The 55,568-nt window shown below is 67.9% G+C and carries 59 protein-coding genes (1 of these 59 running past the window's edge); 45 read left to right on the top strand and 14 right to left on the bottom strand.

All coding sequences use genetic code 11. From position 1 onward, the window contains the following. From sufB to IQ458_RS09325, 15 genes are all read left to right on the top strand, one after another. A protein-coding gene (sufB, locus tag IQ458_RS09395) for a Fe-S cluster assembly protein SufB (protein ID WP_192197395.1) crosses the window boundary here: on the top strand, positions 1-130 show its 3' end. Its footprint begins 1,310 nt before the window's first position; 130 of the gene's 1,440 nt are visible here — the last part of the coding sequence; the start codon falls outside the window, past its left edge; its stop codon occupies positions 128-130. Between the two features lie 110 nt (positions 131-240). Beyond that, positions 241-1,008 carry a Fe-S cluster assembly ATPase SufC gene (sufC, locus tag IQ458_RS09390; RefSeq protein ID WP_141453729.1) on the top strand — a complete coding sequence of 256 codons (768 nt, stop codon included), beginning with the start codon at positions 241-243 and terminating at the stop codon, positions 1,006-1,008. Next, a complete protein-coding gene (gene sufD / locus IQ458_RS09385; RefSeq protein ID WP_203322623.1) occupies positions 1,005-2,267 on the top strand; it encodes a Fe-S cluster assembly protein SufD in 1,263 nt (420 codons plus the stop codon). Before sufC ends, sufD begins: the two co-directional genes overlap by 4 nt. Next, positions 2,264-3,517: a cysteine desulfurase gene (locus tag IQ458_RS09380; RefSeq protein WP_192197393.1), complete on the top strand. Its 1,254-nt coding sequence runs from the start codon at positions 2,264-2,266 to the stop codon at positions 3,515-3,517. Before sufD ends, IQ458_RS09380 begins: the two co-directional genes overlap by 4 nt. Positions 3,518-3,641: 124 nt before the next feature. After that, positions 3,642-4,166: a GNAT family N-acetyltransferase gene (locus IQ458_RS09375; RefSeq protein WP_203322622.1), complete on the top strand. Its 525-nt coding sequence runs from the start codon at positions 3,642-3,644 to the stop codon at positions 4,164-4,166. Continuing rightward, complete coding sequence (locus tag IQ458_RS09370; RefSeq protein WP_183643670.1) at positions 4,163-4,495, top strand: non-heme iron oxygenase ferredoxin subunit; 333 nt, start codon at positions 4,163-4,165, stop codon at positions 4,493-4,495. Before IQ458_RS09375 ends, IQ458_RS09370 begins: the two co-directional genes overlap by 4 nt. A gap of 663 nt (positions 4,496-5,158) precedes the next feature. Next, a complete protein-coding gene (locus tag IQ458_RS09365) occupies positions 5,159-7,486 on the top strand; it encodes a catecholate siderophore receptor Fiu (protein WP_203322621.1) in 2,328 nt (775 codons plus the stop codon). A 54-nt stretch (positions 7,487-7,540) separates the two neighbouring features. Then, a complete protein-coding gene (locus IQ458_RS09360) occupies positions 7,541-8,230 on the top strand; it encodes a Fe2+-dependent dioxygenase (protein WP_183643677.1) in 690 nt (229 codons plus the stop codon). A gap of 149 nt (positions 8,231-8,379) precedes the next feature. Further along, positions 8,380-8,808, top strand: coding sequence for a hypothetical protein (locus IQ458_RS09355; RefSeq protein ID WP_183643680.1), 429 nt, complete (start codon positions 8,380-8,382; stop codon positions 8,806-8,808). Positions 8,809-9,023: 215 nt separating this feature from the next. Next, positions 9,024-11,357, top strand: a complete 2,334-nt coding sequence (locus tag IQ458_RS09350; protein ID WP_328805145.1) for a TonB-dependent receptor domain-containing protein — start codon at positions 9,024-9,026, stop codon at positions 11,355-11,357. 103 nt (positions 11,358-11,460) lie between these two features. Then, positions 11,461-12,102, top strand: coding sequence for a PepSY-associated TM helix domain-containing protein (locus IQ458_RS09345; RefSeq protein ID WP_183643687.1), 642 nt, complete (start codon positions 11,461-11,463; stop codon positions 12,100-12,102). 34 nt (positions 12,103-12,136) lie between these two features. After that, positions 12,137-12,655: a DUF2271 domain-containing protein gene (locus IQ458_RS09340; RefSeq protein WP_183644799.1), complete on the top strand. Its 519-nt coding sequence runs from the start codon at positions 12,137-12,139 to the stop codon at positions 12,653-12,655. A 65-nt stretch (positions 12,656-12,720) separates the two neighbouring features. Next, the gene (locus IQ458_RS09335) at positions 12,721-13,527 is read left to right on the top strand and encodes a DUF4198 domain-containing protein (protein ID WP_203322619.1); all 807 of its coding nucleotides are present in this window, start codon (positions 12,721-12,723) and stop codon (positions 13,525-13,527) included. 91 nt (positions 13,528-13,618) lie between these two features. Further along, a complete protein-coding gene (locus tag IQ458_RS09330; RefSeq protein WP_235996719.1) occupies positions 13,619-14,572 on the top strand; it encodes an FAD:protein FMN transferase in 954 nt (317 codons plus the stop codon). Beyond that, complete coding sequence (locus IQ458_RS09325) at positions 14,569-16,200, top strand: sulfite reductase subunit alpha (RefSeq protein WP_203322617.1); 1,632 nt, start codon at positions 14,569-14,571, stop codon at positions 16,198-16,200. The genes IQ458_RS09330 and IQ458_RS09325 overlap by 4 nt, the downstream gene beginning before the upstream one ends. Here the strand turns inward: IQ458_RS09325 and IQ458_RS09320 are convergent. Together IQ458_RS09320 and IQ458_RS09315 are read right to left on the bottom strand one after the other, a co-directional pair. Then, complete coding sequence (locus IQ458_RS09320) at positions 16,194-16,799, bottom strand: HutD/Ves family protein (protein WP_328805142.1); 606 nt, start codon at positions 16,797-16,799, stop codon at positions 16,194-16,196. The two genes, IQ458_RS09325 and IQ458_RS09320, sit on opposite strands and share 7 nt — an antisense overlap. Before the next feature lie 273 nt (positions 16,800-17,072). After that, the gene (locus tag IQ458_RS09315; protein WP_141453741.1) at positions 17,073-17,405 is read right to left on the bottom strand and encodes a ComEA family DNA-binding protein; all 333 of its coding nucleotides are present in this window, start codon (positions 17,403-17,405) and stop codon (positions 17,073-17,075) included. Between the two features lie 243 nt (positions 17,406-17,648). On the opposite strand from IQ458_RS09315, the gene IQ458_RS09310 reads away from it, so the two are divergent. The 3 genes from IQ458_RS09310 to IQ458_RS09300 all read left to right on the top strand — a co-directional run bounded on the left by IQ458_RS09310 (position 17,649) and on the right by IQ458_RS09300 (position 20,857). Beyond that, positions 17,649-19,139, top strand: a complete 1,491-nt coding sequence (locus IQ458_RS09310; RefSeq protein ID WP_203322616.1) for a M20 family metallopeptidase — start codon at positions 17,649-17,651, stop codon at positions 19,137-19,139. A gap of 154 nt (positions 19,140-19,293) precedes the next feature. Then, on the top strand, positions 19,294-19,563 hold the full coding sequence (locus IQ458_RS09305) for a GlsB/YeaQ/YmgE family stress response membrane protein (RefSeq protein ID WP_141453743.1): 270 nt from the start codon (positions 19,294-19,296) through the stop codon (positions 19,561-19,563). Between the two features lie 166 nt (positions 19,564-19,729). Beyond that, positions 19,730-20,857, top strand: a complete 1,128-nt coding sequence (locus IQ458_RS09300) for a serine hydrolase domain-containing protein (protein WP_425504667.1) — start codon at positions 19,730-19,732, stop codon at positions 20,855-20,857. On the opposite strand, the gene IQ458_RS09295 is transcribed toward IQ458_RS09300, so the two are convergent. Together IQ458_RS09295 and IQ458_RS09290 are read right to left on the bottom strand one after the other, a co-directional pair. Beyond that, the gene (locus IQ458_RS09295; RefSeq protein ID WP_203322614.1) at positions 20,841-22,454 is read right to left on the bottom strand and encodes a winged helix-turn-helix domain-containing protein; all 1,614 of its coding nucleotides are present in this window, start codon (positions 22,452-22,454) and stop codon (positions 20,841-20,843) included. The two genes, IQ458_RS09300 and IQ458_RS09295, sit on opposite strands and share 17 nt — an antisense overlap. A 4-nt stretch (positions 22,455-22,458) precedes the next feature. Next, positions 22,459-23,865 carry a mannose-1-phosphate guanylyltransferase/mannose-6-phosphate isomerase gene (locus IQ458_RS09290; protein WP_183643702.1) on the bottom strand — a complete coding sequence of 469 codons (1,407 nt, stop codon included), beginning with the start codon at positions 23,863-23,865 and terminating at the stop codon, positions 22,459-22,461. A gap of 69 nt (positions 23,866-23,934) precedes the next feature. Here IQ458_RS09290 and IQ458_RS09285 point away from each other — a divergent pair, with 69 nt between their 5' ends. Together IQ458_RS09285 and murU are read left to right on the top strand one after the other, a co-directional pair. After that, complete coding sequence (locus IQ458_RS09285) at positions 23,935-24,948, top strand: aminoglycoside phosphotransferase family protein (RefSeq protein ID WP_203322613.1); 1,014 nt, start codon at positions 23,935-23,937, stop codon at positions 24,946-24,948. Further along, positions 24,945-25,637: an N-acetylmuramate alpha-1-phosphate uridylyltransferase MurU gene (gene murU, locus IQ458_RS09280; protein ID WP_203322612.1), complete on the top strand. Its 693-nt coding sequence runs from the start codon at positions 24,945-24,947 to the stop codon at positions 25,635-25,637. Before IQ458_RS09285 ends, murU begins: the two co-directional genes overlap by 4 nt. Positions 25,638-25,802: 165 nt before the next feature. Here murU and hda read toward each other — a convergent pair whose 3' ends face one another. Genes hda through IQ458_RS09265 form a run of 3 tightly spaced genes read right to left on the bottom strand, consistent with a single transcriptional unit; the run spans position 25,803 to position 28,807 of the window. Beyond that, entirely contained in the window at positions 25,803-26,522 is a 720-nt protein-coding gene (hda, locus tag IQ458_RS09275) for a DnaA regulatory inactivator Hda (protein WP_203322675.1), read from the bottom strand. Position 26,523: 1 nt separating this feature from the next. Then, positions 26,524-27,693, bottom strand: coding sequence for an AI-2E family transporter (locus IQ458_RS09270; protein ID WP_203322611.1), 1,170 nt, complete (start codon positions 27,691-27,693; stop codon positions 26,524-26,526). Positions 27,694-27,724: 31 nt separating this feature from the next. After that, the gene (locus IQ458_RS09265; protein ID WP_203322610.1) at positions 27,725-28,807 is read right to left on the bottom strand and encodes a DUF2066 domain-containing protein; all 1,083 of its coding nucleotides are present in this window, start codon (positions 28,805-28,807) and stop codon (positions 27,725-27,727) included. Between the two features lie 172 nt (positions 28,808-28,979). Between IQ458_RS09265 and purM the strand changes: the two genes are divergently transcribed. From purM to IQ458_RS09240, 5 genes are read left to right on the top strand one after another with little or no spacing between them, the layout of a single operon-like run. Then, complete coding sequence (purM, locus tag IQ458_RS09260) at positions 28,980-29,996, top strand: phosphoribosylformylglycinamidine cyclo-ligase (protein ID WP_183644808.1); 1,017 nt, start codon at positions 28,980-28,982, stop codon at positions 29,994-29,996. A gap of 5 nt (positions 29,997-30,001) precedes the next feature. Beyond that, a complete protein-coding gene (locus tag IQ458_RS09255; protein WP_203322609.1) occupies positions 30,002-30,622 on the top strand; it encodes a DUF2238 domain-containing protein in 621 nt (206 codons plus the stop codon). After that, positions 30,619-31,287 (top strand): phosphoribosylglycinamide formyltransferase, encoded by a 669-nt coding sequence (gene purN / locus IQ458_RS09250; protein ID WP_203322608.1) that lies wholly within the window; start codon positions 30,619-30,621, stop codon positions 31,285-31,287. Before IQ458_RS09255 ends, purN begins: the two co-directional genes overlap by 4 nt. Then, a complete protein-coding gene (locus tag IQ458_RS09245) occupies positions 31,284-32,003 on the top strand; it encodes a DUF3108 domain-containing protein (protein WP_203322607.1) in 720 nt (239 codons plus the stop codon). The genes purN and IQ458_RS09245 overlap by 4 nt, the downstream gene beginning before the upstream one ends. 12 nt (positions 32,004-32,015) lie before the next feature. Beyond that, on the top strand, positions 32,016-32,699 hold the full coding sequence (locus tag IQ458_RS09240; protein WP_183643724.1) for a DUF3108 domain-containing protein: 684 nt from the start codon (positions 32,016-32,018) through the stop codon (positions 32,697-32,699). Between the two features lie 64 nt (positions 32,700-32,763). Here IQ458_RS09240 and IQ458_RS09235 read toward each other — a convergent pair whose 3' ends face one another. From IQ458_RS09235 to IQ458_RS09220, 4 genes are read right to left on the bottom strand one after another with little or no spacing between them, the layout of a single operon-like run. Beyond that, positions 32,764-33,090: an EF-hand domain-containing protein gene (locus tag IQ458_RS09235; protein WP_203322606.1), complete on the bottom strand. Its 327-nt coding sequence runs from the start codon at positions 33,088-33,090 to the stop codon at positions 32,764-32,766. 10 nt (positions 33,091-33,100) lie between these two features. Beyond that, positions 33,101-34,372 (bottom strand): UDP-N-acetylglucosamine 1-carboxyvinyltransferase, encoded by a 1,272-nt coding sequence (gene murA / locus IQ458_RS09230; protein ID WP_183643730.1) that lies wholly within the window; start codon positions 34,370-34,372, stop codon positions 33,101-33,103. Positions 34,373-34,432: 60 nt separating this feature from the next. After that, entirely contained in the window at positions 34,433-34,855 is a 423-nt protein-coding gene (locus IQ458_RS09225; protein ID WP_203322605.1) for a GFA family protein, read from the bottom strand. Between the two features lie 5 nt (positions 34,856-34,860). Next, the gene (locus IQ458_RS09220) at positions 34,861-35,088 is read right to left on the bottom strand and encodes a BolA family protein (protein WP_141453755.1); all 228 of its coding nucleotides are present in this window, start codon (positions 35,086-35,088) and stop codon (positions 34,861-34,863) included. 53 nt (positions 35,089-35,141) lie between these two features. Here IQ458_RS09220 and IQ458_RS09215 point away from each other — a divergent pair, with 53 nt between their 5' ends. From IQ458_RS09215 to IQ458_RS09135, 17 genes are all read left to right on the top strand, one after another. Further along, complete coding sequence (locus IQ458_RS09215; protein WP_183643738.1) at positions 35,142-36,146, top strand: KpsF/GutQ family sugar-phosphate isomerase; 1,005 nt, start codon at positions 35,142-35,144, stop codon at positions 36,144-36,146. A gap of 126 nt (positions 36,147-36,272) precedes the next feature. Beyond that, positions 36,273-36,818: a KdsC family phosphatase gene (locus IQ458_RS09210; RefSeq protein WP_183643741.1), complete on the top strand. Its 546-nt coding sequence runs from the start codon at positions 36,273-36,275 to the stop codon at positions 36,816-36,818. Beyond that, entirely contained in the window at positions 36,815-37,378 is a 564-nt protein-coding gene (gene lptC, locus IQ458_RS09205) for an LPS export ABC transporter periplasmic protein LptC (RefSeq protein ID WP_183643744.1), read from the top strand. The genes IQ458_RS09210 and lptC overlap by 4 nt, the downstream gene beginning before the upstream one ends. Beyond that, positions 37,356-37,865, top strand: coding sequence for a lipopolysaccharide transport periplasmic protein LptA (gene lptA, locus IQ458_RS09200; RefSeq protein WP_141453759.1), 510 nt, complete (start codon positions 37,356-37,358; stop codon positions 37,863-37,865). The genes lptC and lptA overlap by 23 nt, the downstream gene beginning before the upstream one ends. Then, positions 37,865-38,584 (top strand): LPS export ABC transporter ATP-binding protein, encoded by a 720-nt coding sequence (gene lptB, locus IQ458_RS09195; RefSeq protein WP_183643747.1) that lies wholly within the window; start codon positions 37,865-37,867, stop codon positions 38,582-38,584. The genes lptA and lptB overlap by 1 nt, the downstream gene beginning before the upstream one ends. A 54-nt stretch (positions 38,585-38,638) precedes the next feature. Further along, positions 38,639-40,072: an RNA polymerase factor sigma-54 gene (locus IQ458_RS09190; RefSeq protein ID WP_183643750.1), complete on the top strand. Its 1,434-nt coding sequence runs from the start codon at positions 38,639-38,641 to the stop codon at positions 40,070-40,072. Positions 40,073-40,256: 184 nt separating this feature from the next. Next, positions 40,257-40,574, top strand: coding sequence for a ribosome hibernation-promoting factor, HPF/YfiA family (hpf, locus tag IQ458_RS09185; RefSeq protein ID WP_203322604.1), 318 nt, complete (start codon positions 40,257-40,259; stop codon positions 40,572-40,574). 225 nt (positions 40,575-40,799) lie between these two features. Continuing rightward, a complete protein-coding gene (gene hprK / locus IQ458_RS09180; RefSeq protein ID WP_183643753.1) occupies positions 40,800-41,750 on the top strand; it encodes an HPr(Ser) kinase/phosphatase in 951 nt (316 codons plus the stop codon). Positions 41,751-41,779: 29 nt separating this feature from the next. Then, positions 41,780-42,658, top strand: coding sequence for an RNase adapter RapZ (gene rapZ, locus IQ458_RS09175; protein WP_203322667.1), 879 nt, complete (start codon positions 41,780-41,782; stop codon positions 42,656-42,658). A gap of 118 nt (positions 42,659-42,776) precedes the next feature. After that, on the top strand, positions 42,777-43,169 hold the full coding sequence (locus IQ458_RS09170) for a PTS sugar transporter subunit IIA (RefSeq protein WP_183643756.1): 393 nt from the start codon (positions 42,777-42,779) through the stop codon (positions 43,167-43,169). Then, on the top strand, positions 43,162-43,431 hold the full coding sequence (locus IQ458_RS09165) for an HPr family phosphocarrier protein (RefSeq protein ID WP_141453765.1): 270 nt from the start codon (positions 43,162-43,164) through the stop codon (positions 43,429-43,431). The genes IQ458_RS09170 and IQ458_RS09165 overlap by 8 nt, the downstream gene beginning before the upstream one ends. Then, the gene (gene ptsP, locus IQ458_RS09160; protein ID WP_183643759.1) at positions 43,431-45,149 is read left to right on the top strand and encodes a phosphoenolpyruvate--protein phosphotransferase; all 1,719 of its coding nucleotides are present in this window, start codon (positions 43,431-43,433) and stop codon (positions 45,147-45,149) included. The genes IQ458_RS09165 and ptsP overlap by 1 nt, the downstream gene beginning before the upstream one ends. A gap of 131 nt (positions 45,150-45,280) precedes the next feature. Further along, entirely contained in the window at positions 45,281-46,642 is a 1,362-nt protein-coding gene (gene mgtE, locus IQ458_RS09155) for a magnesium transporter (protein WP_141453767.1), read from the top strand. A 51-nt stretch (positions 46,643-46,693) separates the two neighbouring features. Further along, positions 46,694-47,305: a CPBP family intramembrane glutamic endopeptidase gene (locus tag IQ458_RS09150; protein WP_203322603.1), complete on the top strand. Its 612-nt coding sequence runs from the start codon at positions 46,694-46,696 to the stop codon at positions 47,303-47,305. 71 nt (positions 47,306-47,376) lie between these two features. Further along, entirely contained in the window at positions 47,377-48,150 is a 774-nt protein-coding gene (locus IQ458_RS09145; RefSeq protein WP_235996732.1) for a carboxylesterase family protein, read from the top strand. A 6-nt stretch (positions 48,151-48,156) separates the two neighbouring features. Further along, on the top strand, positions 48,157-48,429 hold the full coding sequence (locus IQ458_RS09140; RefSeq protein ID WP_203322601.1) for a hypothetical protein: 273 nt from the start codon (positions 48,157-48,159) through the stop codon (positions 48,427-48,429). A gap of 89 nt (positions 48,430-48,518) precedes the next feature. Next, on the top strand, positions 48,519-50,090 hold the full coding sequence (locus tag IQ458_RS09135) for a GGDEF domain-containing protein (RefSeq protein ID WP_203322600.1): 1,572 nt from the start codon (positions 48,519-48,521) through the stop codon (positions 50,088-50,090). An 18-nt stretch (positions 50,091-50,108) separates the two neighbouring features. Here the strand turns inward: IQ458_RS09135 and IQ458_RS09130 are convergent, their stop codons facing one another. The 3 genes from IQ458_RS09130 to IQ458_RS09120 all read right to left on the bottom strand — a co-directional run bounded on the left by IQ458_RS09130 (position 50,109) and on the right by IQ458_RS09120 (position 52,326). Continuing rightward, positions 50,109-51,053, bottom strand: coding sequence for an aspartate carbamoyltransferase catalytic subunit (locus IQ458_RS09130; protein ID WP_183643772.1), 945 nt, complete (start codon positions 51,051-51,053; stop codon positions 50,109-50,111). Positions 51,054-51,224: 171 nt separating this feature from the next. Continuing rightward, positions 51,225-51,677: a Holliday junction resolvase RuvX gene (gene ruvX, locus IQ458_RS09125; RefSeq protein ID WP_141453772.1), complete on the bottom strand. Its 453-nt coding sequence runs from the start codon at positions 51,675-51,677 to the stop codon at positions 51,225-51,227. Between the two features lie 85 nt (positions 51,678-51,762). Continuing rightward, on the bottom strand, positions 51,763-52,326 hold the full coding sequence (locus IQ458_RS09120) for a YqgE/AlgH family protein (RefSeq protein ID WP_183643775.1): 564 nt from the start codon (positions 52,324-52,326) through the stop codon (positions 51,763-51,765). A 37-nt stretch (positions 52,327-52,363) separates the two neighbouring features. On the opposite strand from IQ458_RS09120, the gene IQ458_RS09115 reads away from it, so the two are divergent. The 3 genes from IQ458_RS09115 to IQ458_RS09105 form a co-directional block, all read left to right on the top strand. Further along, on the top strand, positions 52,364-52,903 hold the full coding sequence (locus tag IQ458_RS09115) for a DNA-3-methyladenine glycosylase I (RefSeq protein WP_203322599.1): 540 nt from the start codon (positions 52,364-52,366) through the stop codon (positions 52,901-52,903). A gap of 175 nt (positions 52,904-53,078) precedes the next feature. Continuing rightward, positions 53,079-53,627 (top strand): heme NO-binding domain-containing protein, encoded by a 549-nt coding sequence (locus IQ458_RS09110; RefSeq protein WP_192197376.1) that lies wholly within the window; start codon positions 53,079-53,081, stop codon positions 53,625-53,627. Positions 53,628-53,642: 15 nt separating this feature from the next. Further along, on the top strand, positions 53,643-55,568 hold a 1,926-nt coding region (locus IQ458_RS09105; protein ID WP_203322598.1), incomplete at its 3' end, for a putative bifunctional diguanylate cyclase/phosphodiesterase.

Here is a 55,568-nt window from a genome sequence, read left to right as displayed (position 1 = left end):
CAGCGAGGAAGACGCGGTGTCGATGATCGTCGACGGCTTCTGCAAGCAGGTCTTCCGCGAGCTGCCGATGGAGTTCGCGGTGGAAGCCAAGAAGCTGCTGGAAGTGTCGCTGGAAGGCAGCGTCGGCTGACGCTTTCTTCCCGGGATTCGGGATTGGAGATTGGGGATTCGCAAGAGCGAAACCCGCTCCCCCGCTTCCCTCCTGCATTCAACGAATCCCTATTTCGAATCCCCAATCCCATGCTCAAGATCGAAAACCTCCACGCCAGCGTCGCCGGCAAGGAAATCCTCAAGGGCCTGTCCCTGGAAGTGAAGCCCGGCCAGGTCCACGCCATCATGGGCCCCAACGGCGCCGGCAAGTCCACGCTGGGCAACATCCTGGCCGGCCGCGAGGGCTATGAGGTCACCGCCGGTTCGGTCGAATTCGACGGCAAGGCGCTGCTGGAGCTGGAGCCGGAAGAACGCGCCGCCGCCGGCGTGTTCCTGGCCTTCCAGTACCCGGTCGAAATCCCGGGCGTGAACAACACCTACTTCCTGCGCGCGGCGCTCAACGCCCAGCGCAAGGCGCGCGGCGAGGACGAACTGGATTCCATGCAGTTCCTCAAGCTGGTGCGCGAGAAACTGGCCGTGCTGCACTTGCGCGACGACCTGCTGCACCGGGGCGTCAACGAGGGTTTCTCCGGCGGCGAGAAGAAGCGCAACGAGATCTTCCAGTTGGCCGTGCTGGAACCCCGGCTGGCCATCCTCGACGAGACCGACAGCGGCCTGGACATCGACGCGCTGAAGAACGTCGCCGACGGCGTCAACGCGCTGCGTTCACCGGATCGCGCCTTCCTGGTCATCACCCACTACCAGCGCCTGCTCGATTACATCAAGCCGGATGTGGTGCACGTGCTGGCCGATGGCCGCATCGTCGAAACCGGCGGTCCGGAACTGGCGCTGGAACTGGAGCAGCACGGCTACGCCTGGATCAAGGATCGGGTGGCCCCCGAAAAGGTCGCCGGATGAGCGCCCTGCTGGATTCCCTCGCCACCGGCTTCAGCGGCGATGCCGCGCGCCGCGCGGTGCTGGACGAGGCGCTGCGCGACGGCCTGCCCGGTCCGCGCGCCGAGGCGTGGAAGTACACCTCGCTGCGCCAGCTCGAACGCCGCAGCTTCGCCCCGGTCGAAGCCCTGCCCGCGCTGGATCCGATGCTGCTGGCCGGCATCCCGGGCCCGCGCGCGGTGTTCGTCAATGGACGCTATTCGGTCGCGCTTTCGCTGACCAGCGACTTGCCGGAAGGCGTCAGCCTGCAGCTGTTGTCCGAGGCGCTGGCCGAGGGCGGCGAATCCGCCCGCTTCCTGCAACGCCGTTTCGAACGGAGCGATGAAGTGTTCGCCCGTCTCAACGCGGCCCTCGCCAATGAAGGCGTGCTGCTGCGGGTGGCCGAGTCCGTCGAAGTCGAGGCGCCGCTGCACCTGGTGTTCATCGGCGCGCCCGACGACACCGACCATGCCTGGCATCTGCGCAATCTCGTCGAACTGCGCGCGGGTGCCTCGCTCAAGGTGTTCGAACATCATTTCGGCACCGGCTCGCACGCCCATCTGGCCAACACGCTGGTCCATGTCCATGTCGGGCGCGGTGCGCGCCTGGCCCACGCGCGCGTGCAGGAAGACGGCGATCGCGCCACCCACCTGTTGCGCACGGATGCCGTGCTGGCCAGCGATGCCGAATACCGCCGCATCGATCTGGAACTGGGCGCGGCGCTGTCGCGGCACGAGTTCAACGTGCGGCTGGAAGGCGATCGGGCCCGCCTGATTGCCAACGGCGTGCTGCTCGCCGACGGCCGCCGCCACCTGGATACCCGGCTGGGCATCGACCACATCGCCCGCGACACCACCTGCGAACTGACTTGGCGCGGACTGGGCGCCGGGCGCGGCCGCGCGGTGTTCCATGGCGGCATCTTGATCCGCGAGGGTGCGGACGGTACCGACGCGGCGCTGTCGAACAAGAACCTGCTGCTGTCCGACAACGCCGAGATCGACACCCAGCCGGTGCTGGAAATCCATGCCGACGAAGTGAAGGCCGCGCACGGCGCGACCGTCGGCCGACTGGACGCCAACGCGCTGTTCTACCTGCGTTCGCGCGGCCTTCCGGAAACGGAAGCGCAGCAGTTGCTGACCGCCGCGTTCTGCCGCGAGCCGATGTCCATCATCACCAACCCGGCGGTGCGTGAGCAGTTGTCGCAGCGCATCGACCAGGCCCTGGCCGGGCTGGGTGCGCCGTGAACGCCGGTCCCGCGCCACATCGCGATCCGGCCGGCACGCCGGACTGGGCGCGCGTGCGCGCCGACTTCCCGCTGCTGGAGCGCCAGGTCCACGGCAAGCCGCTGATCTATTTCGACAGCGCCAACACCGGCCAGAAACCGGCATCGGTAATCGCCGCCACGGACGCGTTCTACCGCCGCCACAACGCCAACGTCAGCCGCGCGGTGCACACGCTCGGCACCGAGGCCACCGACGCTTACGAAGGCGCGCGCCGCAAGCTGGCCCGCTTCCTCAACGTGCGCGCCGACGAACTGGTGCTGTGCAGCGGCACCACCTTCGCGATCAACCTGGTCGCCTACTCCTGGGCGCTGCCGCGCCTGGGCAAGGGCGATGTCATCCTGGTTTCGCGGATGGAGCATCACGCCAACATCGTGCCGTGGCAGCTGGTCGCCCAGCGCACCGGCGCCACCCTTCGCGTGGCCGAGATTCTTCCGGACGGTTCGCTGGACCTGCCCGGCCTGTACGCGGCGATGACGCCGGATGTGAAGCTGCTGGCGATTACCCACGTGTCCAACGTGCTGGGCACGGTCAATCCGGTCCGCGAGATCTGCCGGGAAGCGCGCAAGCACGGCATCGTCACGATGGTGGACGGGTCGCAGGCCACGCCGCACCGCCCGGTGGACGTGGCCGCGATCGGCTGCGATTTCTATGCCCTGACCGGCCACAAGATGTGCGGGCCCACCGGCACCGGCGCGCTGTGGGCCCGGCGCGAGCATCTGCAGGCCATGCCGCCCTTCATCGGTGGCGGCGAGATGATCAAGGAGGTCAGCTTCGACGGCACGGTGTTCAACGACCCGCCGCACAAGTTCGAGGCCGGCACGCCCAACATCGCCGGTTTCATCGGCCTGGGCGCGGCGGTGGATTACCTCGAGTCGGTCGGCATGGCCAACATCGAGGCGCGCGAAACCGAACTGCTGGCCCACGCGACCGAAGAGCTGCGTAAGATCGACGGCCTGCGCATCTTCGGCACCGCGCCGGAGAAAGCCGCGGTCATCTCCTTCCTGGTCGAAGGCGCCCATGCGCACGATCTGGCGACCCTGCTGGACCTGGAAGGCGTGGCGATCCGTTCCGGCCAGCACTGCGCGCATCCGCTGCTGCAATTCTTCGGGGTCGCCGCGACCTGCCGGGCCTCGCTGGCCTTCTACAACACCCACGCCGAAATCGAAGCCTTCGCCGCCGCGCTGAAGAAAGCCCGCAGCCTGCTGGCCTGATTGCGGCGCGCATCCCCCTGCAGGAGCGACGTCGGTCGCGACCGGATATCTGGGCCGTCCGGGATCCCGGTCGCGACTGACGTCGCTCCTACAGTTGGGGGGCGGTTTTCCGTAAGATCGGCGCATGAGCATGCTGACCTTCCGTACCGCTACCGCCGCGGACATCCCCGCCCTCGTCTCGCTGGTGACCTCCGCCTACCGTGGCGAGGTCAGCAAGCAGGGCTGGACCACCGAAGCCGATCTGCTGGATGGCCAGCGCATCGATCCCGAAGGCCTGCTGCGTGACATCGAACGCGCCCGGAGCCGCATCCTTGTCGCCGAACGCGATGGGCAGATGCTGGCCTGCGCGCATGTCGCGGTGGAGGACGGCGCCGGCTACTTCGGCATGTTCTCGGTCCGGCCCGATCTGCAGGGCGGCGGCGTGGGCAAGGCGGTGATCGCCGAGGCCGAACGCGTGGTTCGCGAAGACTGGCGACAACCGGCCATCCGGATGAGTGTCATCGACGTGCGCGACGAACTCATCGCCTTCTACGAGCGTCGTGGCTACGTGCGCACCGGCATCAAGAAGCCCTTCCCCTACGGCGACGAGCGCTTCGGCATTCCCAAGCGCGACGATCTCCGCTTCGAGGTGCTGGAGAAGGCGCTGTGAGCGAGAACTGGACCTTCGTCTGCGCGCTGGGCGAAATGCTGCCCGGCGAGATGCGCACGGTATTCGACGAAGTCACCGGCACCCCGATCCTGGTGATGAACTACGACGGCGATTTCTACGCGCTGGAGGATCGCTGCAGCCACGAGGATTTCGAACTGTCCTCCGGCAATTACGACGGCGACGAGGCCACCATCGAATGCATCCTGCACGGGGCCAAGTTCGATATCCGCGATGGTCGGGCGCTGTGCGCGCCGGCCTATTCGCCGGTACCCAAGTTCCCGGTCAAGCAGGAACACGGCGGGCTCTGGACCCGCGACGACCGCGGCTAATCGGCACGCCGGCGGCGGCTCCCAAGGGCGGATTCCCCGGAATCCGCCTTTTTTGTTTCTTCCGCACCGCCATTCGGCGAGGCGCCTTTGCGAAAGAGAACAATTATCATTAAGATTATAAATTCGTTATCCGGCTGACCCGCTCCGCTCCCCTTGCCCCTTCCGACCCGCCCCCGTGACGAACGTCGCAGCGCCCTCTTCTGGGCGCTGCTGGGACTGTTGTGGTCGTTGGTGTGGCTGCTTCCGGTCGCGTCGGCATCCGTCGCGGCCGTCACCGGCCCGACCGTGGTGGCGGCCGCGTTGTCCGAGGGGACTCCGGCAGCGGAGGCAAACACCCGGGACGCCGAAGAGAGAAGTCCCGCCACAGGCTGGCAACTCCCGTCCGTGGACCCGATCGCCGCCGTCGAACCTTCACCCGAAGGCGAGTTCGACCCTGCGAGCGGCCCCGCCCCCGCTGACCGCCCCGGCTTCCAGCCCGCACGTTGCGCGTCCCTCCGTTCCGGCAATGTCCGGTTCCGGTCCGACGCCTGCCGTCTGCCGCACGGCCACGCGCCCCCGCGCGCCTGAATCGCACTGGCGATCCGGATGCCCGGGCCGCCAGCGCCCCCGCTTCCCCATCGCCCGTCGCCACGGGGATTCCCTTCCGCAACCGCCAAGACACCCATGAACCCGATCAAGTCGCGCAAGCACGCCACTCCCGCGTCCCGTTCCCCGAACGGCCTGACCACCGCCACCCTGCTGACCAGCCTGGCGCTGGCCGTCCCCGCCGCCGCCCAGGTCGCCTCCGACAACGCGCCCAAACCGGATCCGACCACCCTGCCGGAGGTGCACGTCGAAGGCACCTCGGTCGGCGAATACAAGGCGGACAAGCTGGCCTCGCCCAAGTTCACCCAGTCGCTGCAGGACACCCCGCAGACCATCCAGATCATCACCGACGATCTGTTCAACCAGCAGGGCGCGACCACCCTGACCGAGGCGCTGCGCAACAGCCCGGGCGTGGGCACCTTCTTCGTCGGTGAAAACGGCAACACCACCACCGGCGACACCTTGTTCATGCGCGGCTTCGACAGTTCCAGCAGCATCTTCGTCGACGGCGTGCGCGACCTGGGTTCGATCTCGCGCGACGTGTTCAATGTCGAACAGGTCGAAGTCGAGAAGGGGCCGGCCGGCACCGACAACGGCCGCAGCGCACCGACCGGCGCAATCAACATGGTCAGCAAGCAGGCCACGCGGAAGGACGCGATCAGCGCGACCGTCTCGATCGGCAGTGACGACCAGAAGCGCGTCACCGCCGACTGGAACCAGTCGCTCGGCATCCCCGGCACGGCGTTCCGCCTCAACGTGATGGCGCAGGACAGCGACGTGCCCGGCCGCGATCTGATCAACAACAAGCGCTGGGGCGTGGCGCCGTCGCTGGCGTTCGGCCTGGGCTCTGATACCCGTTACTTCCTCAACCTGCTGTACGTGAAGCAGGACAACGTGCCGGACGGCGGCGTGCCGACCATCGGCCTGCCGGGCTACAGTTCGCCGGACCCTGCCCGTCCGCAGATCGCGTTGGCGCCGCGCGTGGACAGCGAGAACTTCTACGGCACGCGCTTCGATCACGACGACGTGACCGCGCAAATGGCCACGTTCCGCTTCGAGCACGACTTCTCCGACACGCTGAAGCTGACCAATACCGCACGTTGGGGCAAGAACGAACAGGACTACATGCTGACGGCATTCATGCTGTCCGCCACCGGCACCACGCCCACGCTGACCATCCCCGACATCAACAATCCTTATGGCTGGACGGTCAACCGCAGCCTGCCAACCTTCAAGGATCAGGAATACACCATCGCCACCAACCAGCTGAACCTGCGCGCCGACTTCTCGACCGGCCGCGTGCAGCACAACCTCAGCACCGGACTGGAGTTCGCGCGCGAGGAACTGGAAAGCTGGGGCGTCGCCACGATCCCGGGGACCGCCTGGCCGGCGGCCAATCTGTACAACCCCGACCCTGACGTCAGCGGCCTGCGCTGGGGCCGCAATGGTGCGCATAGCAAGGGCAAGATCACCACGTCGTCGCTGTACGCCTTCGATACCCTGAAGTTCAACGAAGCCTTCCTGCTGACCGCCGGCATCCGCCTGGATCACTACAAGACCGACTTCAGCAGCCTGGTCGCCTGCGGCGGTCGCGGCGGTCCCGTCTGCGGCAGCCTGCCCACCGGCACCATCGTGCCGGGCGTGGATCGGGATGCCTCCGATACCCTGGTCAACTGGAAACTCGGTGCGGTCTACAAGGTGGGCAACGTCGCCAGCGTGTATGCCAACTACGCGCTTTCGCAGCAGCCTCCGGGCGGTACCGCGCTGGAACTGAGCAACGCGGACAACAGCGCCAACAATCCCAAATACGACCCGCAGAAAGCCAAGACCTTCGAGGTCGGCAGCAAGTGGAACCTGCTGGGTGACGATTTGCTGCTGACCCTGGCGGTGTTTCAGACTGACGTGAGCAACGAAGTGATCACTGAGAACGGGGTGACCTTCCAGGGCGGCGAGAAGCGCGTGCGCGGCGTGGAGGTTTCGGCGGTTGGCAAGCTTACCGACGACTGGTCCGTGTCCGCCGGCTACACCGCGATGGACGCCACCGTGAAGGATGGCCCGGTCGTGGCGAACGACAAGACCCGCGATCTGGGCTACACCCCGGACAGCGCCTTCACCGCCTGGACCACCTACGAACTCCCCTTCGGCCTGACCGTCGGCGGTGGCGTGCGTTACTCCGGCGAAATGAAGCGCGGCACCGACGGTGCCGTGGGCACGCCGAACTTCGTCAAGTCGTACACGGTGTGGGACGCGGTTGTCAGTTATGCCTTCAGCCCGAACCTGGATCTGCGCTTGAACGCCTACAACCTGTTCGACAAGGACTACGTGGCGGCGATCAACAAGAGCGGCTACCGTTACACGCCGGGTGCGCCGCGTTCGGTGCTGCTGAGCCTGAACCTGCGGTTCTGACGCGGTCGTGGCGGGGAGGCGCGCGCCTCCCCGTTTTCCTCCAAGGAGCAAGACATGCTGCTGCATATTCCCCAGGTGCTCGCCCCACAGGAGGTCATGGCGATGCGGCAGGCGCTGGACCAGGCCGACTGGACCGACGGCCGCGAGACCGTCGGCGTCCAGGGCGCGCAGGTCAAGCGCAACGAGCAGTTGCCGGACGCCTCGCCGCTGCGCGAACAACTGGGCCAGCGGATTCTGGCCGCGCTGGAACGCAATCCCCTGTACTTCGCCGCGGCGCTGCCGCTCCACGTCGTACCACCGCGTTTCAACCGCTACCAGGGCGGCGGTGAATACGGCTTCCACATCGACGGTTCGGTGATGCTCACCCGGACCCCGGATGGCCGCAGCCAGGCGGTGCGCTCCGACGTGTCCTGCACGCTGTTCCTGTGCGAGCCCGGCGAATACGACGGCGGCGAGTTGATCGTCAGCGACACCTATGGCGAGCACGAAGTGAAGCTGCCCGCCGGCGACATGGTGCTGTATCCGTCCAGCAGCCTGCACAAGGTCCAGCCGGTGACGCGTGGCGCGCGCCTGGCCTCGTTCTTCTGGGTGCAGAGCATGGTGCGCGACGACGCCTGCCGGCGCCTACTGTTCGAGATGGATACTTCGCTGGAGACATTGCGGCAGACCGGCGCGGACAACGCCGCGGTGGTCCGGTTGACCGGCGTGTACCACAACCTGCTGCGGCGCTGGGGCGAAACATGAGCGGCAAGATGCCTCTCATTTGCATTTGATAATGGTTCTCATTAAAATCCCTGCGCTTGCCGTCCCCTTGGGGCGGCCATCCATGCAGGGGTAAGTTTCTGTTCCAGGCGATCCGCCAGGCTGTCCAATCCCGCCGGTCGCGCCGCGAGGTGCGTCCGCGTGCGGCGTGGCTGGCCGTGCTGGCCTCCGTATGCCTGTTGCTGTCCACCCTGCACTTCGGCGCCATGGCCGGGCAGCGTCCGCATGGTTTCGGCCACTGGGACAACCGCGCCAGTCCCGTCGGAATGCTCCAGCAGGCGCCGGAAGATGGAGCGCCCGATGCGGGGCGCCATGACGATCAGCCGGCCAAGAAACGGCGCGTCACCCTGCAGCCGGTTTCCCAGCACGCCGAACCGGAACCGGTGGCGACGCCGAGGGAACTCCTCCCCGTCCTGGCATTCTCCTTGTCCAGGCAACCGCCTTCCGGCGGCGCATGCCTGCGCACTTCCGGTCGCGTGCCGAGCAAGCCGGCGCCGCCATGCCAGCGCCATCGCGGCCAGGCGCCTCCCGTGCTGGCTTCGCTGCTCCAGATCGCCTGACCGGCTGACGCGCCAGACGCGTCATATCCGCCGTCACGTCTGCGGTCCGCACCGCGCCTTCTCCCAATCAGTCCCTTCCTTCTCCTTCGCGGGAGAGGGAACCACATGCCTGTCCGACGACCATGACCCAGCCCCGCTTCCCGCTTTCCCCCCGCCGCAACCGGCTCGCCGCTTGCCTGCTGCTTTCCCTTTCCGCACCCGTTGTCGCCCAGCAGATGCCCGACGGTTCCGACCGGCCCAACACCCTCGACACCGTCGTCGTCACCGCGGCCGGCTTCGAGCAGAAAATCGTCGACGCGCCGGCCAGCATCAGCGTGGTCACCCGCGAGGATCTCAGCCAGCGCCCCTATACCAGCCTGATCGACGCACTGCGCGATGTGGAAGGCATCGATGTGGGCATGGAAACCACCGACAAGAATGGTGCGGCCACCGTCAGCATGCGCGGCATGCCCTCCGAGTACACCCTGGTGCTGATCGACGGTCGTCGCCAGAGCAACGTCGGCCAGCTCTACCCGAACAATTTCGGCGGCGGCCAGTTTGCATACGTGCCGCCGCTGGACGCGATCGAACGCATCGAAGTGGTCCGCGGCCCGATGTCCACGCTGTACGGCTCCGACGCGATGGGCGGCGTGATCAACATTATCACCCGCCGCAACAGGGAAGAATGGGGCGGCTCGATCACCCAGGGCTTCACGATCCAGCAGGAAGATCAGTTCGGCGACGCACGCACCACCGATCTCTATCTCAGTGGTCCGCTGGTCAAGGACCGGCTGGGCATGGCGGTGCGCGGCAGCTGGTACGACACCGACGAGTCGAACCCGGAGTGGCCGGCGCTGCCGCTGCCGGACGGTTCGATGTGGGAACGCACGCTGGGCTTCGGCGGCGGCGGCAAGGCGGTCGCGAACACCCGCTGGAACGCCGGCGTGCGCCTGGACTTCAGCCTCGACGAGCACAATGATTTCTGGCTGGACTACGACATCTCGCGGCAGAAGTACGACAACCGCAAGGGCCAGACCGGCACCCTGGACAGCCTGGAAAGCCTGTGGCGCAGCGGCAACGCCACCCTTCCCAATCCCGATGGTCCGGGCACGGTCAGCCGTCGCGTCGTGCAGCCGCGTGTCGGCTATACCGCATGGCAGCGCTACGAGCGCGATCAGCTGTCACTGACCCACCAGGGCCGCTATGACTTCGGCACCTGGCAGACCAGCTTGACCCACGCCACGAGCAACAACCTCGGCCGCTCGCTGCCGCTGACGCTGGAAGAACGCGCCAACCTGCAGACGCTGTGGAACGATGTCTGCGCACGTCGCGGCCAGGCCGCCCGCTGCAACATGGCCAACGGCAACCTGGGCGTGCTCAACGACGCCGAGCGCGCGCGCCTGTCCGCGTTCCTGCCGCGCCCGCTGCGCACGATGGAGCTGGAAGGCTACGTGCTGGACACGATGCTCGACATGACCTTCGGCGCCCACAAGCTGACCGTCGGTGGCCAGTACAACGACACCGACATGACCGACGGCGTGTTCGGCATGGACGGCGGCGGTTATCGCGACGGCGTGAAGCAGAAGCACCGGATGTGGTCGGTGTTCGCCGAGGACAACTGGTCGTTCACCGACACCCTGACCGCCACGCTGGGCGTGCGCTACGACGATCACAACGTGTTCGGCAGCCATGTCAGTCCGCGCGCCTACCTGGTCTGGAACGCCAGCGACGCCTGGACGGTCAAGGGCGGCGTCAGTACCGGCTACAAGACGCCGCGCCCGGATCAACTGTTCCCGGGCGTGACCGGCTTCGGCGGCCAGGGCGTGCTGCCGCTGGTCGGTTCGCCGAACCTGAAGCCCGAGACCAGCACCAACTACGAGCTGGCCGCCTACTACGAGGGCGACCGCTTCGGCTTCAACATCACCGGCTTCTTCAACAAGTTCGAAGACAAGATCGCCAGCGGCGGCACCTTCCCGAACTGCGAGGTCGCGCCCGCCGGCAGCGGCTACTGTGTGGATGTCGGTCCCGGCTGGGCCGAACTGGGCTACAGCACTTTCAGCCAGAGCGTGAACATCGACGAGGCCGAGACCCGCGGCGTCGAACTGGCCGCGCACGTGGACCTGCGGGACAACCTGGAGCTGCGCGGCAACTACACCTACACCAAGTCCGAGCAGACCAGCGGCGCGGCCAAGGGCATGCCCATCGCCGGCAACCCGGCCAGGCACATGGCCAACGCCAGCCTGAACTGGCGGATCAGCGACGCCCTCAGCCTGTCGCTGATCGGCGAGGGTCGCTACGACCGCTATCGCGACACCGTGGTCACCTCGGTCAACGGCGCGACCGTCTCCAACGTTCGCTATTACGAGGACTACACCGTGTTCCACCTGGGCGGCAGCTGGAAGGCCACCGACGCGCTGACCATCAATGCCCGGGTCAACAACGTGTTCGACAAGGATTTCGTGTCCCAATCCTGCCTGCTGATCAGCGACAGCGAGTACAGCTGCGTGGACGACTACGCAGTGAAGGAACAGCGCCGCAGTTTCTGGGTGTCGCTGAACCTGCGCTTCTGACGCGGTATCCGGACGGTCCGCCCATCGGCGGGCCGGCCACCTCAATTGAGAGGCATTCTCATTTGTGGTCTAATTCTCCCTTCCTTCGACCCGTCCCGCCCGCTTGAGCCCAGCGCCCGCACAATCCGTCACCAGCCAGCAGCAGCGCCGGGGTTACTGGCTGCGCACGCTGCACCAATGGCATTGGATCAGTTCGGCGATCTGCCTCATCGGCATGCTGCTGTTCGCGGCTACCGGCATCACCCTCAATCACGCCTCGAAAATCGAGGCCAAGCCCGAGGTGGTCAACCGGCAGGCGCAGTTGCCGCCCGCGCTGCTGGCCAAGCTGGGAAGCCGCCAGGAAGGCAATGCGCCGCTGCCCGCTCCGGTCGCCACCTGGCTGGGCGACGAGTTCTCCGTCGGCATCGGCCGCCGCCAGGCCGAGTGGTCGGACGTGGAAATCTATCTTTCGATGCCGCGCCCGGGCGCGGACGCCTGGCTGAGCATCGATCGCGAAACCGGCTCGGTGGAATACGAAAGCACCGACCGCGGCTGGGTGTCCTACTTCAACGACCTGCACAAGGGCCGCAACGCCGGCGCGGCGTGGGGATGGTTCCTGGACATCTTCGCGATCGCCTGCCTGGTGTTCTGCATCACCGGCCTGTTCCTGCTGCAACTGCACGCGCGCCAGCGCCGCCTGACCTGGCCGATGGTCGGCCTGGGCCTGGTGGTGCCGCTGCTGCTGGCCCTGATCTTCATCCACTGATCCTTCGACGAGCCCGCCCATGACCAAGACCACCGTGTCCCTGACCCTGACGTTCGCATTGAGCGGGTTGCTGACCGTTCCGGCGTATGCCGGCGAACTGAACATCAACGTCGAAGTGCCCCAGCTCAACGTCGCCGAGTACCACCGGCCCTACGTCGCGATCTGGCTGGAGGGCGCCGACCAGAAAGTCGCCGCCAACCTGTCGGTCTGGTACCAGCAGCGCGATACCGCCGAAGGCCACGGCACCAAGTGGCTGCCGGACATGCGGCAGTGGTGGCGCAAGTCCGGCCGCACCCTGAAGGTGCCGGTGGACGGCGTCACCGGCCCGACCCGCCCGGTCGGCAAGCACGCGCTGAAGTTCACCGACAAGCAGCCGCAACTCGCGCAGCTGGCACCGGGCCAGTACACGCTGGTGGTGGAAGCCGCGCGCGAAGTCGGCGGCCGCGAACTGCTGAAGATTCCCTTCACCTGGCCGGCCAAGGGCGCCGCGCAGAGCGGCAAGGCCCAGGGCAGCAGCGAACTGGGCGCCGTCACCCTGACCGTCAAGCCGTAATCAATCCCGCGCGGATGCCGATGCATCCGCCCCTTCCCATACCCGACGAAAAGCTGGAGAAACCGATGAAGCGTTCCCTGACCCTCGCCATCGCGCTGGCGTCCGCACTGCCGCTGAGCGCGTTCGCGCACAAGGCCTGGCTGCAGCCGTCGCAGACGGTGATCGCCGGCCAGAATCCGTGGATCACCGTGGACGCCGCGGTGTCCAACGACCTGTTCTACTTCAACCACGTGCCGCTGCGCACCGAGGGCCTGGCGATCACCGCGCCGGATGGCAGCAAGGTCGATGCGCAGAACCTGGCCACCGGCAAGTACCGCACCGTGTTCGACGTCGAGCTCAAGCAGCAGGGCACCTACCGCATCGCGGTGGTCAACAGCGGCCTGTTCGGCACCTGGGAAGAAAACGGCAAGCCCAAGCGCTGGCGCGGCACTCCCGCCACCTTCGCCACCGAAGTGCCGAAGGACGCCAAGAACCTGCAGGTTTCGCAGTCGGTCGGCCGCATCGAGACCTTCGTGACCAACGGCTCGCCCAACGACACCGCGCTCAAGACCAGCGGCGAGGGCTTGGAACTGGTGCCGGTCACCCATCCGAACGATCTGTTCGCCGGCGAGCCGGCCAAGTTCCGCATGCTCAAGGACGGCAAGCCGGCCTCGGGCCTGGAGTTCGAGATCACCCGCGGCGGCACCCGCTATCGCAACGCGCAGGACGAGATCAAGATCACCACCGATGCCAACGGCGAGTTCAGCGTGACCTGGCCGGAAGCCGGCATGTACTGGCTGGAAACCACCGCGCAGGACGACAAGACCTCGTTGCCGCAGGCCAAGCAGCGCCGCCTCAGCTACGTGGCCACGCTCGAAGTCCTGCCGCAGTAATCACCAAGACCGGCGCGTCCCCCGGGACGCGCCGCGGGTCATGAGTTCCCCTTTTCCCTCCGTGTCTCCCCCGTCCTTCCCCGCTCCGGACATGGCGCTGCACGCGCTGCATGGCGAAACCATGGGCACGAACTGGTCGGTCCGGCTGGTCGCGTCGCCACGCGAGGATCTGCATGCGCTGCACGCGCTGATCCAGGCCGAACTGGATCGCGTGGTGGCGCAGATGAGTACCTGGGAAACGGAATCGGACATCAGCCGTTTCAACCGCGCGCAGGCCGGGCATTGGCAGGTGCTTCCGGACGCGTTCTTCACCGTGCTGCGATGCGCGCTGGATATCGCCGAGGCCAGTGAAGGCGCCTTCGATCCCACGGTCGGGCCGCTGGTGGGACTGTGGGGGTTCGGCGCCCATGCGCAATCCCGCACGGTTCCCGACGACGACCGCCGCGATTCGACCCGGCAACAGGTCGGCTGGCGGCGATTGGTGCTGGAGACCGACCACCGGCGCCTGCTGCAGCCCGGTGGCGTGCAACTGGATCTGTCGGCCATCGCCAAGGGCCATGCGGTCGATGCGGTGGCCGAAACCCTGCGCGCGCGCGGTTTCGCCGCCGCTCTGGTCGAAGTCGGCGGCGAACTCTTCGGTTATGGCCGCAAGCCGGATGGCGAGCACTGGCGGGTGCTGATCGAATCCTCGCCGGACGAGGAGGAAGCCGCCGGCCTGGAGCCACGCATCGCGATCATCGACGAACGGGCGGTCGCCACCTCGGGCGATCGCTGGCACTGGTTCGAACAGGCCGGCGAACGCTACACGCATACCCTCGACCCGCGCACCGGCAAGCCGGTGTCCAGCGCGCGCGCGGCGGTCACCGTGCTGGCACCCACCGCGATGGAAGCCGATGGCTGGGCCACCGCACTGACCGTGCTCGGAGCCGACGCGGGACTGGCGCTGGCCGAACGGCGCGGGATCGCGGCGCGCTTCATCGTCCGCGAGGGCGACACGCTGGCGGAACGGGCCAGCAGCCGGTTCGCCTCGCATCTCGCCGCATGAGCGCGCAGTCCTCTCCCTCGCCGGTTTCCTTCGCCTGGCTGGGCAATGCCGCGGTCCTGCTTGCCCTGCTCGCCATCGTGGCGGCGATGGCGCTGCTGCAGGGCGAAACCTGGTGGCCGGCGTCGCCGCGCAGCGGCCGCTGGTTCGGCGCGGGCGCGGCGCTGCTGGCCTACGTCGGCGCATGGGCATGGCTGGCCGCGCGGCACCGTCGCCAGGATCGCGGCGCCGCCGTCGATACCTCGCAGGATGCGTTGCGGGTGGTGTACGCCAGCCAGACCGGTTTCGCGCACGTGCTGGCCACGCGCACGACCGACAGCCTGATCACCGCCGGCGTCGCCGCGCGCGCGCAGGCAATCGATACGCTGCAGGCCGGCGATCTCGCGCAGGGGCGGATTTTGTTCGTGGTCAGTACCACCGGCGAAGGCGATCCGCCCGATCACGCGCTGGGCTTCGTCCGCCGGATCATGTCGCAGGCGCTTTCCCTGCACGGCCTGCGCTATGCCGTGCTGGCGCTGGGCGATCGCGAATACGCGCAGTTCTGCGCCTTCGGTCATCAACTCGATGACTGGTTGCGCCAGCACGGCGCGCAACCGCTGTTTGACCGCGTGGACGTCGACAATGCCGACGAAAGCGCCCTGCGTCATTGGCAGCATCACCTGGGTCAATTGGGCGGTGTGGCCGAACTGCCGGATTGGGATCGGCCGCGCTACGAGGACTGGATTCTCGCCGATCGGCGCGTGCTGAATCCCGGCAGCCAAGGCGAAGCGGCGTTCCACATTGCCCTGCGCCCGGCCACCGGCGCGTTTCCGGCATGGCAGGCCGGCGACATCGCCGAAATCGGTCCGCGCAATCCGCTGCCGGCCGTGGGCGCCTTCGTCCAGGCGGTGGGCTGGGATCCGCAACGCCCGGTCGAATGGCAGGGGACGCGCCAACCGCTTGCCGACGTCCTGGCCCAGGTCCATCTGCCGGATCCGGAAACGCTGCGCGGCCACGCGCCCGAAACCGAGATCGCGGAACTCACCGCCCTGCCGCACCGCGAGTACTCCATCGCCTCGATTCCCGCCGATGGCAGCCTGCAATTGCTGGTCCGGCGCATGCGGCGTCCGGATGGACGACCCGGGCTGGGCAGCGGCTGGCTGTGCGATCACGCGGCCCTCGGCGGGACGATTGCCCTGCGCGTCCGCGAGAACGCCAATTTCCATCCACCCGGCAACGATCGTCCAATGATCCTGATCGGCAACGGTACCGGCATCGCCGGCCTGCGCGCGCACCTGAAGGCTCGGGTGGCGGCGAAGGCGCAACGCAACTGGCTGGTGTTCGGCGAACGCCAGGCGGCGCACGATTTCTTCCATCGCGACGAGATCCTGGACTGGCAGGCGCGAGGCGCGCTGGAACGCCTGGATTTGGCGTTCTCGCGGGATCAGCCCGAGCGACGCTACGTCCAGCACGCCCTGCGCGAGGTCGCCGACGAACTGCGGCGCTGGGTGGACGATGGCGCGGTGATCTATGTCTGCGGCAGCCTGGAGGGCATGGCCCCGGGCGTGGACGCCGCCCTGAACGATGCGCTCGGCGCGGAGCGGTTGGAGGAACTCCGCCTGGCCGGCCGCTATCGCCGCGACGTCTACTGATCCGTCAAGGCGCTCCGCTTCACCGGCGACACGCGCGCGGCCAGCAGCTCTCCCCCGCCCTGCAGGGCGAAACGGCGGCGTTCCGGACCTGCGGGCAGTAGCGCGGTGTCTCCGGCAAACAGCGGCGGCAAGCCACTCGCCGCCTCGAATTCCGCCTGCCCGGCTAACAGGTGGATGGCCCAGGTGGTATCGGCATCCACGAAGAACAGCATCGAGCCGACCAGCGGACGGTGCAGCAGTTCGGCATCCACGACATCCCGCTTCCACATCAGGTTGAAATCGTGGGTGAATCCGTCCCGCAGGTAGCCGGTCACCTCGCGTTCCCCGGCGAAGCGAATCCGGCCGTGCGGCGGTTCCAGTTCGACCTGTTCGCCCTCCGCGAACGCCAGCCGCAGCCCATTTCCCTGCAGGAGGATCAGCTCGCGATCGATGCCCGGAAACGACGAGAACGCGGCGTCCTGTTCGATCTCCGCAATCGACAGCCGCCACGTCCAATCGTCGCTGTCGGGCATGCGCAGGATTTCCCGCGTCCAGCCCTGGCCGTTCTTCCAGCGGGTCCTGCGGTACTCGTTGGCGGGAATGACGCGCGCTTCGGACACGATGGCTGCTTCGCTGTAGGCCGGAACCGGATTCTAACGCCCCAAAAAGCATCGCCCGGACATGCTCCCTGCATGTCCGGGCGATGGATACATCCCTGTCGGCTCCTGCCGATCACAGGCGTCCTGCCTGCTCCTGTTCCCGTGCGTCCTGCACGCCGATACGAAATGGGTACATCCCTGTCGGCATCCGTGCCTGTCCCCTGGCATCCTGCCCCGTCAGCCGGGTCGATCTGCATCCTGCAGAAACCACGGCATGGGTTTTTCGTGCTGCCGTCAGCGCCGGGTGACCGGTGCCGGGCGTGCAGCCGTCGCCGGCTTGTTGGCCGGCTCGGCGGAGGAACGCAATTCGATCCGCTCGCGATTCCGTTCCACCGTCTTCAAACCGATGCCCTTGACCATCGCAAGCTCCTCGGGACTCTTGAACGGGCCGTTGGTCTTGCGGTACTCGATGATGGCTTCCGCCTTCGCCTGGCCGATCCCGATCAGGACCGTCTGCAGCGTGGCCGCATCCGCGGTGTTGATGTTCACCTTGTCGGCGGCGTGGGCGCTCAGGGCCAGGACCAGCGACAGGGCAACCGACTTCAACACGGTGCTCAGCGATTTCATGGGCAACTCTCCTTGTGGCAAATGGGTGATTCCTTTCGTACAGAGGTTTTGTCCCCTGTGGCTCCTGCCGGCGTCGAATCGCTTCGTTGGCCGGCGGAAACAGTCTCATCCGCCACTGCTGCAAAACATATCGCCCGCCACCGTCAAAAGCTGCCGGGAAACCCCGCAGTGTCATGTAGGAAAATTCCTACCCCATGGGGATGCGTAGAATGGGCGTCTGATTCCGTACCGATTGGAGACTCCATGGATACCGCCAAGGTCGACCGCTACGTCGCCGAGAAATGGGACGACGACATCGTTCCGCAGCTGGTCGAATACATCCGCATCCCGAACAAGTCGCCGATGTTCGACAAGGACTGGGTGGCCAATGGATACATGGATGCGGCGGTGCGCCTGATGGAAGACTGGGCGCGCGCCCAGGCCATTCCCGGGATGCAGGTGGAAGTGGTCCGGCTGGAAGGCCGTACCCCGCTGATTTTCATCGAGATTCCCGCCAGCGGCCCGGACACCGGCGCCGATACCGTGCTGCTGTACGGACACCTGGACAAGCAGCCGGAAATGACCGGCTGGGATGCCGACCTGGGTCCGTGGACACCGGTGCTGAAGGGGGATCGCCTGTACGGCCGCGGCGGCGCCGACGACGGCTACGCCATCTTCGGTTCGCTGGCCGCCCTCCAGGCCCTGCAGGCCCAGGGCGTGCCGCATGCGCGCTGCGTGGTGCTGATCGAAGCCTGCGAGGAATCCGGCAGCTACGACTTGCCGGCCTACGTCGATCACCTGGCCGATCGCATCGGCAAGCCATCGCTGGTGGTATGCCTGGATTCGGGTTGTGGCAACTACGAGCAGTTGTGGTGCACGACCTCGCTGCGCGGCCTGGCCGGCGGCAACTTCACGGTCAAGGTGCTGGAGGAAGGCGTGCATTCGGGCGACGCCTCCGGCGTGGTGCCGTCCAGCTTCCGCCTGCTGCGCCAGTTGCTGTCGCGGCTGGAGGACGAGAACACCGGCCGGATCCTGCCGGAGGGCCTGCAGGTCGAGATTCCGGGCGATCGCCTGGCCCAGGCGAAGGAAGCCGCGCGGGTGCTGGACACGGCGGTGTTCGACAAATTCCCGTTCCTGCCCGGGATGACCCCGATGGCGGAGGACCTGACCGAACTGGTGCTCAACCGCACCTGGCGCCCGGCGCTGTCGGTGACCGGCGTGGACGGCATGCCGCCGCTGTCGTCGGCCGGCAACGTGCTGCGTCCGCACACCTCGGTCAAGCTGTCGCTGCGCCTGCCACCGACCCTGGACGGCAAGCGTGCCGGTGAACTGCTCAAGGCGCTGCTGCTCAAGGATCCGCCCAACGGCGCCCAGGTCAGCCTGGATCTGGAGAAGGCCAGCACCGGCTGGAATGCCCCGGCGATGTCGCCGTGGCTGGAGAAGGCGATCGACGCATCCAGCCGCGAGTTCTTCGGCGCGCCGGCCATGTACATGGGTGAAGGCGGCACCATCCCGTTCATGGGCATGCTGGGCGAGAAATTCCCGGGTGCGCAGTTCATGATCACCGGCGTGCTGGGCCCGCATTCCAACGCCCATGGCCCCAACGAGTTCCTGCACATCCCGATGGGCAAGAAGGTCACCGCGTGCGTGGCCCGGGTCATCGCCGAGCATCACGCGGCCAGCGTGCGTGGCGAGACCACCGGCGTGGCGGCCGTCGCCGGCGGCGACCAGCACGGCGATCACGGCTGCTGCTGACGCGGGCACACGCGGGTACGGGAAAAGAGCCGGGTCGTCCCGGCTCTTTTCGTTTTCGCCCGTATTGACCGCGGCCGGGCGGGACGGATGTGCGTCGGGCATGGCTTGGGTTACCCTGCGGACACCCCCCACTTTTTCCGACCGGAGTGTTCAGATGGAACAGATCTTTGGTGGCGGCATCCTGTGGACCCTGCTCATCGGCTTCCTGGCCGGCCTGTTGGCCCGGGCCATCAAGCCCGGCGACGACAAGCTCAACCTCATCTGGACGATCGTGCTGGGCGTGGCCGGGGCACTGCTCGCTCGTTTCGTCGGCGGCGCACTGGGATGGTACGGACCGGAGGAACCTGCCGGCTTCATCGCCTCCGTGGTCGGCGCGATCATCCTGCTCTTCATCTACGGCCTGGCGAAGAAGAAAAGGGCCTGAGCCCTGCCGGACGACATTCCCAAGCCCCGCTCCGGCGGGGCTTCTTCTTGGGAAATGACGTGGAAACCGCCGGCTTCACAATTCTTCATTCGGGTTTCAGGCGCTTCATCCGCGGACACCGTGCAATCCGGCTCCCAACCCAAGGAGCCGCGCCATGTCACCGTCCCTGTCCCGCCTGATCCTGTTGTCCTGCCTGGCCTTCGCCACGCCGGCGCCCATCTGGGCCGCTCCGGCCACTCCCCCTTACCGTGCCCCCGCGTCGGCAGGCGACGGCTGGGCGGTGGCCGACGCCGCCCGACAGGGCTGGAAGCTGGAGCGCTTCGGCGCGCTCGAAGCCGCCATCGCCCGCGGCGATTTTCCGGGCGTCACCAGCGTGCTCGTCGCGCAGGACGGGCACCTGCTCTATGAGCGCTACTTCAACGGCGGCGGTCCCGACGTGCTCAACGACACCCGCTCGGCGACCAAGAGCGTGACCGCGCTGCTGGTCGGCGCGGCCATCGATCGCGGCCTGATTCCGGATGCGCGGGCGCGCGTGCATGACTACTTCCGCGACCTGGCGCCCTGGCAGCACGATGGCCCGCGCAAGCAGGCGATCACCGTGGAAGACCTGCTGACGATGAGTTCGGCCTGGGACTGCGACGACGAAAACCCGTTTTCCTCCGGCAACGAGGAACGCATGTACGTCAGCGAGAACTGGACCCGATTCGCCCTGGACCTGCCGCTGCGCGGCTACGCGCCGTGGGTGAAGCGGCCTGAGGACAGTCCGCACGGGCGCACGTTCTCCTACTGCACCGCCGGCAGTTTCCTGCTCGGCGCGGTGCTGGAGCGCGCCACCGGAAAGCCGCTGGCCGCTTTCGCCGCGGAAGCCCTCGAGCGTCCGCTGGGCATCAGCCAGGTGCAATGGAACCGTTCCAGCGAGGGCGTGGGCATGGGGGGCGGCGGCACCCGCTACCGCAGCCGCGATCTGGCCAAGCTCGGCCAACTGGTGGCCGCCGGCGGTATCTGGAACGGCAAGCGGGTCATCTCCGCCGACTGGATCCGGCAGGCCCTGACCGTGCATGCGCAGGCCCGCGAGGACGCCGACTACGGCTACCAGTTCTGGCGCTTCCGCTTCACCCGCGACGGGCGGGAACCGCCGGCCTGGACGATGTCGGGCAATGGCGGCAACTACGTGTTCATCGTTCCCGAGAAGAAACTGGTGGCGGTGATCACCCGCACCTCGTTCAACCAGCGCGACGTGCACCCGCAGTCGCAGCGGATGTTCGGCGACTACGTGCTTACGGCGATGCCGTGAGCCGGACCAGCAACGCCGGCGGCACCTTGGCGCGTTCGGCGGCGTTGTGCCGGTGGATGGCATCGATGCCACGGGCGAAGGCAGGTTCGTCCGCCATCGGCTTGAACAGGGGCGATACCTGCAGGTAGTCGGCGTCGCTGTAACCCGCGTCTATCGCGCGTTGCAGCGCACGCAGCGCGGCGGCGCGGTCGCCACCGGCATCGCGCAGCAGCGCCACCTCCAGCCAGTCGGAGGGGTAACCGGCGCCGGCGTCCAGTTCCGCCGCCAGGGTTTCCGCCCGCGCACGCGCCCAGGCGGCATCGACGCGACCGGCGTCGATGCGCGCCAGCGTGGTCGGCAGGCTGGACTGCGGCCGCAGCGCCACCGCTTCCTGGTAGGCGCCGGTGGCGGTGGCGGCATCGCCTTGCAGGCGCGCGAGTTCGGCGGCCAGCAGATGCAGGTCGGCGTGCGCGGTGCCCCGCTTCTGCGCCACATCCAATGCCGCCTGCGCCTCGCTCAGGCGGCCATGCCGGAACAGGTAGCGCGGCCAGGCGAGGTTGGAGAACACATTGTCCGGGTACAGCTCGAAACTTTGCCGGTACCGCGTCTCGGCCGCCTGCGGATAGCCAAGCAGGTCCAGGTTGTTGGCGATCTGCAGTTGCAGGAAACGCACCCGCGCCGGATCTCCGCGCAGCGACGTGTTGGCGATCAGCGCATCGGCCAGACGTCCCTTGCGATCGTAAAGATACGCGGCCGACGCACGGCTGCCATCGGCGGCCGGATCCAGCGCGACGGCGCGCTCGTAACCGGCCAGCGCTTCGTCGATGCGGCCGCGGCAGTCATGCGAATAGCCGAGCGCGGCGTAGGCCGCCGCCTGGTCCGGATGCGCATGGATGACCCGTTCGGCCAGCTGCTGCGCGCGCGCGGCCCATTCGGGCGGGAAATTGAACAGGCATACCCGCGCGCCGTAGCTCCTGCTGAGGCCGACCAGCGCGCGGGCATTGTCCGGTTGTTCCTGCAAGGCGCGCTCGTACAGTTCGATGGCGCGCTCGTTGTTGTCGCGCTGGCCGATGCCGGCGTAGTAGTCGGCGCGCTCGATCAGGCTGGCGGTACCCGATGCGCCGGAGGGGACAGAGGACGCCATCGCATTGGTTTTTGTCTTCTCCGCGTCGCCGGCCGTCCAGGCGATCGCCAGGCCCACGGCAACCGCCGTCACGACCACTACCGCCACCGCCGCCCGCGACCACCGCCGGGACGCGGCGAACGATGCCTTCGGGACAGGCTCGACGTCATCGTCCAGCGGCTGCGGCCGCGCGCACAGTTGATAACCCTGTCCGCGCACCGAGCGCAGGTAGCGCGGCTGTCGTCCATCGTCGCCCAGTGCCTGCCGCAGCAGCTTCACCCGCTGAGTCACGGTTTCCTCGTTGACGACGGCCGGTGCCCAGACCCGCTCGATCAGCTCGTCGAAACCCACCACCCGATCGCCCTGGAGCACCAGGTAACGCAGCAGCTGGAAACTGAGTCCGGCAACATTGAGCACCTCGCCGGCGCGCTCGACGCGCTGGCGCTCCAGGTCGATCGCCAGATCCTCCAGGCGGAAGCGCGTGGGGTCGCCCACGGGATTACTCGCTGCGCCCGTAGATGTCCGAATAGCGGACGATGTCGTCCTCGCCCAGGTAGTCGCCGGACTGCACTTCGATCAGTTCCAGCGGTTCCTTGCCTGGATTCTCCAGGCGGTGCTTGGCGCCGATCGGAATGTAGGTGGACTGGTTCTCGTACAGCTCGAACACATCATTGTCGCGCGTCACCCGCGCCACGCCCTTGACCACTATCCAGTGCTCGGCACGATGCGCGTGCGATTGCAGGGACAGCTTGGCGCCGGGCTTGACCTTGATCCGCTTGACCTGATGGCGCTGGCCCATGTCCACCGAATCGTAGCTGCCCCACGGGCGATGCACTTCACGATGCAGGACCGCCTGGCTGCGCTGGCCGTCCTTCAGTTGCGCGACCACCTGCTTCACTTCCTGCACGCGGTCCTTGCGCGCGACCAGCACCGCGTCGTCGGTTTCCACCACCACGATGTCATCCACGCCCACCAGCGCGACCAGACGCTGCGCGTAGGCATAGCTGTTGCGTGTGTCGACCGCGATGACATCGCCATGGTGGGCATTTCCGCCGGCATCGCGCTCGGCGACGTCCCACAGCGCGGACCAGCTGCCGACATCGTTCCAGCCAATGTCCACCGGCAGCACCATCGCATGCGCGGTCTTTTCCATGACTGCGTAGTCGATGGAATCGGACGGGCTGGCGGCGAACGCATCCTTGTCCAGGCGTACGAAATCGCCATCCTGCCGGGCCTCGGTGAAGGCGGCGCGCACCGCGGCGACGATGTCGGGACGGAAGCGTTCCAGTTCCTCCAGGTAGCGGCTCGCGCGGAACAGGAACATGCCGCTGTTCCAGTAATAGCCACCGTCATCCAGGTACGACTGCGCGGTCGCGGCGTCGGGTTTCTCGACGAAACGCGACACCTTGCGCAGGCCTTCGCCGGACTCGGCATGGATGTAGCCGAAACCGGTCTCGGGCGCGTCGGGCACGATGCCGAACGTTACCAGCGCACCGTCCCCGGCGGCCGGCATCGCCGCCTCCACCGCACGCCGGAAGCCTTCCGCATCGCGGACGACATGATCGGACGGCAGCACCAGCAGGATCGGATCCGCACCTTCCGCCATCGCCTGCAATGCCGCCGCCGCGATCGCCGGCGCGGTGTTGCGCCCCACCGGCTCCAGCAGGATGTGCGGCGCCGGCGCACCGATCTGGCGCAACTGCTCGGCGACCAGGAACCGGTGCTCCTCGTTCGCCACCACGATCGGGGGGGTTGTCGCCAGCGGCGCGATCCGCAGCCAGGTGTCCTGGACCATCGTCCGTTCGCTGGCCAGCGGCAGGAACTGCTTGGGATAGGCTTCGCGCGACAGCGGCCACAGGCGCGTGCCGGAGCCGCCAGACAGCAGGACAGGTTGGAGTATGGCCATGGAGCTCTCGCACGAAATGAGGACGGCAGTTTACCCTTTAGTCCGCAACCACCCCTGTCTGGACACCGCATGCCCCCCGAGACGCACGACGACGTCCGTGCCACGCAACGCCTCGCCTGGACGAGGGCCGCCATGGACGCGCCCGGACTGGCGCTGGAACGGGCTTCGGTGGACGCCGGATTCCGCACCTACTGGCGCACGCGGGGCGTGGAGCCCAGCCGGATCGTGATGGATTCGCCGCCGGGACTGGAGGATGTCCGCCCCTGGCTGCGGGTCCGCGATCTGCTGGAGGCCGGTGGCGTGCGGGTGCCGCAGGTACTCGCGCGCGACGTGGAGTCGGGGTTCCTGCTGCTGGAGGATCTGGGCGGGCCGACCCTGGTCAAGACCATCGACGCCGACAGCGCCGACGAGTGGTTCGGCCTGGCCATCGGCGAACTGATCAAGCTGCAGGCGATCACGCCGCCAGCCGATGCCGGCGAGTTCGGCGAGGCGCTGCTGCAACGGGACGCCGGCCTGTTCGAGGAATGGTTCCTCGGCCGCCACCTGGGCATCACCCTCGACTGCGATGAAAGCGAGCGGCTGCAATTGGCGCAGCGCCGCCTGATGGACAACGCGCTCGGGCAGGCCCGCGTGCTGACCCATCGCGACTTCATGCCGCGCAACCTGATGCCTACCCGGCCGCTGCCGGCGGTGCTGGATTTCCAGGACTGCATCCGGGGGCCGGTGGCCTACGATCCGGTCAGCCTGTTCAAGGACGCCTTCCTCAGCTGGCCGCTGGAGCGCGTCGATGGCTGGCTGGCCCAGTACCACGCGCGTGCGCTGGAAGCAGGCATTCCGGTGCCGGGCGACTTCGCGGTGTTCCTGCGCGACGCCGACTGGATGGGCATCCAGCGACACCTGAAAATCCTCGGCATCTTCGCCCGCCTGCACTACCGCGACGGCAAGACCGGCTACCTGCACGACGCGCCACGCTTCATCGCCTTCCTGGACGAGGTGCTGCCCCGCCACCCGCAACTGGCGGAACTGGGCGATCTGCTGGAACGGCGCATCAAGCCCGCGATGCGGGCAAGGGACGCCGCATGAAGGCGCTCATCTTCGCCGCCGGACTGGGCGAGCGCATGCGCCCGCTGACCGATCACACGCCCAAGCCTTTGCTCGAAGCCGGCGGCAAGCCGCTGATCGTCTGGCACCTGGAAAAGCTCGCGGCGATGGGCATCCGTGATGTCGTGATCAACATCAGCTGGCTCGCCGAACAGTTTCCGCGCACGCTGGGCGACGGCGGGCGCTGGGGACTGCGGCTGCACTGGTCGCACGAGGGGCCGACGCCGCTGGAAACCGGCGGCGGCATGCTGCACGCGCGGCCGCTGCTGGGCGAAGAGCCCTTCCTGCTGGTCAACGGCGACGTCTGGACCGATTACGACTTCGCCCGCCTGCCCGCCGAACCGGACGGACTGGCACACCTGGTCATGGTGGATACACCCGCGCACAAGACCCGCGGCGACTTCACGCTGGAGGACGACGGCACGATCCGCGACGACGGCGCACGACGCCTGACCTATGCCGGCCTGGGTGTCTACCGCCCCACCCTGCTCGACGACTGGAACGCGATTGTTGGCGATCAGGTCGGCATGCCGCCGCGCTTCGCGCTCGTGCACCTGTTGCGCGCGCACATGCCCGAGGGCGCCATCCATGGCGAGTACTGGGGCGGGCGCTGGACCGACGTCGGCACGCCGGAGCGGCTGGCGCAACTGGATGCGTCCCTGCGCGCCTGAACGGCGTCGAAGGATTGTCCACAATCGGTGTGGATGAAAAACCGGCAAAGATGTGGATAAGTGACGGACCGCCCCACGGGGCGGGCGTGTCAAGCCGGTTGGCTATTTTTTCACCAGTGGAGGGAACGGCGGCGCACCGTCACGCCGACCCATCGCGCGCGATGCTCAGCGCAGCTCCAGCACGCTGCGCAGGAACGGCACGGTGATCCGGCGCTGGGCCGCCAGCGACGCCCGATCCAACTGCTCGAACACCGTCACCAGGCGGCCCAGATCGCGATCGGTGCGGGTCAGCAGCCAATCGATGGCCGCATCCTCCAGCACCAGGCCGCGTCGCTGCGCGCGTTCCCGCAACACCTCGCGGCGCCCGTCGTCATCCAGCAGCACCAGCATCACCCGCGTGCACTGCGACAACCGCGAGCGCAGGTCCGGCAATACCAGCCCGATCTCGGCGGGCACGTCACGCGCGGTGTACAGCACACGGATGCCGGCGGGGCGCGCGCGGTTGTGGAAATCGAACAGCGCGACCTCGTCCTCGCGGTTGCCCGCGATCAGGTCCAGCCCGTCCAGCGCCACCACGTCATGGCCTTCCAGCGACTCCAGCGCCTCGCGCAGCCGGCCCGCGGCGGCGGCCATCGGCAGGAACGCGGCACGCGCGCCGTTCTGTTCGGCATGCGCGCACAGCGCGAGCGAGAGATGGGTCTTGCCGGTCCGCGGCGCGCCGCCCAGGTACAGCCAGTCGGTCGAGCTACCCTCGGCCAGCGCGCGCAGCTGCGCCAGCGCACCTTCCGGCGCGCCGATGAAACTCTCGAAACGCTGATCCGGCGGATAGCGCAATGCCAGCGGCAGCTGTGGCGTCAGCCCGCCGGGAGACGAGGAGCGGCTCACTTCACTTGTCTTCCGTCTTCGGCTTGTCGCCGGCGTCCTCGTCCAGCACGTTCTTGTCGACGTAGGAGTCGAGCAGGATGGTCGGATGGTCGCCCGCGTAAAGCTTGCTCTGCGTGTAGCGCTCATGCGCATAGCGCAGCAGCACGTTGGCGACCGCCGCCACCGGCAGCGCCAGCAGCATGCCGAGGAAACCGAACAGCTGGCCGCCGGCCATGATCGCGAAGATCACCGCCACCGGATGCAGGCCGATGCGATCACCGACGATGCGCGGGGTCAGCACGTAGCCTTCCAGCATCTGGCCGATCACGAACACCACCAGCACCAGCGCCACCAGGCTCCAGTCGCCGCCGGTCTGGACCAGCGCGGCGATCACGCCCAGCACGATGCCGGTGGCGGTGCCCAGGTACGGGACGAAACTGATCAGGCCGGCGATGATGCCGATCAGCAGGCCCAGCTTCAGTCCCACCACCGACAGGCCCACCGCGTAGATCGCGCCCAGCGCCAGCATCACCAGGAACTGTCCGCGCAGGAACGCGCCCAGCACATCGTTGGATTCCAGCGCCAGCCGGTCCACGGTGGCGACGTGATCGCGCGGTATCAGCGCGGCCACGCGTTCGACCAGCTTGTCCCAGTCGCGCAGGAAGTAGAAGGTGAGGAGCGGCAGCAGCACGATGTTGGCCACCCAGGCCATCATCGCGAAGCCCGAGCGCGACAGGTAGCCGAAGAACGTCGCCGCCACGCCGCCGGCCTGCTGCCAGTGGCCGCGCAGCCATTCCATGATCCGGTCCGGATCCAGCCAGGCCACCAGTTCCAGCCCGGTGTGCTGTTCGATCCACGGCAGCGCGCGCTGCACGAACCAGTCCCGATACTCCGGCAGCGATTCCACCAGCGTCACGATCTGCCGTTCCAGCATCGGCACCAGGATCAACAGCGCCAGCACCAGCAACAGCAACATCAGGGTGAACACCAGCACCACCGAGGTCGTGCGCGAGCGGCCGGTGCGTTCCAGCCGGTCCACCCAGGGATCGCCCAGCCACCCCAGCAGCGCCGCGCACACGAACGGCGTCAGCACCGGTGCCAGCAGGTAGATCACCCAGCCGACGATGGCTGCGATCAGCAGCCATTGCCAGCGCCTCGCCAGCGTGCCGACCGGAGTGGAAGAAAGATCCATGCGAATGAACGTCCTGTGGGTGCGGGTGGAGTTACTTCAGGCGGAACACCGGCGGTTCGCCTTCGCCGCCGACCAGCGGGCTGTCGTCGCCCAGCATGCGGCGGAAACCGGACAGGCCGGAAATCAGTTCCAGATCCAGTTCCAGGGTGTCGCCGCTGGCGCGCACCGGGGTGATCCGGCGCACCACCGCCATCTTCTGCAGTTGTCCCATCAGGCGCAGGTAATCGTCGGTGCTGCGGATGCCGGCGAACACCACCCGGTAGGTACCGGCCGGACCGGCGGTGCCCCGCTTGGCGTAGCGCTTGACCAACGCATCGGCGGTGCCGTCCGCGCCGCCGGCCATGGCCCGGCGCGCGTCGGTGTCACTGGTCGACCAGGTGGACAGGACCTTGCCGCCGTCGACGAACACCCAGTCGGCGGTCCAGCCGCCCTTGGCGCGGTAGAGCTTGCCGATCAACTGCATCGGCGGGCTGTAGCGGGACGAGGCGCGGGCGACGGCGGCGGTGTCCTGGCGCCAGATCGCGCCCACCAGCGCCTGCTCGGCGGCGTTGCCGGTGGGCAGGCCCAGGCTGTAGCCGCGATCCTGCGCGCGGCTGAGCAGCGGGCGCACCGCGTTGGCCTGCTGCAGGCCCACCAGGCGCGGGCCGCTGCCGTCGTTGATGGCCAGCCACACCACCGGCTTGGGCCGCGGCTGCGGCCATACCGGCAGGCCGAGCACGGCCGCCATGCCGTCCACGCCTTCGGGATCGAAGCGGACGATCAAAGTGGTTCGGAAGGTCGGCGCGCCGCTGGGCGAGGTGCCCTGGTCCTGCCGGTAGTCGTAGCTGTCGACCAGGTTGCGCGCATTGCGCAGTTCCTGGCCCACGCCGGGCCGGCCGGTCACCGCGCGGTCGCCGGACATCTTGGCCAGCACCTGGCCCAGCGCGCGCGCGAACGCGCCATTGCGTTCGGCCTCGCCCTGCCCGTTCACCGGCACCTCGGCCTCGTAGGTGCCGCGCGCGGCGGCGACGTCCCCCTCGGTCCGCAGCCCGCTCTGGGCCTGGGCCGGGATGGCCGTCCACGAGGCGGCCACCAGCGTGGCCGCGGCGAATACGAAAGCTCTCATCCAGCGCATCGAGCGTCCCTGTGCTCCGCAAATCGAGGGAATTGTTGCCCGAATGGATGCCCGGCGCCAACGCCAGCCGTTCAGGGAACGTCCGAACCGGGCACGGATTCCTTTAAAATCACGCGCCTTGCCCTTCCGATGCATGCCCGTGACCCAGCCGACGCCTCCCGCCTCCACCCCGATGACCTACCGCGACGCGGGGGTCGACATCGACGCCGGCAACGAGGTGGTCGAACGCATCAAGCCGCTGGTCCGGCGCAGCTTCCGCCCCGAGGTGATGGGCGGCCTGGGCGGTTTCGGCGCGCTGTTCGACCTGTCCGGCAAGTACAAGGAGCCCGTGCTGGTGTCGGGCACCGACGGCGTGGGCACCAAGCTCAAGCTGGCCCAGCAGTTGAACCGCCACGACACCATCGGCATCGACCTGGTCGGCATGTGCGTCAACGACGTGCTGGTCCAGGGCGCGGAACCGCTGTTCTTCCTCGACTATTTCGCCACCGGCAAGCTGGACGTGGAGACCACGGTCGCGGTGGTCGGCGGCATCGCCAAGGGCTGCGAGTTGTCCGGCTGCGCGCTGATCGGCGGCGAGACCGCCGAGATGCCCGACATGTACCCGCCGGGCGAATACGACCTGGCCGGCTTCACCGTCGGCGCGGTGGAGAAGTCGAAGCTGCTCGATGGCGCCAGGGTGCGCGCCGGCGATCTGCTCATCGGCATCGCCTCCAGCGGCCCGCATTCCAACGGTTATTCGCTGATCCGGCGCATCTACGATCGCGCCGGCCGTCCGGGCGATCTGGATCTGGGCGGCGTGAAGCTGGTCGATGCGCTGATGGCGCCGACCCGCCTGTACGTCAAGCCGGTGCTGGAACTGCTGAAGACACACGACATGCACGCGATGGCGCACATCACCGGTGGTGGCCTGACCGAGAACATCATCCGCGTCATTCCCGACGGCCTGGGCCTGCGCATCGACGCCACCGCCTGGACCTTGCCGCCGGTGTTCGACTGGCTGCAGCGCGAAGGTGCGGTGGAAAACAACGAAATGTGGCGTACCTTCAACTGCGGTATCGGCTTCGTGCTGGTGGTCGCGCCCGGCGATGCCGCCGCGGTGGAAGCCGACCTGGCCCGCCTGCAGTTGCCGAACTGGCGCATTGGTGAAGTGACCACCGCCGGCGGCCCCGAGCGCGTGTCCATCGGCTGATTCCGATGCAGCCCGGCAAGCGGATCGCCTTCGCCACGGCGCTGGCGATCTTCGCCCTCAGCTGGATCGCGCCGCGCTGGCCGTTCGAGCAGGCGCTGCACAGCAGCCTGACCGTGGTCGGGCTGGTCTGGCTGTGGCTCCATGACCGCCGCTGGCCGATGCGCACCTCGCACTTCGCGCTGATCTGCTTCTTCATCGCCCTGCACTGCATCGGCGCGCGCTGGCTGTATTCCAACGTGCCCTACGATTCGTGGGCGCACGCGCTGACCGGGCATACGCTGAGCGAACTGTTCGGCTGGCGACGCAATCATTTCGATCGCCTCATCCACCTGCTCTACGGCATCTGCTTCACCCCGGCGGTGTGGCACTGGCTGCGCCAGCGCTGGCCGCTGGCGGCCGGCCAGGGCTTCGTCATCGCGGTGATGCTGATCATGTGCACCAGCCTGCTGTACGAATGGCTGGAATGGGCGATCGCGCTGGGGCTCTCGCCGGAAGCCGCCGAGTCCTACAACGGCCAGCAGGGAGATGTCTGGGATGCCCACGCCGACATGCTGCTTGCCACCCTCGGCGCGTTGGCGACGTGGCCACTGATGCGGCGCGAACGCCGGGAACCGGTCCATCCATGAGCAAGAACCGCATCGCCATCCTGGTCTCCGGCCGTGGCAGCAACCTGCAGGCGCTGCTGGACGCCATCGATGCCGGCCGGCTCGACGCCCGCATCGTGGGCGTGTTCTCCGACAGGCCCAGGGCGGCGGCGCTGGAACGCGTGCCGGAACCGCTGCGCTGGAGCGCGGACGCGCGCCGGTTTCCGGACCGCGCCGGCTTCGACGCGACGCTGGCCGATGCGGTGGAGGCGGTGCGGCCCGACTGGGTGATCTGCGCCGGTTACATGCGCATCCTCGGCGAAGCGTTCATCAGCCGCTTCCGCGGCCGCCTGCTCAACATCCATCCGTCGTTGCTGCCGAAGTACCGTGGCCTGCACACCCACGCGCGCGCCCTGGAAGCCGGCGATCGCGAGCATGGCGCGAGCGTGCACTGGGTGGTGCCGGAACTGGACGCCGGGGCGGTGATCGCCCAGGCGGTCATTCCCGTGCTGCCGGGCGACAAGCCCGAGGACCTGGCCGCCCGCCTGCTGCCAAGGGAACACGCGCTGCTGGCGGCGGTGGCCGCGCTGGCGGTTTCCGGCCGTCTCACTGAACAGGGAGACGAAGCCTGGCTGGATGGTCAGCCCTTATTAAAACCCCTGTCCCTAGATTCTGCCGGTCAACTGACCCTCCCCTTCGCGACATGACGCCGCTTCCGACCCGCGCAATGCTGCTGGCCACCCTGCTGCTGATCGGCGCCCCCACGTGGGCGCTGGAGCCGTTCGTGGCCACCTACGACGCCTATCGCGCCGGCAAGCTGGCCGGCAGCGCGACCATGAAGGTGGCGCAGGTGGCCGGTGACAACCGCTGGCAGGTCGATCTGGGCGTGCGCGGTACCCGCGGCCTGGCCCGGCTGTCGGGACTGGATATCCAGCAGAGCACCCTGTTCGACACGGTCGGCACGGACTTCCGCCCGCTCAGCCAGGCCACAACCCAGAGCGCGCTTTTCACCGGCAAGAAAGTGGTCGGTGTCTATGATTGGAGCACGCGATCGGCCCAATGGCAGGGTGATCTGAAGAAGAACCGCCGCGCGCCCGTGCCGCTGCAGCCTGGCGACATGAGCGCGTTGCTGGTCAACCTGGCGGTCATCCGCGATGCCGAACCCGGCCGCCAGTTGAACTACCGGGTGGTCGATTTCGGAAAGACCCGCGATTATCGGTACGCGGTCGCGCCGCAGACGGAAATCGTCGCGGTGGACGATCTCAGCTATGACGCCATGCGGGTGGATCGCACCAATGGCGGCAACGACGAAACCATTTTCTGGGTGGCCCAGGGCGTTCCGACGCCGATTCGCATCCTCCAGCGCGAGGATGGCGAGGACAAACTGGATCTGCGCCTGGTCGAGTACCAAGGAGTACCGTAAGCCATGAAAAAAATGTCTCCCCTCCTCCGTTTCCGCATGCCGGCGCTGGCCCTGGTGCTGGCCGTGGCCACCGCACCGGCGTGGGCCGTGGATGCCTTCACCGCGCAGTACCAGGCGAGCGCGCTGGGCATGCTCGGCGAAGGCCAGATGAGCGTTGCCGCGCAGGGCAACAACCGCTGGCAGTACAGCCTGAGCATCCGCAACCAATTGGTCGACCTGAGCCAGAAGACCGTGTTCGACGAACAGAACGGTCGCCTGCGCCCGCTGTCCAGCAGCGACAGTTCGCGCATCCTGGTCAAGAAGAAGTCCGTCGACACGGTCTACGACTGGAGCAAGTCGCAGGCCACCTGGACCGGCGACATCAAGCCGGACCGCGCCGGACCGCTCAAGCTGCAGCCCGGCGACATGGACGCGCTGCTGGTCAACCTGGCGATCGTGCGCGACGTCGCCGCCGGCAAGCCGCTGCGCTACCGCATGGTCGAAAACGGCCGCGCCAAGCCGATGAGCTACCAGGTCGCCGGCAAGGAGCAGATCACCGTGGCCGGCAAGTCCCAGGAGGCGACCAAGCTGGTGCGCACCGACGGCAACAAGCAGATGATCGTCTGGGTGGTGCCGAACATGCCGGTTCCGGCGCGCATCCTGCAGCGCGAGAATGGTCAGGACTCCATCGACCTGACCATCAAGTCCTGGCGCTGAGCCTGGCTTCAAGGCAGAAAAAAGCCCGGCATTGCCGGGCTTTTTTCTTGCGTTAGTCCCGCCGTCATTTCTTGGCGCTGGCTTCGGCTTCGTCGGCGACGGTCGTCCGGCAGTCCACCCGGATCGACTGGCCGCTGCTGCGCCAGGCATAGGAACGGCACTCACGCCGGCCTTCGGTCTGCTTCTCCACCACCACCGCGTAGAAGGCCTGCATGATTTCCTGTTCGGTGACGGTGCCGTCGCCGTTCCAGTCCATGTCCTTGTTGGAAATGCCGCTGGTGCCGGCGGCACCGGTGAAGTGCAGATAGGCCAGGATCGCCAGCAGCAAGGCGAAAAACACCAGCAGGGCCTTGCGCCGGGACGAGAGACGGGTGCGTTTGGTTGTCGACATCGTGGCGTGCTCAGGAAATCCGGCGGATCTTGGCGCCCAGCGCGCCCAGCTTTTCTTCGATGTTCTCGTAGCCGCGATCCAGGTGGTAGATGCGGTCGATCACGGTGTCGCCCTCGGCGACCAGGCCAGCGAGGATCAGCGAGGCCGAGGCACGCAGGTCCGTGGCCATGACCGGCGCGCCACTCAGCTTCTCCACGCCGCGCACGATCGCCGTATGCCCTTCCACGCGGATGTCCGCACCCAGGCGCAGCAGCTCGTTCACGTGCATGAAGCGGTTCTCGAAGATGGTCTCGTTGATCACGCCCACACCCTCGGCCACGCAATTCAGCGCCATCAGCTGCGCCTGCATGTCGGTCGGGAACGCCGGATACGGCGCGGTGGTCAGGCTGACCGCGCGCGGACGCCTGCCCTGCATGTCCAGGCTGATGCTGTCTTCGGTCGTCTCGATGGATGCGCCGGCCTCGCTCAGCTTGTCCAGCACCGCGTCGAGGGTATCGCCACGGGCGCGGCGGGCGATGATGCGGCCGCCGGTCATCGCCGCGGCCACCAGGAACGTGCCGGTCTCGATGCGGTCCGGCAGCACCGCATGGCGGCCACCGTTGAGGCGCTCGACACCACGGATGACGATGCGCGGCGTACCGGCGCCCTCGATGTCCGCGCCCAGCGCGATCAGGCAGTTGGCCAGATCGGTGATTTCGGGTTCCATCGCGGCGTTCTCGAGCACCGTGGTGCCGTCGGCCAGCGTGGCGGCCATCAGCACGTTCTCGGTGCCGGTGACGGTGACCATGTCGAACACGTAGCGACCGCCCTTCAGGCGCTTGGCCTTGGCCTTCACGTAGCCGTTCTCGACCACGATATCGGCGCCCAGCGCCTGCAGTCCCTTGATGTGCTGGTCGACCGGACGCGAACCGATCGCGCAGCCACCCGGCAGCGAGACTTCCGCCGCGCCGTACTTGGCCAGCAACGGGCCCAGCACCAGGATCGAGGCGCGCATGGTCTTGACCAGTTCGTACGGCGCCACGTGCTGGTTGACGCTGCGTGGATCGACGGTGATGCCGCTGCCGCGCGACAGCGTGCCTTCGTCGATGCTGATGCCCGCGCCCAGCTCGCCGAGCAGCTTGATGGTGGTGACCACGTCATGCAGGTGCGGCACGTTGGTGATTTCCACCGGCGCGTCGGCGAGCAAGGTGGCGCAAAGAATCGGCAATACCGCGTTCTTGGCGCCGGAAATGGTGACTTCACCCTGGAGCGGGATACCGCCGGTCACTACGATTTTCTGCATGGATCACTCGAATGGGATGAGGGTGACGGGAAGATGCGATTGAAGAGAGGAGCGCCCGGCTCATTCGCCGGGACGGGTCCGGTGCTGCTCGGCGTCGTCGTGGATGTCGTACCACTCCGCCTTGGAACCGACAAAGATGTGCATCGACGGCCCGGCCGACAAGGGGGTATCCAGCGTTCCCACCCGCAGCCGCAGCATTTCCGGCATGGCGTCACGGCGACTGTACAACGGCGACGCGCAGCGCCGGCAGAACATCCGGTGGACGCCGGGCGAGGATTCGTAGCCGGCCAGCCATTCCGCGCCTTCCAGCAACTCGAAATCACCGGTGGCGATAGGCACCACCGCCTGGAACGCCGAACCGTTGGCCTTGCGGCAGCGCGAGCAATGGCAGACCACCATCGCCCCCGGTTCACCGCGCACCTGGTAGCGGATGCCTCCGCACAGGCAACTGCCGGAAAGCGCGGGTGCCGTTGGCGCGGTCATCCGGCTTATTTGCCGTCCGGGGTGACCGTCTTCAGGGCCAGCGCGTGGATGGCGCCTCCCATCAGATCGCCCAGGGTGGCGTAGACCATCCGGTGCCGGGCCAGCGGCAACTTGCCGCGGAAGGCTTCCGCCACCACCGTCGCCTCGAAGTGCACGCCGTCCTCGCCCTCGACCTGCGCCTGCGCGCCGGGGAGGCCGGATTCGATGAGTTTACGGATGGTTTCGGCGTCCAACGGGCATTTCCTAATAAAATGGCCGCCTATTCTACTCCCGGCACGACGCGCGCATGCCCCAGACGCTTCCCCACAACCCGGCCGTGCAGGACGCCCAACTGGCCGCCAGCGGGCGACGCGTGATCGACATCGAGGCACAGGCGCTGACCGCGCTGGCCAGCCGGCTCGATGGCAGTTTCTCCACGGCCTGCCAGGCGATCCTGGCCAGCCGCGGCCGGGTCGTGGCGACCGGCATGGGCAAGTCCGGGCATATCGCCCGCAAGATCGCCGCCACCCTCGCCTCCACCGGCACCCCGGCCTTCTACGTGCATCCCGGTGAGGCCGGACACGGCGATCTGGGCATGATCACCGACGCCGACGTGGTGCTGGCGATCTCCTATTCCGGCGAATCGGACGAACTGCTGATGTTGCTGCCGGTGCTCAAGCGCCAGGGCAACACCGTCATCGCCATGACCGGCCGGCCGGGTTCCACGCTGGCGCGCGAATCCAGCCTGCACCTGGACGTGAGCGTGCCGGCCGAAGCCTGCCCGCTCGACCTGGCCCCGACCAGCAGCACCACCGCGACCCTGGCGATGGGCGACGCGCTGGCGGTGGCCCTGCTGGAAGCCCGCGGCTTCACCGCCGACGACTTCGCCCGCTCCCACCCGGCCGGCAGCCTTGGCCGCCGTTTGCTGCTGCACATCACCGACGTCATGCACGCCGGCGCCGACGTGCCGCGGGTCGGCGAAGACGCCACCCTCAGCGAAGCCCTGATGGAAATGAGCCGCAAGCGCCTGGGCATGACCGCGGTGGTCGACGCCGACGGACGCCTGGCCGGGCTGTTCACCGATGGCGACCTGCGCCGGACCCTGGACAATCCCGGACTGGACATCCGCCACGCGCGCATCGCCGAGCTGATGACCCGCCAGCCCAAGACCATCGGCGCCGACCAGCTGGCCGTGGAAGCGGCCCGGATGATGGAAACCCATAAAATCAGCGGCCTGATCGTGGTCGACGCTGAACAGCGGCCGGTCGGAGCCCTTAACATTCATGACCTGTTGCGCGCGCGCGTGGTCTAAGGTGCGCTGATAGCCGGAAGGGGTTGCCGGGGATCGCCATTCCCTGTCCTTCCGGCCCTTTCCCGTCGCGCCGCGCCCGCTTGCCCTGATTCACGGCTCCCTGATTCCCCTCTTCCAGCACACGCCATGCCCCTGTCCCACCTCGCCGACGTCGACGATGCCCTGATTGCCCGCGCCCGCCAGGTGCGGCTGGCCTGCTTCGACGTCGACGGCACGCTGACCGACGGACGCCTGGTCTACGACGACGAGGGCCGTGAATCCAAGGCGTTCCACATCCACGACGGCCAGGGCTTGGTGCTGCTGCGCCGGGCCGGCATCGAAGTGGCCCTGATCACCGCGCGCCACAGTCCCGCCGCCGAACGCCGCGCGCGCGAACTGGGCGTACGCATCCACGCCGGGGTCAAGGACAAGCTGGCCCAGGTCGACGCCCTGTGCGCCGAACTGGGGCTGGAACGCGTCCAGGTGGCCTTCATGGGCGACGATCTGCCGGACCTGCCGCCACTGCGCGCGGTCGGACTGGCCATCGCCCCGGCCGACGCCCACGCCTGGACCGCCCGCCACGCCCACTGGCGCACCCGCGCCCGCGCCGGCCGTGGCGCCGCCCGCGAGGCCTGCGACCTGTTGCTGGGCGCGCAGGGTCAGGCCGCTGGCCTGCGGGAAGGCATCGCATGAACTGGCGCCTGAGCCTTGGCCTGGTCCTGCTGGTGGCCGCCATCTTCAGTGGCTGGTCGGCCTGGAAGCAGCGCGCGCGCCCGGAAGCCGCCGCCGGCGGGCCGGACCGATCCGACTACGTGATGCACGATTTCGAGATCGTCGCCCTCGACAAGCAGGGCAAGGAAGCGGTCACCTTGCGGGCGCCGGAAATGCACCGCAATCCCGCAGACCAGAGCCTGTCGATCACCACGCCGCTGTTCCTGCTGCCCGACAATGCCGGCAAGTACTGGCAGATGCGCTCCAAGACCGGCTGGATGAGCCCGGACCACTCCCAGTTGCGGCTGCTCACCGACGTCCAGGGCACCAGCCCGTCCGATGCGCCGCCGCCGACCGCCTTCCGTACCGAGCGGCTGGACATCTTCCCGGACAAGAACCTGGCGACCACCGAGCTTCCGGTCACCATCACCCGGCCCGGTTCTATACTCAGCGGGGTAGGCTTCGAAACCCACCTCAAGAACAAAACCTACGAATTCAAATCCCAGGTCAAAAGTGTCTATGCACCCAAGTCTGCGCGCTAGCGCCCTGCTGCTTCCGCTCCTGCTGGCCTGCGCCGCGGCCTGGGCCAAGTCGTCCGATCGCAACCAGGAAATGGTCATCGATGCCGGCCACCAGAACGGCTCTTACGAAGGCAACAGCAAGATCATGCTGAGCAAGGGCGTGACCGTCACCCAGGGTTCGCTGGACATCCGCTCCAGCACCGGCGAGATCTACATGAACGACGGCGAGATCTCGCGCGCCGTGTTCACCGGCAAGCAGGTCAAGCTGAAACAGCAGATGGACGACGGCTCCTGGATGGACGCCACCGCCGATCGCGTCGAATACGACATGACGTCAGAGACCATCACCTTCATCGGCAACTACACGGTGAAGTCGCCGCGCGGCTCCAACAGCGGCCAGAAGATGGTCTACAACACCAAGACCGGCAACATGGAAAGCGGCGGCGACGGCACCCGCGTGCGCACCGTGATCAAGCCGAAGTCGGCGCAGCCGCAGGGCACCAAGTGATGCTGACCGCAAATGGGCTGCGCAAGACCTACCGCCAGCGCAAGGTCGTCAGCGACTTCGGACTGAGCCTGGAAGCCGGCGAAGTGGTCGGCCTGCTGGGCCCCAACGGCGCCGGCAAGACCACCTGCTTCTACATGATCGTCGGCCTGGTCGCCGCCGACGCGGGCAAGATCGAACTGGACGGACAGGACATCACCGCCGAGCCGATGTACCGGCGCGCCAAGCTCGGCGTGGGCTACCTGCCGCAGGAACCCTCGGTGTTCCGCAAGCTGACCGTGGCCGACAACATCCGCCTGGTGCTGGAACTGCGCGAGGACCTGGACCAGGCCGGCATCGAGAAGGAACTGGCCTCGCTGCTGGACGAACTGCAGATCGGCCACGTCTCCGAGCAACTGGGCGCCAGTCTGTCCGGCGGCGAACGTCGGCGCTGCGAAATCGCCCGGGCGCTGGCCGCACGGCCGCGCCTGATGCTGCTGGACGAGCCGTTCGCCGGCGTGGACCCCATCTCGGTCGGCGAGATCCAGCGCATCGTCAAGCACCTCAAGAACCGCGGCATCGGCGTGCTGATCACCGACCACAACGTGCGCGAGACCTTGGGAATCTGCGACCGGGCGTATATCCTCAACGAAGGCAGCGTGCTGGCGCAGGGGGCACCGGACGCGTTGCTGGCCAATCCGGACGTGCGGCGCGTGTACCTGGGGGAAACTTTCCGTCTCTGAGGGCGATGCCGCACCATCCGGACCGCAGGCCATGCCGCCGCCTTCGGACATCGGATGAAACCACGCCTCCAGACATCGCTGGGACAGCAACTGGTCATGACGCCGCAGCTGCGTCAGGCCATCCGCTTGCTGCAGATGTCGACCGCGGAGCTGGAGGTGGAAATCACCCAGGCCGTGGAATCCAACCCTCTGCTGGACTGGGCCGACGACGCCCCCGCCACCGGCGAAGACGGTCCGCCGGCCGAGGCCGAGCGCGGCAGCCAGGAAGAATCCCGCCACGACGGGGATGGAAGCTCCGGCGATGACGACTGGGCGCCGGACGAAGGGCCCTGGGCCTCTTCCGGCGGCGGTTCCTTCGACGATGACGATCCCGGCAGCGCCGCCGAGCGGATCGCCGAAGCCGACACCCTGCGCGACCACCTGCTCTGGCAGCTCCACCTATCGCACCTGTCGCCGCGGGATCGCCGCATCGGCAGCGCGCTGATTGATGCCCTGGAGGAGGACGGTTACCTGCGCGAACCGCTCTCCGGCATCGCCGAAACCCTGAAGCCGGATCTGGAAGCCAGCGAGGACGAGATCAGCGTGGTGCTGCACCAGCTGCAGCGCTTCGATCCGGTCGGCGTGGGCGCCCGCAACCTGGGCGAATGCCTGCGCCTGCAATTGCTGGTGCTCAGCGACGACACGCCCGGCAAGGCACTGGCGATGCGCATCGCCGACGGCCCGCTGGATCGGCTGCCGCGCAGCGGCGTGGCCGGCATCGCCACCGAGCTCAGGCAACCGCTGGTCGAGGTGGAAACCGCAGTCGCCCTGCTGCGCACCCTGGATCCCAAGCCCGGCGCGCAGATCGGCGAGCTGGGCAGCGATACCTACGTGGTGCCCGACTGCGTGGTCTGGCGCCAGCGCGGCGTCTGGCGGGCGGCCCTGGCCGGCAACAACCTGCCCCGGATCGGCATCCATCGCGGCTACGAACAGATGATCCGGCGCTGCGGCGAGAGCGACGCCGGCTATCTCAAGGGGCAACTGCAGGAAGCCCGCTGGCTGCTCAAGAGCCTGGAGGCGCGCGGCGAGACCCTGCTCAAGGTCACCCGCTGCCTGATCCGTGAACAGGCCGGCTTCCTGGAATTCGGCGAACAGGCGCTGCGCCCGCTGACCCTGCGCGAGGTCGCCAGCGAGGTCGGCCTACACGAATCCACGGTTTCACGGGCGATCGCGCGCAAGTACGTGCGCACGCCGCGTGGAACCTTGCCGCTGAGGGCCTTCTTCGCCTCCGGCATCGACACCGAGGGCGGCGGCGAGGCGTCCAGCACCGCCATCCAGGCCATGATCCGCCGCCTGATCGAACAGGAAAATCCGCGCAAACCCTTGTCCGACGCCAAGCTCGCGGACCTGTTGAAGGCCTCCGGCATCCCGGTGGCGCGGCGTACGGTCGCCAAATACCGTGAAGCCCTGCACATCCTTTCGTCGCACGAACGCGTGCGCCTGGACTGAATCCGCGTTTTTCCTTCGCACCGCTTGATCACGGTCGGGATCAGGCCCATCTTGTCATTGCGGCGTTTGGCCGCGTTGACGGAGATGTCCTGGAACCCAAGCCTGATTCCGTTGTCACAGATGCACGACAACGCGTTCTCAGCAGTGCCGACAGCACTGCATCACCGACAGAAGGAGGCAAGCGATGCGTATCGAGACCTACGGGCATGAAATCGAAGTCACCCCCGCCCTGCGCGAATACGTGGAAACCAAGCTGAAGCGCCTGGAGCGCCATTTCGACCAACCCTTCGAAGTCCGTACCCAACTCTGTACGCGCAAACCCGACTACGTCGCCGAAGCGACCGTCTCCCTCGCGGGCCGTACCCTCCATGCCGACGCCGGTGCGCAGAACATGTACGCCGCCATCGACATCCTGGCTGACAAGCTCGATCGCCTGCTGGTCAAGCACAAGGAAAAGAAGACCGACGTGCAGCGCGGCCTCCGCGTGGAAGCCGTCGGCTGAGGCAATTCCCGCCCCCAACCGCCCTTGCCTGCGACCATCGCGGTCCGGGCAGGGGCGCAGTAGCAGCATTCTTCACGCTGCATTAGCAGTTCCCATCCCTCCGGATTACACTCCCCCTGCCTGCGCCGTCCGCGCCCGGCGGGTCGCACCGACGCACCCGTCCCGTGCGCACGCCAGTACGACGACGCGCCGCATCTTCCCCACTTCCCCGTCCGTCCTCGCATGATGAACACCAGTATCACCGCACGCGAACTGTTCGAGCAGCAGAAGGAGAAGCTGGCCCTGCGCTGGGTGGCCGGACAGAAGGGCGAGAACCGGATCCTCGAAGCCGGCGACACGATCGCGCGGCGTCCGTCGCTGGCCGGCTATCTCAACGCGGTCTATCCCAACAAGGTGCAAATCCTGGGTACCGAGGAACTGACCTGGCTGGATTCGCTGGATTCACGCCAGCGCTGGGAAACCATCGAGAAGATCGTCCAGTTCCGGCCGTTGGCGCTGGTCATCAGCAAGAACCAGCAGTGCCCGGAAGATCTTCGCGAGGCGGCGAACGAAACCGATACGCCGCTGTGGATCTCGCCCAAGCGCGGCCATGAGCTGCTCAACCACCTCTCCTACCACCTTGCGCGCACGCTGGCGCCGCGGGTGACGCTGCACGGCGTGTTCATGGAGATCTATTCGATCGGCGTGCTGATCACCGGCGAAGCCGGTTCCGGCAAGAGCGAACTGGCGCTGGAGCTGTTGAGCCGCGGCCACCGCCTGGTCGCCGACGACGCGCCCGAGTTCACCCAGATCGCGCCGGACGTGCTCGACGGCACCTGCCCCGAGCTGTTGCAGGATCTGCTCGAGGTACGCGGGCTGGGCGTGCTCAACGTGCGCGAGATGTTCGGCGACACCGCGGTGAAGAAGAACAAGTACCTGCGCCTGATCGTGCACCTGACCCGGCCGATGACCGAACCCAACCCGCACGGCTACGAACGCCTGACCGGCGATTCCGGCACCCGTCACGTGCTGGATCTCGACGTGCCGCTGATTACCCTGCCGGTGATGCCGGGCCGCAACCTGGCCGTGCTGACCGAGGCCGCCACCCGCCTGCACATCCTGCGCACCAAGGGCATCGATCCCGCGGCGATGTTCATCGCCCGCCACAGCAACCTGCTGGAGCGGAGCACGCCATGAACCTGCCGGAAGAAGACATCCCCCCGGCGGTGCGCGCGGCGCCCCCGACCGTGGTCATCGTCAGCGGCCTGTCCGGCTCGGGCAAGTCGGTGGCGCTGAAGACCTTCGAGGATCTGGACTACTACTGCGTCGACAACCTGCCGGTGGAACTGCTGCCGCCGTTCGTGCGCAGCCTGATGAAGGGCGACACCCTGCCGCAGAAGATCGCGGTCGGCATCGACGCCCGCAGCGGCCACGCCGAACTGGGCAAGCTGGCGCAGTGGCGCGCGGCGCTGGCGCAACTGGGCCTGGAAGGGACGCTGCTGTTCTTCGACGCCGCCGACGACATCCTGCTGCGGCGCTATTCCGACACCCGCCGCCGGCATCCGCTCAGCCACAGCCATACCGGCCTGTCGCTGCAGGAAGCCATCCGCCGCGAGCGCGAGGTCACCACGCCGCTGCGCGAGGCGGCCGATGTCGTCATCGACACCAGCCAGCTCAACGTGCACCAGCTGCGCCGCCGCATCATCGCCGAATTCGCGCTCAACCGCGGCGCGGCGCTGTCGCTGCTGTTCGAGTCCTTCGCCTACAAGCGCGGCGTGCCGGCCGACGCCGATTTCGTGTTCGACGCGCGGGTGCTGCCCAACCCGCACTGGAATCCGGAACTGCGCCCGTATTCCGGGCGTGATGCGAAGGTGCGCGAGTACCTGCGCTCCCAGGCGGAGGTCTCCGAATACGTCGGCCAGGTCAGCCAGTTCCTCGATACCTGGTTGCCGCGCCTGCGCGGGGAGACCCGCAGCTACGTGACCATCGCCTTCGGTTGCACCGGCGGCAAGCACCGCTCGGTCTACCTGGCCGAGACCCTCGCCCAGCACGCCCGCAACCAGGGCTGGGAAGAAGTCGCCACCTTCCACCGGGAACTCGACTAGGCATCCACCAGCGCCGAGGGCAACCGTCCCGCCTCGTCTTGACCCACCCTTCACGCGCAACGCCGCGTCCCGCGAAAACCGCTTCCGGCTTGTCATCCCGGTCTGTTAACGTTCCGGAATGGCTTGTGGCATCCTCCTGATCACCCATCCCGGCATCGGCGCGTCGGTCCTGGCCGTCGCGGCGACCCTGTTGCGCCAACTGCCGTTGAAGGCGGAAGCCTTCGAGGTGCCGTTCGACGCCGACCTGGACGCCTTGCTGCCGCAGGCATCGGCCGCGCTGCGACGGGTCGACGCTGGCGATGGCGTGCTGGTGCTGACCGATCTGTACGGCGCCAGCCCCAGCAATCTCGCCGGCAGGCTGGCGCGCCTGGGCACGCCGATCCGGCGGGTGTCCGCATTGAGCCTGCCGATGCTGTTGCGGGTGATGAACTATTCGGAACAGGGACTGGACGAACTGCCGGCGACCGCGGCCGCCGGCGCACGCAACGGAGTCATCCACGACGATGCTTGAACGCGAACTCACCGTTTCCAACCGCCTGGGCCTGCACGCCCGCGCCACCGCCAAGCTGGTCCAGGCCCTGGCCGGCTTCCGCTGCAACGTGACGCTGGCCGCCAAGGGACGCGAGGTCAACGCCAAGAGCATCATGGGCGTGATGCTGCTGGCCGCCGGCCAGGGCACGCCGGTGATCGTGCGCGTGGACGGCGAGGACGAGAGCGCCGCGATGGACGCGGTCGCCGCCCTGTTCGAACGACGGTTCGACGAGGACGCCTGATGCGGACGCTGCTGTCGGGCCATGGCGCATCGCGCGGAAGCGCGCTGGGGCGCGCCCGGGTCCGCATGCCGCACGCACTGGAAGTCGCCGAGCAGCGCATCCACGCCAACCAGGTGGAAGCCGAGCTGCAACGCCTGCACGTGGCGGTCGACGCCACCCGCGAGGAGATGCACCGGCTGCGCGATCGCCTGCATGGCGCGCTGGCGCGGGAAGTCGGCGAGTTCCTCGACCTGCACGCCCTGCTGCTGGACGACCCTGAACTGCTGTACGGCCTGGACGAGCTGATCCGCACCGGCCGCTATAGCGCGGACTATGCGCTGCGCCTGCAGCGGGATCGGCTGGCGGCGGTGTTCGAGGGCATGGACGATGCCTACCTGAAGAGCCGGATGGACGATCTCGACCACGTGATCGGCCGCATCCACGCCCATCTCCAGCAGCGCGCGGTCGATGCCGAGGGCGTGGCCGGCGACATCCTGGTCTGCGACAACATCGCCCCGTCAGAACTGGCGCAGCTGCAATCGCAGGGCGTGGTCGCGATCGTCACCGCCGCCGGCAGCACGCTCTCGCACAGCGCGATCCTGGCGCGCAGCCTGCACATGCCGCTGGTGGTCGGCGCGGCCCAGGCGCTGCAGCGGGTCAATGATGGCGACGCCCTGATCGTCGACGGCGCCACCGGCCGGGTGGTGGTCGAACCGAACGCGTCGGACCTGCGCGGCTACCGCGATCGCCTGCGCAAGGCCGCGCGCGAGGAACGCGAGCTGGGCCGGCTGCGGTCCAAGCCCAGCCGCACCCGCGACGGCATGGACATCGCGCTGTACGCCAATGCCGAGTCGCTCGACGACGTGGCGCGCGCGCATGCGCTGGGCGCGGCCGGCGTGGGGCTGTACCGCACCGAATTCCTGTTCCTGCAGCGCAATGAGTTGCCGGACGAGGACGAGCAGTTCCGCGCCTACCGCGACGTGGTGCTGGGCATGAGCGGCCGGCCGGTCACCATCCGCACCCTGGATCTGGGTGCCGACAAGGCCGATCGCACCGGGCTGGTGCTGGACGACGAGGACAACCCCGCGCTCGGCCTGCGCGGAGTGCGCCTGTCGCTGGCCCGGGACGGCGTGTTCGATACCCAACTGCGCGCCATCCTGCGCGCGTCGGCCTACGGCCCGGTGCGCATCCTGATCCCGATGATCAGCAGCCGCGAGGAGATCCTGGCCATCCGGCGGCTGATCAAGCGCGTCTCCACCCAGTTGCGCAAGCGCGGGCTGGAGATCGCCGGCCAGGTGCAACTGGGCGCGATGATCGAGGTGCCGGCGGCGGCGATCGCCATGCACGGCTTCGTCGACGTGGTCGATTTCGTTTCCATCGGCACCAACGATCTGGTGCAGTACCTGCTGGCCGCCGATCGCAACAACGAGGCCCTGGGCGAACTGTATTCGCCGCTGCACCCGGGCGTGATCCGGCTGCTGCGGCACGTGATCGCCATTGGCCAGGCCCATGAAGTGCCGGTGGCCGTGTGCGGCGAAATGGCCGGCGACCCTCGGCTGGCACCGTTGCTGCTGGCGCTGGGGCTGCGGGAATTCAGCCTGCACCCCAACACCCTGCTGGAACTGCGCCGGGTCATCCGCGGCAGCGACTGGGAAGCCCTGCAGGCCTCCACCGACAAGCTGCTCAAGGCCCGCGATCGCGCCGGCATCGAGCGCTGGCTGAAGTCCGCCTCCGCCTGATCGCGACGGCCGCGCGGAAAATGCCCCGCATGGGGTGTCCATAATCTCAACGGCAAGCGATAATGGCGCGATGAACATCTGATGCCACGGTCGCATCCGTCCCGCGGATCGGCCCCGTTTCGGAGCACTGCATGGCCGAAGCCGTCCGCCACGACAAGACCGCGCGTCAACTGCGCCTGCTCTCCGACGCCCTCGACAGCGGCCGGCTGGGGCCGGTGCGTCGACTCGTCAACACCCTCGCCCCCGCCGAAATCGGCAACCTGCTCGAATCGCTGCCGCCCGGCAAGCGCGAGGTGGTGTGGGGCCTGGTGGACGCCGAGGACGACGGCGAGGTGCTGGTCCACGTCGGCGACGAGGTCCGCGAGAGCCTGCTGGCGGAGATGGACCCGGACGAAATCGTCGCCGCGGTCGAAGACCTGGACATCGACGATCTGGCCGATCTGGTCGAGGACCTGCCGGACACCGTCATCGACGAAGTCCTCAAGTCGATGGACCGGGAGAACCGCGAGCGGCTGGAGCAGGTGCTGTCCTACCCGGAGGACTCCGCCGGCCGCCTGATGAACCCGGACGTGGTGACCGTGCGCGCCGACGTCAACGTCGACGTGGTGTTGCGCTACCTGCGCCTGCGCGGCGAACTGCCGGACCACACCGATCACCTGTTCGTGGTCAGCCGCCGCCACCAGTACCTGGGCCGGGTCTCGCTGGCCTCGCTGGTCACCCACGAGGACAGCACGCCGATCAATCGCCTGATCGACGACGAGCAACCGGCCATCGACGTCGGCGAGAGCGCCGAGGAAGTCGCCCGCCAGTTCTCCGACCACGACTGGATTTCCGCGCCGGTGGTGGACGACAACAATATCCTGCTCGGCCGCATCACCATCGACGACGTGGTCGACATCATCCGCGAAACAGCCGAGCACCAGGCGCTGGGCGCCGCCGGCCTGGACGAGGACGAGGATCTGTTCTCGCCGGTACGGCGCGCGTTCCGGCGCCGCCTGATCTGGCTGGGCATCAACCTGTGCACGGCCTTCCTCGCCGCCAGCGTGGTTGGCCAGTTCGAGGGCAGCATCGCCAAGCTGGTCGCGCTGGCCGCGCTGATGCCGATCGTCGCCGGCATGGGCGGCAACGCCGGCACCCAGGTGCTGGCGCTGATGGTGCGCGGCCTGGCGCTGGGCCAGATCGGCGCGTCCAACGTGATGACGCTGCTGAAGAAGGAACTGGCGGTCGCGCTGATCAACGGCCTGTGCCTGGGCGTGGGCCTGGGCATCATCGTGTTCCTGTGGTTCCGCCAACCCGGCCTGTCGCTGGTCATCGGCAGCGCCCTGACCATCAACCTGTTGACCGCGGCGACCGCCGGCGTGCTGGTGCCGCTGACGCTCAAGCGGCTTGGCTTCGACCCGGCGCTGGCCGGCGGCGTCATCCTCACCACCGTCACCGACGTGATGGGCTTCCTCAGCTTCCTGGGCCTGGCCACGGTCATCCTGTTGCAGTGATCACGCGGCTGCGCCACCCTGCGCCCGGCGGCGCATACGGGAGGCGACGGCATGCTGGCGAAGATCGCGACATCCGGCCTGGCCAACCTGATCCTGCTGGCCGGCATTCCTTTCCTGCTCTACTGGGGCTGGCACCGCTGGCGGCACCGGCGCGCCTTGGCCGAGGTCGCCTGCCGTGCCGGGCTGCGGCCCGGCCCGCCCCGCTATCTGGCCTATGCGGCGGTTGCCGCGCTCTTCAACATCGCCGTCCTGCTCGCCTGGTCGCCGCCGATCTCGTCCTTCACCAGCCACGATTCGCCGCAACGGGTGTTCGAAGGACTGGGATTGAGCGGAACTTCGCTGCTGATGGCGCTGATCTACGGCGTCGTCACCACCGGCTTCTGCGAGGAATTCCTGTTTCGCGGCCTGCTTGCCGGCAGCCTGTCGCGGCGACTGCCGGCCTGGCTCGCCAACGGTTTGCAGGCTTTCCTGTTCCTGCTGCCACACCTGCTGGTGCTGCGGGTACGGCCGGAGCTGTGGCCACTGCTGCCGGTGGTGTTCGTGGCCGCGCTGTTCCTGGGCTGGCTGCGAATCCGTTCCGGATCCATCATGGGGCCCTGGCTGTTCCATGCCGCCATCAACGTCGCCACCTGCCTTTACGTCGCCCTGGGAAGCTCCGCATGATCACCCCCGCATCGCCCGGCTCCACCCGCCCGTCTTCTTTCCGGATTCCATCCCTTCGCCTCGCCCTGCGAATGCTCGCCCTGCTCTCCACCGCCATGTTGCTGGCCGGCTGTGCCACCCGGCCGGTGTCCCCGCATGGCAGGTTCGTCGAGCGCCAGGTCGAGGTCGCCGGCAAGACGCATCGCTACCAGGTGTTCGTGCCGGCCGGCCATGGCCGCGGCAGGATGCCGGTGATCCTGTTCCTGCACGGTTCCGGCGAACGCGGCGAGGACAACCAGTTGCAGATGAAGGTCGGCCTGCCGCCGCACCTGCGCCAGCACCTGGATGACTTTCCCGCCATCGTGGTGATTCCGCAGGCGCCGGCCGAAACCGAATGGACCCAGGAGGCCGGCACGATCGCGCTGGCCGCGCTGGATGCCTCGATGAAGGAATTCGATGGCGATCCCGATCGCGTCTACCTGACCGGCCTGTCGATGGGCGGTTATGGCACCTGGGAACTGGCCTTGCAGCAGCCGCAGCGCTTCGCCGCGCTGGTGCCCATCTGCGGCGGCCTGACCGTGGACTGGACCGACCAGCGTCCGAGCATGGTCGCGCACAGCGTGGCCAACGTGCCGGATCCGTTCGCCGAAGCCGCGCGCCGGCTCAAGCACGTGCCGGTCTGGATCTTCCACGGCGGCAAGGATGATCTGGTGCCGCCGGTGCAGTCGCGCCGGATGGACGCGGCGCTCAGGCAGGCCGGCGGCGACGTGCGCTACACCGAATTCCCCGACGCCAACCACAACTCCTGGGATCCGGCCTACGCCACCCCGGAACTGTGGACCTGGCTGTTCCAACAACACCGCTGAGATTCCATGGCCGAACTGCTCCACGACTACTTCACTCCCGGCTGGCGCGAGCGCGCGCAGGCCTGCGCCTGCGGCCGGCAGGGCGATTCGCGCGCCATGCAGATGGATCTGCAGGACGAAGTCACCGACTACGCCTGTCCCGAATGCGGCAACCTGCTGCTGATCGTCAGCCATCCGGATCGGGAGCAGGTCCGGCGGGCCGCCGCCGCCGGCCATCCCGAGGCCATCCAGCAACTGGCCCTGCTGGAAGAGGCGGAGCGCTTCCTGGGCGAACGCTGACGCCGTCCGTCGCCGGGCCCTCAACCGGCGTCCGCCGCCGCCGATAACCCGGCGCCCCTTCACGAAAAGATCCGCGCCGAGCACCGTCCATGGCCGAACCTTCCGATGCCCCTCCCGGCCTGACCGGCGGTTTCCGTCGCCTGTGGGCGCGCGGCCACAAGCGCGCGCAGCCGTCGGCCGGCACGGGACTGGCGCCGCACGACGCCGCGCGCCCGCTCATCAATGCCGCGCAGTTGCAGGCCCTGTTCGCGCACGCCGACACGCCACCGGCGCTGGTCGCCGCGTTCGCCGATGGACTCGCGGGCCTGGGCGGCGAACTGCGCGGCATGGGCCAGCGCCTGCAGGCCGCCTGCGCCGACGGTGACTGGAATGCCTACGGGCGCGCCATGCGCCAGTTGATCGACAAGTACATCCGCACCATTCCCGACGAACCGGTACCCGGCAGCGATGTTCCCAGCGAATCGGAGCAACTGCGCGGCCTGCTCCACCACACCCTGGTGATGGCGGTGGAAACCCTGCTGCGCGAGGACGCGCGCCTGTACCCCCAGGCCCAGTCGGTGGCCGATCAGCTCAAGGGCTGGCAACCGGGCCAGCCGCTGGCCGCGCTCGAGGGCCAGCTCAAGGATCTGTGCCACGCCATCGGCCAGGCCAGCCACGAGACCAGCGACGCGCAGGAATTGCTGCGCAGCCTGTTCGATCTGTTGCTGGAGAACGTCGGCGAGCTGCTGGAGGACGGCAGCTGGCTGCAGGATCAGATTGCGGCCGCGCGCAGCCTGCTGTCCGGTCCGCTGGATCGCGAACGGCTGGAGGAAACCCGCAGCGGCCTGCGCGAGGTGATCTACAAGCAGGGCCTGCTCAAGCAGGGACTCAACGAATCGAAGGCGGCGATGAAGGACATGATGGTCACCTTCGTCGAACGACTCGACGGGATGGCCAGCAGCACCGGCGAATTCCACGACCGCATCAGCTTCCACGCGCAGGCGGTCCGCGACAGCCGCAGCATCGCCGAACTCGGCAAGCGGATGGAGGACATCCTGGAAGACACCGCCCAGCTGCAACGGCAGGCGCTGCGCGCCCGCGACGATCTGTGCGCGGTGCGCGAGGAAGCCGAGGCGGCCGAACGCCGCGTCGCCAGCCTGGAGCAGGAATTGCAGTCGGTGTCCAACCTGGTGCGGATCGACCAGCTCACCGAGGCCCTGAACCGGCGCGGCTTCGAGGAACTGTTCCGGCGCGAATCCAGCCGTGCCCTGCGCAGCGGCCAGCCGCTGTGCCTGGCCCTGCTGGACCTCGACGACTTCCGCCTGGTCAACGCCACCCATGGCCATCTCGGCGGCGACGCCGCGCTGCGCCATGTGGTCGCGGTGGTGCGCGGCGCGCTGCGCGGCAGCGATGCGATCGGCCGTTTCGGCGGCGAGGAATTCGTGCTGCTGCTGCCGGACACCTCGTTGCGCGAGGCGGAGGCGATCGTCGCGCGCGCCCTGCAACGGCTGGCGCAGCGTCCGCTCCTGCACGAGGGCGAACGATTGGCGGTGACCTTCAGCGCCGGCGTGGCGCCGTGGCGCGCCGGCGAAACGCAGGACGCGCTGGTCGAGCGCGCCGATCGCGCGATGTACGAGGCCAAGGCCGCCGGCAAGAACCGGGTGGTGGCGGCGCGCGACTGAAACGCGCCGCCTCCGGACTCAACCGAGCAGCGTTTCCAGCACCGCCATGCGGATGGCCACGCCGTTGCTGACCTGGCGCAGCACCAGCGACTGCGGGCCGTCGGCGACCTCGTCGGTGATTTCCACGCCGCGGTTGATCGGGCCCGGATGCAGCACCACCGCGTCCCTGGCCGCGCGGCCCAACCGGGCCTGGGTCAGGCCGTAGTCGCGGTGGTAGTCATCGAGCGAGGCGACCAGGCCCTCCTCCATCCGCTCGCGTTGCAGGCGCAGCATCATCACCGCGTCCACGCCTTCGAGCATGGCGTCGAAATCACCACCCACGGTGCAGCCGGCCAGGGTGTCGTCGTCGGGCAGCAGCGACTGCGGGCCGCATACCCGGATCTCGCCGGTGCCCAGCGTGCGCAGCGCATGCAGGTCCGAACGCGCCACGCGCGAATGCTTGACGTCGCCGACGATCAGCACCTTCAACCGCGAGAAATCCGCGCCCTTGGCCTGGCGCAGGGTCAGCGCGTCCAGCAGGCCCTGGGTGGGATGGGCGCTGCGGCCATCGCCGGCGTTGACCAGGGTGGTGCCCTCGCCCGCCACTTCGGCCAGCGCGTCCACCGCGCCGTCCTCCGAATGCCGCACCACGAAACCGCGCACGCCCATCGCTTCCAGGTTGCGCAGGGTGTCGCGGGCGGTCTCGCCCTTGCGCGTGGAGGAGGCGGAGGCGTCGAAGTTCAGCACGTCCGCGCCCAGCCGCTGCGCCGCGATCTGGAACGAACTGCGCGTGCGGGTGGAAGGTTCGAAAAAGAGCGTGCACACCGTGGTGCCGTCCAGCAGGTTGCGGCGCTGGGTGCGGCCCAGCGCGGTGTCGCGGATCTGGCCGGCGCGATCCAGCAGGCGGCAAAGGGTTTCGCGGGGAAGACCGTCGAGGGTCAGCAGGTGCCGCAGGCGTCCATCCGAATCGATTTGCTGGGTCATTGGCTCAGTTCTGGAATGCAAGGGTCGGGACCGGCATGCCGCGGCGACGCCGGGTTCCGGAGGGTGGGTGGATGGCGGGTTTGCCGGTCGCGGCGACGGAAGCCGGGGCCGGAAGCAATGAAAACGGAACGGGAGCGGGCCCGGTGATGGCCAGGAGGATCGCCGCCTCGCTCAAAGGGTCACCTGCGTGGCGTCCTGCGGCGCCGCCAGCCAGCGCTCGATGATCACCGCCGCGGCCACCGCGTCCAGCGCCGCCGCGTCGCGCTTGCGCTTGCGGCCTTCGGCGCGATCCAGCGCGAACCGCTGCGCGGCTTCGACCGAACTGGCGCGTTCGTCCACCAGCACCACCGGCAGCTTGTAGCGCGCATGCAGTTCGCGCGCGAACGCCTGCGCGCGCTTGCGGTTGGGCTGGTCGCCGCCTTCCAGGGTCATCGGATCGCCGACCACCAGGCCGTCCGGCCGCCATTCCGCATGCAGGCGATCCAGCGCCGGCCAGTCCGGTCCGTGCGCGTGCACGTCCACCACCGCCAAAGCGCGCGCGCCGCTGCCGAAGGCGCTGCCCACGGCCACGCCGATGCGTCGCGCACCGACGTCGAACCCCAACACCGTGCCATCCAACTTCATGGCCGACTCCGGGAACGCCGGCCGGACTCCGGCGGCGGGCAGGCTTGCCTTCCGGGAGCGGCTTGGCGGTTCCGGTGACAGGGTTTCATGCGTGCCCGCTGTAGTCTGTGAGCCTGGTCATGTCTACACCGATCAGGCCGCCAGCGGCCTGCCAGCGCCGTTCCAGCGGCATCCCGAACAGCACGCCCGCATCGGCCGGCGCGGTCAGCCAGGCGTTCTCGCCCAGTTCGAATTCCAGTTGTCCTGCGCCCCAGCCTGCGCAGCCCAGGGTGACGATGGCGTGTTCCGGCCCGTTGCCGGCGGCCATCGCCTCCAGGATGTCGCGCGAAGTGGTCAGGTACAGGCCATCGGCGACGGTCAGGGTGGAATCCCACGCCCGCGCATCATCGTGCAGCACGAATCCGCGCTCGGGATGGACCGGGCCGCCGTTGAGCACGATCTGCTCACGCAGGCCCTCGTCCGGCGTGTCCAGCTGCATCTGCTGCAGGACTTCGCCCAGGGTGTACTCGGAGGGACGATTGACCATCACTCCCATCGCCCCCTCCCCGTCGTGCTGGCAGATCAGGGTCACGCTGCGGGCGAAATTGGGGTCATCCAAGGCCGGCGAGGCGATCAGCAGCTGGTTGGCGAGGAAGGGTTCGGCGGACATGGGCGCCATTTTAGCCCGACCGCGCTACCCTGACCGCATGAGCGGATACTGCGACATCGCCCCGGGCCATCCGGTCCACGGCCCCTATCACGACCACGAATACGGCTTTCCCCAGCGGGAAGAGGCGGTCCTGTTCGAGCGCCTGCTGCTGGAAATCAACCAGGCCGGGCTCAGCTGGGAAACCATCCTGCGCAAGCGCGAGGGGTTCCGGCGTGCCTACCACGGCTTCGACGTGGACACCGTGGCCGCCTATGGAGATGCGGACCGGGCCCGGCTGCTGGCCGACCCGGGCATCATCCGCAACCGCCTGAAGGTGGACGCGGCTATCCACAACGCCGGGGTCATCCAGGCGCTGCGCGGATCCCACGGCGGCTTCGCCGCCTGGCTGGATGCCCACCACCCGCTCGGCAAGCCCGAATGGATCAAGCTGTTCAAGCGGACCTTCCGCTTCACCGGCGGCGAGATCACCGGCGAGTTCCTGATGAGCCTGGGTTACCTGCGCGGCGCGCATCGCGAGAGCTGCCCGGCGCATGCGCGCATCGCCGCCCTGTCGCCGCCCTGGCAGGCAGCGGGCTGATCCGGACGCCGGAAGCATGCGTCCGGCGTTCCGTTGAAAAGTGGTAAGCGCTGCTTACCACCCTGGGTTCAATCTTCCCCGCCCGCGTCCGATATCGGAAGGGCGCGTCGCGCATTGGTTGATGCAGCGGTTGCGGGCATACTCCGGCCATCATGGCCACTCGGGGGAGACAGGCATGAAGGGAGTCGTGTTCACCGAGTTCATGGAGATGATGGACAGCCGCTTCGGTCCCGAACTGACCGAACGCGTGCTGGAAGCCGCGCATCTGCCCAGCGGCGGCATCTACACCGCCGTCGGCACCTACGATCACACCGAACTGCTGGCCCTGGTCGAGCAACTCAGCCTTGCGGTCGGATTGCCCGCAACCACGCTCGTGCGCGAATTCGGCCACTACCTGTTCGGGCGTTTCGTGAAGAGCTATCCGCGCTTCTTCCAGGACGTGCACTCCGCGTTCGATTTCATCGAACAGGTGGACAACCACGTGCACGTCGAAGTGCTGAAACTCTATCCCGGCGCCGAATTGCCAAGCTTCCGCAGCGAACGCCCCGACGATCGCCGGATGCTGTTCGACTACCGCTCCAGCCGCCCGCTGGCGGATCTGGCCGAAGGCCTGATCGCCGGATGCGTGGATCACTACGGCGAACGCGTGCGCATCGAACGCATGCCGCTGGCCGCCGACGGCGGCGGCACCGCGGTCCGCTTCCAGCTGACCCGGATGGACTGATCCCGGACGCCCCGCATGGACGAACTGCAACTGCTCAGACGGAGACTGGAGCGCGAAAAACAGGCACGTCGCGCGGCTGAACTGTTCATCGAGGAAAAGAGCCTGGAGCTGTACATCGAGCAGCAGAAGCGCGAGCAGGCATTCCAGGCCCTGCAGGCGCAGACCGTCGCCACCAACACGCTCAACCGGCAACTGCAGGAAGAAATCAGCCGCCGCATCCAGGCCGAAACGCTGGAGAGTTTCCTCGAACGGATCGTGCAGGATCATCCGCTGCACAGCATCCTGGTCGAACTCACCCGCATGGTCGAGGCACAGACGCCCGGCGGCCGCTGCTTCATCGCCGTGCACGCCGACGGCGAACTCTTCCACGCCGAACGCGAATCCTCGGAAGGACGCGCCCCGCTCATCCAGGCGCCGCTGCACTGGTTGCCCGGCGGCGCCCACGAACAGCGCCATATCCAGCGGGTCGAGGACGTCCGCCGGCATCCGGTCTGGCGCCGCCATTGCGACAGTGGCCTGCTCGACGGCCTGGGCAGCGCGTGGACGGTGCCACTGACCACCGCGCATGGCGAGCACATCGGCGAGTTCGCCCTGCATCCGCCGGACGGACGCGCGCCCAGCGAATCGGAGCTGGAATGGATGATGATGATCAGCGGCCTGGCCGCGCTGGCGATCGGCCATCGGCAACTGGCCGACAACCTCAATCACCAGGCCCACCACGACGCCCTGACCGACCTGCCCAACCGCTTCCTGTTCCGCGACCGGCTGAACCAGGCCATCGCGCACGCGCGTCGCGAGGATCACCGGGTCGGCGTGCTGTTCCTGGATCTGGACGGCTTCAAGCACATCAACGACACCCTCGGCCACCAGCAGGGCGACAACGTGCTGATGGCGACCACCCGCCGCATCCGCCGCCTGCTGCGCGAAACCGATACCCTGGCGCGCATGGGCGGCGACGAGTTCACCCTCATCCTGCCGGGCATGAAGAGCGTCGCCGACGCCACCCGCATGGCGGAACGCTGCCTGGAATCGCTGCGCCGGCCCATCCCGATGGACGGGCACGAGCTGTATGTCACCGGCAGTATCGGTATTGCCCTGTTTCCCGACGACGCCCGCGATGCCGAACAATTGCAGCGCAACGCGGACGCGGCGATGTACCGCGCCAAGGCGCGCGGCAAGAACTGCTTCGAGTTCTTCACGCCCGCCCTGACCGCCGGCAGCCGCGAGCTGCTCGACCTGCGCGCGGATCTGCACCACGCGCTGGAAGAGGGCCAGTTGTCGCTGCACTACCAGCCCCAGTATCGCGCCGACGGCGTGCTGCTCGGCTTCGAAGCGCTGATGCGCTGGCACCATCCGCGCCACGGCGCCATCCCGCCCACCCGCTTCATTCCCATCGCCGAGGAATCCGGGCTGATCCTGGCCATCGGCCAATGGGCGCTGGAACACGCCTGCCGGCAGATGGCGCAATGGCAGGCCAGCGGCGTCGCCCACCTGCTGATGGCGGTCAACCTGTCGGCGGTGCAGTTGCAGCAGGAGGACTGGACCCGCACCGTCGCCCGCATCCTGGACGCCACCGGCCTGCCGGCCGCATCGCTGGAACTGGAACTGACCGAGAGCCTGGTGATGCAGGACGTCCAGTCCACCGCCCGCCACCTGCGCGAACTCCGCGAACTGGGCGTACGCGTGGCCATCGACGACTTCGGCACCGGCTATTCGTCGTTGAACTACCTGCGCCAGCTGCTGGTGGACACGCTGAAGATCGATCGCTCCTTCATCAGCGAGATCGAGGCCTCCGCCGATACCGGACTGCACTATCCGATCATCCGCAGCATCATCGAACTCGGCCACAGCCTGGGCCTGTCCCTGATCGCCGAAGGCGTGGAAACCGAACACCAGGCCAGCATCCTGCGCGCGCTCGGCTGCGACGGTCTGCAAGGCCAC

Source organism: Pseudoxanthomonas beigongshangi (assembly GCF_016820515.1).
GTDB lineage: Bacteria > Pseudomonadota > Gammaproteobacteria > Xanthomonadales > Xanthomonadaceae > Pseudoxanthomonas_A > Pseudoxanthomonas_A beigongshangi.
This window is presented reverse-complemented; position numbering and strand designations above follow the sequence as displayed.

What these genes read in the sequence shown, in the direction of transcription:
- sufC (WP_141453729.1), top strand. Translation starts at nt 241, where the DNA reads ATGCTCAAGATCGAAAACCTCCACGCCAGCGTCGCCGGCAAGGAAATC.
- sufD (WP_203322623.1), top strand. Translation starts at nt 1,005, where the DNA reads ATGAGCGCCCTGCTGGATTCCCTCGCCACCGGCTTCAGCGGCGATGCC.
- IQ458_RS09375 (WP_203322622.1), top strand. Translation starts at nt 3,642, where the DNA reads ATGAGCATGCTGACCTTCCGTACCGCTACCGCCGCGGACATCCCCGCC.
- IQ458_RS09365 (WP_203322621.1), top strand. Translation starts at nt 5,159, where the DNA reads ATGAACCCGATCAAGTCGCGCAAGCACGCCACTCCCGCGTCCCGTTCC.
- IQ458_RS09360 (WP_183643677.1), top strand. Translation starts at nt 7,541, where the DNA reads ATGCTGCTGCATATTCCCCAGGTGCTCGCCCCACAGGAGGTCATGGCG.
- IQ458_RS09350 (WP_328805145.1), top strand. Translation starts at nt 9,024, where the DNA reads ATGCCCGACGGTTCCGACCGGCCCAACACCCTCGACACCGTCGTCGTC.
- IQ458_RS09335 (WP_203322619.1), top strand. Translation starts at nt 12,721, where the DNA reads ATGAAGCGTTCCCTGACCCTCGCCATCGCGCTGGCGTCCGCACTGCCG.
- IQ458_RS09330 (WP_235996719.1), top strand. Translation starts at nt 13,619, where the DNA reads ATGGCGCTGCACGCGCTGCATGGCGAAACCATGGGCACGAACTGGTCG.
- IQ458_RS09325 (WP_203322617.1), top strand. Translation starts at nt 14,569, where the DNA reads ATGAGCGCGCAGTCCTCTCCCTCGCCGGTTTCCTTCGCCTGGCTGGGC.
- IQ458_RS09315 (WP_141453741.1), bottom strand. Translation starts at nt 17,405, where the DNA reads ATGAAATCGCTGAGCACCGTGTTGAAGTCGGTTGCCCTGTCGCTGGTC.
- IQ458_RS09310 (WP_203322616.1), top strand. Translation starts at nt 17,649, where the DNA reads ATGGATACCGCCAAGGTCGACCGCTACGTCGCCGAGAAATGGGACGAC.
- IQ458_RS09305 (WP_141453743.1), top strand. Translation starts at nt 19,294, where the DNA reads ATGGAACAGATCTTTGGTGGCGGCATCCTGTGGACCCTGCTCATCGGC.
- IQ458_RS09290 (WP_183643702.1), bottom strand. Translation starts at nt 23,865, where the DNA reads ATGGCCATACTCCAACCTGTCCTGCTGTCTGGCGGCTCCGGCACGCGC.
- IQ458_RS09285 (WP_203322613.1), top strand. Translation starts at nt 23,935, where the DNA reads ATGCCCCCCGAGACGCACGACGACGTCCGTGCCACGCAACGCCTCGCC.
- murU (WP_203322612.1), top strand. Translation starts at nt 24,945, where the DNA reads ATGAAGGCGCTCATCTTCGCCGCCGGACTGGGCGAGCGCATGCGCCCG.
- IQ458_RS09270 (WP_203322611.1), bottom strand. Translation starts at nt 27,693, where the DNA reads ATGGATCTTTCTTCCACTCCGGTCGGCACGCTGGCGAGGCGCTGGCAA.
- IQ458_RS09265 (WP_203322610.1), bottom strand. Translation starts at nt 28,807, where the DNA reads ATGCGCTGGATGAGAGCTTTCGTATTCGCCGCGGCCACGCTGGTGGCC.
- purM (WP_183644808.1), top strand. Translation starts at nt 28,980, where the DNA reads ATGACCTACCGCGACGCGGGGGTCGACATCGACGCCGGCAACGAGGTG.
- IQ458_RS09255 (WP_203322609.1), top strand. Translation starts at nt 30,002, where the DNA reads ATGCAGCCCGGCAAGCGGATCGCCTTCGCCACGGCGCTGGCGATCTTC.
- purN (WP_203322608.1), top strand. Translation starts at nt 30,619, where the DNA reads ATGAGCAAGAACCGCATCGCCATCCTGGTCTCCGGCCGTGGCAGCAAC.
- IQ458_RS09245 (WP_203322607.1), top strand. Translation starts at nt 31,284, where the DNA reads ATGACGCCGCTTCCGACCCGCGCAATGCTGCTGGCCACCCTGCTGCTG.
- IQ458_RS09240 (WP_183643724.1), top strand. Translation starts at nt 32,016, where the DNA reads ATGTCTCCCCTCCTCCGTTTCCGCATGCCGGCGCTGGCCCTGGTGCTG.
- IQ458_RS09235 (WP_203322606.1), bottom strand. Translation starts at nt 33,090, where the DNA reads ATGTCGACAACCAAACGCACCCGTCTCTCGTCCCGGCGCAAGGCCCTG.
- murA (WP_183643730.1), bottom strand. Translation starts at nt 34,372, where the DNA reads ATGCAGAAAATCGTAGTGACCGGCGGTATCCCGCTCCAGGGTGAAGTC.
- IQ458_RS09225 (WP_203322605.1), bottom strand. Translation starts at nt 34,855, where the DNA reads ATGACCGCGCCAACGGCACCCGCGCTTTCCGGCAGTTGCCTGTGCGGA.
- IQ458_RS09215 (WP_183643738.1), top strand. Translation starts at nt 35,142, where the DNA reads ATGCCCCAGACGCTTCCCCACAACCCGGCCGTGCAGGACGCCCAACTG.
- IQ458_RS09210 (WP_183643741.1), top strand. Translation starts at nt 36,273, where the DNA reads ATGCCCCTGTCCCACCTCGCCGACGTCGACGATGCCCTGATTGCCCGC.
- lptC (WP_183643744.1), top strand. Translation starts at nt 36,815, where the DNA reads ATGAACTGGCGCCTGAGCCTTGGCCTGGTCCTGCTGGTGGCCGCCATC.
- lptA (WP_141453759.1), top strand. Translation starts at nt 37,356, where the DNA reads ATGCACCCAAGTCTGCGCGCTAGCGCCCTGCTGCTTCCGCTCCTGCTG.
- lptB (WP_183643747.1), top strand. Translation starts at nt 37,865, where the DNA reads ATGCTGACCGCAAATGGGCTGCGCAAGACCTACCGCCAGCGCAAGGTC.
- IQ458_RS09190 (WP_183643750.1), top strand. Translation starts at nt 38,639, where the DNA reads ATGAAACCACGCCTCCAGACATCGCTGGGACAGCAACTGGTCATGACG.
- hpf (WP_203322604.1), top strand. Translation starts at nt 40,257, where the DNA reads ATGCGTATCGAGACCTACGGGCATGAAATCGAAGTCACCCCCGCCCTG.
- hprK (WP_183643753.1), top strand. Translation starts at nt 40,800, where the DNA reads ATGAACACCAGTATCACCGCACGCGAACTGTTCGAGCAGCAGAAGGAG.
- IQ458_RS09170 (WP_183643756.1), top strand. Translation starts at nt 42,777, where the DNA reads ATGGCTTGTGGCATCCTCCTGATCACCCATCCCGGCATCGGCGCGTCG.
- IQ458_RS09165 (WP_141453765.1), top strand. Translation starts at nt 43,162, where the DNA reads ATGCTTGAACGCGAACTCACCGTTTCCAACCGCCTGGGCCTGCACGCC.
- ptsP (WP_183643759.1), top strand. Translation starts at nt 43,431, where the DNA reads ATGCGGACGCTGCTGTCGGGCCATGGCGCATCGCGCGGAAGCGCGCTG.
- mgtE (WP_141453767.1), top strand. Translation starts at nt 45,281, where the DNA reads ATGGCCGAAGCCGTCCGCCACGACAAGACCGCGCGTCAACTGCGCCTG.
- IQ458_RS09150 (WP_203322603.1), top strand. Translation starts at nt 46,694, where the DNA reads ATGCTGGCGAAGATCGCGACATCCGGCCTGGCCAACCTGATCCTGCTG.
- IQ458_RS09145 (WP_235996732.1), top strand. Translation starts at nt 47,377, where the DNA reads ATGCTCGCCCTGCTCTCCACCGCCATGTTGCTGGCCGGCTGTGCCACC.
- IQ458_RS09140 (WP_203322601.1), top strand. Translation starts at nt 48,157, where the DNA reads ATGGCCGAACTGCTCCACGACTACTTCACTCCCGGCTGGCGCGAGCGC.
- IQ458_RS09135 (WP_203322600.1), top strand. Translation starts at nt 48,519, where the DNA reads ATGGCCGAACCTTCCGATGCCCCTCCCGGCCTGACCGGCGGTTTCCGT.
- IQ458_RS09130 (WP_183643772.1), bottom strand. Translation starts at nt 51,053, where the DNA reads ATGACCCAGCAAATCGATTCGGATGGACGCCTGCGGCACCTGCTGACC.
- ruvX (WP_141453772.1), bottom strand. Translation starts at nt 51,677, where the DNA reads ATGAAGTTGGATGGCACGGTGTTGGGGTTCGACGTCGGTGCGCGACGC.
- IQ458_RS09120 (WP_183643775.1), bottom strand. Translation starts at nt 52,326, where the DNA reads ATGTCCGCCGAACCCTTCCTCGCCAACCAGCTGCTGATCGCCTCGCCG.
- IQ458_RS09115 (WP_203322599.1), top strand. Translation starts at nt 52,364, where the DNA reads ATGAGCGGATACTGCGACATCGCCCCGGGCCATCCGGTCCACGGCCCC.
- IQ458_RS09110 (WP_192197376.1), top strand. Translation starts at nt 53,079, where the DNA reads ATGAAGGGAGTCGTGTTCACCGAGTTCATGGAGATGATGGACAGCCGC.